We start from the raw sequence: 57,671 nt of genomic DNA, 5'->3' as shown, positions 1-57,671 counted from the left end.
CGCGCTTGCCCGATGACGATACGAGGCTGAGTCCCTGGAGGAGTGCCGGGTCGAGACGCTCGTCGCCTGAACTCCGGGCCACGACATCGACCGAGCGGATGTCTTCGCGTACCCGCGTGACCGTCGCACCCGTAAGGAAAAACTGCAGCTGGCTCGCCGCATCCTGCGAGGTCAACCCGAGGGCATTGAGACGGTCCTGGTCGAGCACGAAATGCATTGTCGGCACACGCTCGCCCCAGTCGGTGTTCACCGTGCGCATCGCCGGGTTCTTGAGCATGACGTTTTTCACATCCGCCGCGATGCCGCGTACTTTTTCCTCGTCCGGGCCGGAAACCCGGAAAGCCACCGGGAACGGCGAATACGGGCCGAAGACAATCTGTGTCGCACGAACACGCGCTTCGGATGCGAGTCCGTTCTGCGTAGCCTCCCACACCCGCCGCTTGAGAGTTTCACGGGTTTGTTCGTTGTCCGTGAGTACGACGATCTTGGCGAACGACGGATCCGGAAGCTCGGGCGCAATGGCAAGGTAAAAGCGCGGCGCGCCTTGCCCGATGTAGCTGGTGACGATCTTGGCTTCGGGCTGCTTGCGAAGCCAGGCCTCGACCTCGGTCACCGCCTTCGTCGTCGCGTTTATCGAGCTTCCTTCGGGCAACTGGATTTCAATGAGCACTTCGGGGCGGTCCGACGCCGGGAAGAACTGGTTTTTGACGAAGCCCATGCCGAAGACGGCGATGGCGAACAATCCCACCGTCGAGCCTGCGATAAGCCACTTGCCGCGGACCGCCCACGCGATGAGGCCCCGGAGCTTCTTGTACTTCGGCGTGCCATAAATCGCCGCGTGCCCACCGTGCACCGGCTTGATGTCCGGCAACAGCTTGACGCCGAGATAGGGCGTAAACACCACGGCAACGAGCCAGGAAGTGAGCAGCGAGAACATCACCACCCAAAAAATGTTGCCTGCGTATTCACCGGCGCTCGACTTCGCGAAACCCACCGGCATGAGCCCGATGGCAGTCACCAGCGTACCCGCCAGCATCGGCGCCGCGGTGTGTCCCCAAGCATAGGTTGCCGCCGTCACCCGGTCACGCCCTTCTTCCATCTTCACCACGATGGTTTCGATGATGATGATCGCGTCGTCGACCAGAAGACCCAACGACAGGATGAGCGCGCCGAGGGTGATTCGATCGAAATCACGCCCAGTCGCGAGCATGATGACGAAGACGCCCGCGAGCGTCAGGGGAACCGCAGCCGCGACCACGATGCCGACACGAAAGCCGAGACTCACGAGGCTGACGGCGATAACCACGGCGAGTGCGACGAAGAACTTGAGCATGAACTCGTCGTACGCTTCGGCGATGTTGACCGCCTGGTCGGTGATTTTCGTAAACGACAGGCCAACCGGCAATTCGCGGGCGATATCGGCCGCCTCGTGTTCGAGTGCGTTGCCGAGCTCCAGGCCGTTGTACCGGTCTTTCATCACCACACCGAGGACGATCGCCGGCTCGCCCTGGTTGCGGATGAGGAACGTGGCGGGGTCTTCGTAACCGCGCCGAACGGTCGCGATGTCCGACAGGCGAAGCGTGCGCCCATGGCTCACCACCGGTGTCTGGCTGATGCGGTCAAGCGAATCGAATGCCCCATCGAGGCGCACGACGACCTGGGGGCCCGCGGTGTCGATCGAACCGGCTGGGGTCAACAGGTTCTGGGCGTTGAGCGCGGAGAACACGGCGGACGGGGCGATACCGAGGGTTGCCAGGCGCTCGTGCGAAAACTCGACGTAGATGCGCTCGGGCCGTTCGCCGATGATGTTGACCTTCTTCACGCCGGCCACGTGCAAGAGCCTCTGGCGGAGCGTCTCGGCCTCACGAACGAGCGCGCGGTGTGGTTCACCCTTCGCCTTCAATGCATAGAGCGCGAAAGTCACGTCGGCGTATTCGTCGTTGACCAAGGGGCCGATGACGCCTGGGGGCAGTTTCGCCGCCTCGTCACCAAGCTTTTTTCTCGCCTGGTAGAACTCCTCGGGCACGTCGGCGGGCGGCGTGTCATCGCGCAGCGTCAACGTGGTGAAGGCAAGCCCGGGTCGGGTGAAGGTCTCGCTGCGGTCGTACCACTTGAGTTCCTGGAGGCGCTTTTCCAGCGGCTCCGCGACCTGGTCTTGCATCTCGCGGGCCGTGGCGCCCGGCCAGGCTGTCACGACCGTGAGGACCTTGACGGTAAAGCTCGGGTCCTCGGCGCGGCCCAGGTGCAGGAATGCAAACAGCCCGGCAAAGGAGATGGCGACAATCAAGAACAGGGTCACCGACCGCTCGCGTACCGCGAGCGCCGAGAGGTTGAACCCGCTCATCGTGCGGCCCCCGCGACAGTCGCACCGCCTTTGCCGTCTGGCGTCACCGCGGGCTTGGCCGCATCCGCATCCGTGCCGGACACGTCGAGCACGCGCACCCGCTCGCCCTCGTGGAGCTGGTGGGCACCGAGTGCGACGAAGCGATCCCCGGGTGCGAGGCCCGATGCCACCGACGCGGTCTCCTCGCCCACACCCGAGAGGCGGATGGGCTTCCAGCTGAGCGCGTGGCTTTTCCCGTCAATGACCCAAACGCCCGGGCCCTTGCCGGGGTCGTAAACGGCCGCGAGCGGAATTTCAATGGTCCCTTCGCCGGGCTGGTTGAGACGAATCACCACCGTGGCGCCAAGCGGCGCATTGGCGGCGTCACCCTCGAGCACAAAACGCGCTTCGAACGTACGCGTAGCCGCATCGGCCGACTCGGAAAGCTGGCGCAGGCGTGCCTGACCACCCTGCGCGGTCGATCCGAAAATCGAGGCACTCGCCGTCGAACCGATTTTCGGGCGCACCGTCTCGGGCAGGTCGACGAGTGCCTCCCGCGGGCCGGCATGGGCGAGACGAACAACCACCTGTCCGGCCGTCACCACCTGACCGGGCTCGGCCAGGGTATCGACCACCGTCCCGTCGGCGTCTGCCGTGAGAACCGAGTAGCCGGCCTCGTTGGTCGACACGCGCGCCTGGGCTTCTGCCGCTTTCAGCCTTGCCGCGGCCGCTTCCGATGCCGCCTTGGCCTGGTCATAGGCCGAGGCCGACACCGCACCGGCACTGACAAGACCCCGAAAGCGCTTCTCGTCCGCCGCCGTTTGCAACGCTTGCGCGCGCGCAGCTTCGACCGCCTGCGTCGCGGCCGCGTTGGCCAGCGCAAGATCGGTCCTGTCGATGCGCATCAGGGGCTGGCCCGCATGGACCACCTGCCCGGTGTCGACCAGACGCTCGACAATTTTGCCGGGCACACGAAAGCCAAGATTGCTCTGTACGCGGGCCGAGACCACGCCCGTATAGGCGCGGCTCACGAGCTGCGCGGCACTCGCCGTCTGCGAACGCACAAGAGGGGCTTCGAGCCTCGGATCAGTCTGGCTTTGCGAGCAGGCGGACAGGACAACGGCGACGACAGGGGTCAGGACGAGGGGAACCCGGCGCCGAAAGGCAGCGTGCAACATGATGGCTTCCGAAAGAAACAGGGAGCATCAGTGTTGGTGTCTAGTGACCTATTTGTCAATTGGTCACATCAAATTTAGGGGGCAAGGCTCCTGAGGACCAGTCCCAGGACAACCTCCAGACCCGCGGGGGCCCCATCGAGATCGAGCTGGAGCATAACGGGATTCGTAAACGGCGACGTGGCGAACCAGATGCCGCAGCAAACGTCGTCGATAGGTGTTTTCTTCTCGAAAGCACCCGCGTCCCGCCCCTCCTGGACCAGCGTGGTCAGGCGTGCCAGCAGCATCCTGGTGTAGTGTCGCGAGCTCCCCCACTGTTCCGCGCAGGAGTGGGAGACGATGTCGTAAAGCTGTCGATCGTTGAAAAACTGCTCAAGGCTTTGCTTGAGAATCTCACGGAAAAAGGCACGGAGACGCTCATTCGGGCCGTCTGCCGCCTCAACCGCTGCTCCCACGGCCGAGAGCTGGCCCGTGAGGCAACGGGTACAGATCGCCTCACCGATGGCCTGCTTCGAGTCGAAGAACTTGTAGATGTATGCCTTCGAAAAACCGATGGCCTTGGCCAGGTCCGACACTGTCGTCTTGGCATAACCAAACCGGCTGAAATACTCGTCGGCGGCTTCGATGATTTGATCCCGCACCGATACCGAGGCGAGTGGATCCGGAACGAGGGCGGGCGCTGTACTGGTCATGCGGTGACAGTACAACCCCGACGACCTCCTTGACAACGAGTGACCATTTCGTAATATGGTCACATTTCATCGCCGAGCCCACCCATGTCATCCCTTCCCCGGCTTGTACTCGCCGCGTCCCTTGCGGCGGCCCTGCAAGCGTGCGCCGTCGGCCCTGATTACAAGACGCCCCCCACCATCGACCAGGCGGCCGACTTTCATTCGGCCGCGACGGCTTCCATCCGATCGGGGCAGACAGTCGACGCCTCACAGTGGTGGAACGCGTTCGGCGACCCGACCCTTGCCGCACTCGTGGAACGTGCCATGCGGGCCAACCTCGATCTCGCCCGTGCCGAGGCCCGCGTGATCCAGGCCCGCGCGGGAGTTACCAGCGCGACCGCGTCGCTCGCACCAAGTGGCGCCATCGATGCCTCCGGCGGCCGGGCGAAGCAATCTCTAGAAACGCCGCTCGGACGTGTGCTCGACAGCACACCAGGCTTCGACCGATATGGCAATCTCTACGAAGGTGACGTCTCGGTGGGTTGGGACATCGACATCTTCGGGGGACGTCGGCGCGAACGCGAGAGTGCCCTGGCCAGCTATCAGGCAGCCCGGGCCGAGGGCATCGCAGTGCGTCTTGCAGTCCAGGCGGAGGTCGCGCGCACCTATGCCACCCTTCGCGAACTTCAAGGCCGCCTCGCTGTTGCCAGGGACCAGGTCAAGACGCAGGAGCGCCTGACATCGACCATACGCATGCAGTTCGATGCGGGTGTCGCCCCCGAGCTCCAGCTACGCCAGACCGAGGGTGTCCTCGCGCAAGTCAGCGCGGCCATCCCCGATCTCGAATCAAGCCTCGAAGCCACGGGCAACGCGCTCGACGTGTTGCTCGGGCAACAGCCCGGCACGGCACTTCGTGAGCTCCCTGCCGATGCTCCCGTGCCCACGCCTCCCCGCGTAGACGCCATGGATGGCCCGGCAGGATTGCTGCGCCGTCGACCGGACATCATCGCCGCCGAACGGCAACTCGCCGCGACCAACGCGAACATCGGAGCGGCAATCGCGGAGTACTACCCCTCGTTTTCGCTCTCGGCGCTTGCCGGCACGGCAACGACCACCGCGGGCCACCAGTTCACGGGACCCGCGAACCAGGCGTCGGCCCTGCTCGGTCTGCACTGGCGACTGTTCGATTTCGGGCATATCGACGCGGATATCAAACGGGCAAAGGGAGCCCATGCCGAAGCGCTCGCCAACTACCGGCTGACGGTCCTCCACGCCAGCGAGGAAGTCGAAGATAGCCTGACGGAGCTGGTCAAGCGGGAGGCGCAGGCACAGATCCTCGCCCGCGGCGAAGACGCGCTCACCAAGGCACAAACGGCGTCCCGAACGGCCTTCGAAGGTGGCGCGGTGAGCATCATCGAGGTGCTCGATGCCGATACGCGACTCCTTGCTACACGAGACGCACGCGTTCGGGCGAACGCGGCCGCGACCCGCGCCGCGATCTCATCGTTCCGCGCCCTGGGCGGCGGCTGGGATGTGCCGCCCGCGAAGGCCCCCTGACGTGAGTCATAGCCTGCGCCTCTGGGGTGACCGGACGGGCAATTGCATCCGGGTTGCCATTGCCTTGCACGAGGCGGGGCTTCCGTTCGAGGCGCGACGTATCTCATTGACCAACGCCGAACACCGGTCAGTCGATTTCCGGGCCCTCAACCCCATGGGAAAGGTTCCTGTCCTCGAGGAGCGTGGTGCATGTGGCTTGCCTCGCGTCACGGATCAAACGAACGCGATCTTGCTCCGGATCTCGGCCATCGCACCAGGCACGCTGGTTCCAACCAGCGCCACCGCAGCATCCATCGCCATGGCACGCTATTTTTTTTTCGTCACCGATGTCATTGCCCCTAGCCACGCAGGCTTCTGGCTCGCAAGACAGGGCGACTCGGCGGCGGCCGAGAGGTTGCAAACGCTTTCGCGCGCCACGGCCGAACTGGCCGAGACATTCGCAGCAAACGGCACTTTCATGGCCGGTGACACATTCTCCCTGGCCGACATCGCTGCCTTCACAATTCTGACTTCGTGGGGCAATGACTTTCCCTGGCAACGACTCCCTGCCCTGTCGGAGTGGCGTGACCGCGTGGCGTCCCGATCTTCCGTCATAGCCGGAAGCCGCGTTTTTTTATCGGGATGACATCGCAAGAACCGGATAGTTTGCGCGCTGACGAGCGCCGGTCATTCAACTCGTCGGCGGAAGCGGAATATCGCCACGCGCCGACACCAGCCGCAGGAAGGCCTCGCGCTGGTAACGACTCATGCGCAGCTTCTGGCCCGTGTCCATCGTCACCACGTGGTGCCCGTTGAACCAGGGGTGGATGGCCTGCACGCGGCGCACATTGATGATGGCCGATCGATGCACGCGGGCGAAATGCTTCGGATCGAGCCGTTCGGCCAGCGTCGCCATCGTCTCGCGCATCTCGTGCACGCCATTCATCAGGTGGATCTCGACCGCGTTGCCATTGGCCTTGATCCAGACGATGTCGTCGACATCGATGAAGGTCACCTGGTCACGCGTGCGGATGGGAATCCGGTCGAGATAGCCTTCGCGCCGGCGCAGCGCCTCCAGCACCTGCTGGATGGCTTCGCTGCCCGCGGCACTCGCGCCGGACGGTGTTGGCGCCGCCAGCCTCGTCTTCACCCGCTGAAGCGTCTGCACGAAGCGATCGCGGCTGAAGGGCTTGACCAGGTAATCCACGGCATTGGCTTCGAAGGCACGCACGGCGTAGTTCTCGAAGGCGGTGACGAAGACGGTGGCCGGCATTCTCGCCGGGCCGATCGCGGCCACCACGTCCATCCCGTCCATGCCGGGCATCTGGATGTCGAGGAAGACCACGTCCGGCGAATGTTCGCGGATCGCCTGCACGGCGGACACGCCGTCGCCGTACTCGCCGGCCACCTGCACCTGCGGGTCCTCGCCGAGAAGGCGAACGATGGCGCGCCGCGCGATCGGCTCGTCATCCACCACGAGGGCGGCGATGGTCATACCGTGTCGATCTCCGGTGAGTCGTCCATGTCTTCGATGCGGCGGAACGGCAAATGGATGCGGCAGGCGACGCCTTCGGGCCAGAGCATGTCGAGACGCACCTTCCCCGCCTCGCCGTACAGTTCCTGCAAGCGCAACTGCGTGTTCGATAGACCGACCCCGTGGCCCTTGTGCGTCCGCCGCCCCTCCCCATTCTCCAGCGTACTGTTGCGATTGCGCACCTCGATACAGAGAAGATCGCCCTCGCGGCGGCTCTCGATCTCGATGATGTCGCTGCCTACTCGCTCGCTGATGCCGTGGTGGATGGCGTTCTCGACGATGGGTTGCAGGATCAGGCTCGGCACCGCGCAATCCAGCGTGTCCGGCGCCACGTAGATGCGTATGGCGAGCCGGTCCTTGAAGCGCATGGCCTGGATACCGAGGTAGAGGTCGAGCAGCACGAGTTCGCGCCGCAGGCTCACTTCCTGGCCGTCGTAATCCTCCAGGAACGCACGCAGCAGGTCACTCAGGCGCAGCAGCATGTCCTCGGCGGACAGCGTGTCCTCCTTCAAAAGCGTGGCGATAGCATGCAATGTGTTGAAAAGGAAATGCGGCTGAAGCTGCGATTTCAGGGATTGCAGCCGCGACTGCGCGAGTTCGGCCGCCATGCGGCTGGCTTCCATCTCGCGACGGTTCTTTTCCTCGCGGAACTGCAACGCCTGCTGGATCGCGAACAACGACCAGTACGTCAGTAGTCCGGTGGCGAAATGCTGGCCGAGGAACTGCCGGAACTGCTCGGCGAAGGAACTGGGTTCGAAAGGCGCGGATACCAGGGCGCCGATGAAGAGCGACAGCAGCGTCACCGCGATACTCGCCGCGATGGGCCGGAACAGCTCACGCAGCCGGGTGACACCGATGACCGGGTACCTCGCCGCCAGCTCGAACACGGCCGGCGCCAGGGCCGCCCACGTGTACCACTGGATCATCGACCAACGCAGGTAATCCGTGGCGTCCCAGGTATGTCCGGAGAGGGCGTCCTGTTGATACCGCTGCACGGCGAAGACGACGACCACGACCGTCCACAGGGCGATATAACGCCTCCATCCGATGTCGGTCGTGCCGAGGCGAAGCTTCATCACAGGGAATCCAGGAAAGAGTGCGGGGCCATCTTAGACGCAGTTTCCAGCCGGCGAGAAGCATTCCTTTCACCCGCTACGATTCGCCCCGGCCCTCCTACGATTCGTCCCGGATGCGTTGTCCGGCAGGCTCGCGCGAGTGCCAGATAGGGGCGTCATCGACCGACTCAGGAGAGTCCCATGTCACCGATCCGCAGCGCCCTTGCCGTTCTCGCCCTCGCCTCTGTCGCGTCCTCCGCGAGCCTCGCCGCCGACCTCACGAGGCTGCCCGTCGAAAAGCGCGAGGTAGGTCTTTTCACCGTGGTCAACGCCACCTTCGACAGCGTGACGGACATCGCCACCGCACCGGCGAGTTCCCAGGATTTCGAGAAGGTCGCCCTGGGCGACGCCCTGCCCGGCGGCCTCAACTCCGCGACGGTACGCCTTCCGCCCGGCGACTGCGTTCGCGATGTACGCGTGACCTTCCGCGATGGACGCAGCCAGGTCTTCCCGGCCGTGGACGTCTGCCGGACGCACGGCCTGCGCCTGGCGACACACCCCGTCTAGGTGCGCCGCGGGCGTGCGGCGGCTACGCTAGCGGACCTTCATGCAACCGCCGGCACCCGATGACACGTCCTGATCCGCAGAGCGAAGCCGGCCAATGGCTCGACCGCCTGCTCGAAGCGCGTGCCGCCGAAGCGCAGGCGGCACGCGACACCGCACTCGCCGCCGACGAACTGCGCCGGTACCAGAAGTTCGCGCGGCCGGGGCAGCCATCGGCGCACATCGTGCAGCTTCGGCAGAAGCAGGCAGCGGCACGTCAGGCCAGTGCGCGGTCCCGGCAGGCCTTCCTCAAGGCCGCCGTGGAATTCGTGCGCAGCGCCGGGCTGACGATGCCACCCAAGGCCTCGCTGGAGGTATTCGTCACCGCGTGGATCGACACGCACGTGACGAAGGACGCGGGCTAAGCCAGGCGCCCTGCCCGCGCTTCAACGCGCGGGGCAATCGTCCCGGCTGTTGTCCGCGATGCCGGAAACCAGCCAGCGGCCATCCACGCGTACCAGGTTCACCGCATCGGTGCCGCAGTGCTTCACCTTCCCGTTCACGAGAAAGTCGTAGGACGCCCAGACGATGGCGATGTCACCATCGATGCGCACCAGCGGATCGTAGATGCGCTCTTCGATGCGGTCCTTGCCCGGCTTGATGTGATTGGCAAAATCGGCAAGGGTCATGCGGACGACCTTGCCCTTGCGCAGCAGGGCCACGCTCCCCTCGGGCTGCACCGCGGCCAGCATGGCCGCACTGTCGTACTTCGCCATGCCATCGAACAAAGCCTGCACAGGCGCCAGTACCGCGGCCTCTTCCTTGGTGGCGGCGTGTGCCGGCACTACGGCGAAACCCACGAACGCCATCATGGCGGCGACCAGCGACCCAAGCTTCATGCGATTCCCCTGTCTTCAGGACGGACCCCATCCTAAGCCGAATCGCGGGCCGGGGCGTATGTGTCAGTGGTCACGCTTCCATCGGCTTGACACCCATGGGCGTACAGTCGGGTCCATACCCTTCCTGGCAACCCTGCATGACTCTAGACGATTCCGCCCGCCGGACGATCTTCCTGGCTTCGTGCCTCATGGCGGCGCCGCCGGCCGCCGCGGTGGAGCGGTACGTCGGCACGGCCTACCGGGCCGGCGCCGGGACACCCCTCTACCGCGAGGTGCACCTCGTGGACAGCGAGCGCCATGCGGTCCTGTTCGAATGCCTCGACGGCAAGGCCTTCGCCCGCAAGGAGCTCGACATGCGCAACGGTTCCCCGCAGCCCGACTATTCCTTCCTCGATGCCCGCACGGGCTACGAGGAAGGTGTTTTGCGGGAAGGTGGCACCCGCGTGGCCTATGTGCGCCGTCCGGGGGGCCAGCGGGTGGAACGGCCGCTACCGGACAAGGGCGACGCGGTGATCGATGCCGGCTTCGACACCTACCTGCGCACCCATTGGGACACGGTGGTGCGGCGAGGCGCCACGGTGGCCTTCCTGCTCACCTCGCGCGGCCGCTTCATGCCGATCCATATATCCGCCGATCAACCACGCGACGGCGACCGCCAGCTCACCCTGAAACTGGATGCGTGGTACGCGTTCGTCGCGCCATCCATCGTGGTGACCTACAGCGAAGCCGACCGGCGGCTGCGCCGTTACGAGGGCCCGGGCAACATCCGCGACGCGCGCGGCAAGCCGATCACCGTCCGCATCGAGTTCCCTCCCTCGGAACGGCGAAGCGGGGTCACGGGCAATCCCATCGACGATGCCTTGAGCGCCCCACTGGACGGCCGCTGCGCGAGCTGACCCGCAGGCAGGGTACAAATTCACAATCCGGGTGCAGGACAGGGTGTTAAACCACCGTATTGGCCTCGCCACCTTTCCCACTCCGGAGTATCCCCATGTCCCATGCCATGCTGGACGACGCCTTCATCGCACGCCAGAAGCAGCGCCTGCTCGACCTTAAAAAACAACTGATCGAGGTGGGCGACGCCGCCGGTGACGACGAACAACGCTGGCAGGCGGCCGCCGGTGGCGAACCGCAGGACGAAGGCGACGACGGCGATCGTTTCGCCCAGCAGGCCAACGACGAGGCCGTGTTGTCGCACAACGAAACCCGCCTGGTCGCTATCGACCGCGCGTTGGAGAAGATCGACGAAGGCACCTACGGGCTTTCCGACAGCAGCGGTGACCCGATTCCGCGCGAGCGCCTGGAAGCGGTTCCGGAGAGCTGCTACACCGTCGAGGAAGCGAACGACCGGGAGCGCGCTGCGCGACGCGGCTAAAAAAAAGCACGACCGTCCTATCGTGCCCTTCGGCACCCCCTGAGAATGGCCAAGGGCCCCTCAGGAGACAGACCCGTGACCGAATCCAATGAACTCGCGCTAGATCCGAAGCGCCGCAACTTCGTCCTCAACGCGGGCACGCTCGCCGCGGGCACCCTCGTCGGCGCAGGCGCTATCAGCGCCTCCGCTCCCGCGAGCGCCGCGACCACGTCATCATCCACTGGCAAGAAGGAAAGCTCGATGTCTTTCATCACCACCAAAGACGGCACCCAGATCTTCTACAAGGATTGGGGCAAGGGTCAGCCCATCGTCTTCCATCACGGCTGGCCGCTGAGCGCGGACGACTGGGACGCGCAGATGCTGTTCTTCCTCAACGAAGGATTCCGCGTCATCGCGCACGACCGCCGTGGTCATGGCCGCTCCACGCAGACGGCCACTGGCAACGAGATGGACACGTACGCCGCCGACGTCGCCGCGCTCACCGAACACCTCGACCTCAAGAACGCCATCCACATCGGCCATTCCACCGGCGGTGGCGAAGTGGCGCGTTATGTCGCCCGTCATGGCAAGGGCCGCGTGGCCAAGGCCGTGCTGGTCAGCGCCGTGCCGCCGATCATGGTCAAGACCCCCGCCAACCCGGGCGGCCTCGACATCTCGGTGTTCGACGGTCTCCGTCAGCAGCTGGCCGCCAACCGCGCCCAGTTCTACCGTGAAGTGCCGATGCCCTTCTACGGCTTCAACCGCCCGGGCGTGAAGACGATCGAAGGCGTGGTCGACAACTGGTGGCGCCAGGGCATGATCGGTGGTGCCAAGGCCCACTACGACTGCATCAAGGCCTTCTCGGAAACCGACTTCACCGAAGACCTGAAGGCGATCGACGTGCCGACCCTCGTCCTGCACGGCGACGACGACCAGATCGTCCCTTACGCCGATGCCGGCGTGCTGTCCGCCAAGCTGCTCAAGAACAGCGAGCTGAAGATCTACAAGGGCTACCCGCACGGCATGCTGACCGTCCATGCGGAAGAGCTGAACAAGGACATCCTCGCCTTCATCAAGAAGGCTTGATGGTTCGGTTGCCGCAACGGGTTATCCGTTGCGGCGACTTCTGGTTTGTCGGCTAGCGCGACATCCCCTGGCTCAGTTGCATGTTCTGCTCCCGGAACGCCTCGAGCATCTGCGACTGTTGCTGATCGAATTGCTGGATCTGCGCGATCGCCTGTTCCGGCTGCGGCGGTGGCACACTGAGATCCACCTGCGCCGGACTCGTCAAAGGTCCTCGGCCGAGCATCGTCAAGGTCAGGGTCTCCTCGTTCAAATGAACAGCGGCCAGATTGTCGGCCGTGATCTGATTCTTGTGACATGCCGCCGTGAACTGCAGCAAGCGGTCTTCCGATGCCTCGGGAATGTTCCTTTGCAGTTCGTTATAGAGGTCGTGATTCGGGCTGTCCGGATGCCGCGGGTCGGTGCGGGCGTGGGTCCGGCTCTGGGATATGGCCTCAAGTTCCTTCTCAGGTTCCTCGGGCTCAGTTTCCTGTGTTGCACCGAATACCGGGGCACCGCGCGACACAGCGGGCGTCACCGCCTGCTGCAGGTCGGCGATGAAGGCCTGCGCCTGCACCGTCTTGACGGTCGTCTCGTCCGGCAGGCCCGTCACCGGCATGTCATGCATCGACTGGAACCGCGCCACGGCGGTTTGCGTGGGCGCGTCGTAGGTTCCATGGACGGTCAGTGGATGTCCCGCCATGTCCGGCACGCCCAGCGTGTTCAGGTTCTCTTGCAGGGTGCGGACGCTATCGGCGTTCGGGAGTACGGCGGCTGCGGCCTGCAAAGGGTCCGTCCGTCGCTCTGGCGGCGCTTGATCGATGGTCGGAAAAAAGGGCGACACCGTTCGTGCCTCGGGCACCACGGACCGATAAGCCGCGATCGCATCATCGGGCTGCTCGTTTCGCAAGTACGGCGCGTCCGGTTGCCCGATCGAACGTAGTTCGGTCTCCACGGCGCGATGCACGGCGGCTAGCGTGGCGGCACCGGCTATGCCGTCCGCGATCAATTCATGATCGCGCTGGAATGCCTGAATCGCGGTTTGAGTCGTCGGCCCGAAGTCCCCGTCGGGATGTATCGCCCGCCCGCGCGCATCCGTAAACCCCAACCGCGCCAGGTCCGTCTGTAATGCAAGCACATCGTCGCCGTGCATGCCTTGTCGAAGCGCCCTGCCCTCAATCGCGTGGGCCCGGCCGACGGTCGTCGGCCCCACATGCAAAAGCGGCTCCGAATTGCCGTTGCGCTGAACAGTAAGGTCGACGGACCTGTCATCGTGCACGGTCCGGCTGATGTCGTCACGTGAAAGCTGCGACCATTCCCCGCCAATGTACGCGACGGCTCGCCCATCGGCATTCCACTGAACGAAGTCCGAGCCCGAGGCGAAGAACCCAGAAGTCGCGCGGTGATTACCGATGGCGGTAGGCGAGCCTTTACTATGTTCGCCGCCTCGCTCCAACGCATCGATGAAATGGATGGCCTTGCGGGGTTCCAGGAACAGGTTCTTGATGGTCATGTAGTGAGCCGCGAGGTCGGGACGTGTCGGGTCTTCGCCCGTGGCTGTTGGTTTGATCAGGGGGTCTTTCAGGACTTCCTGCCATGCGGCGTGCAGCGGGTTGTCTGGGCTGATCTGCTGTAGGCGTGTGTAGACAGCAGCGGCGTCGAGAGCGGCCTCGCGTCCATGTTGCATGGCTGCCGAGAATGCTTTATCCGAACGGGACTTAAGGTCATCGAGGGACTGGATCGTCGCCAAGGACTTATCATGATCCGCCATGTCAAAGAGCACTTTTTTGGTAATGCGTTCGCTCTGATTAAATCCCTTAGCTATGATCGTCGACATTTCGATACGTTCGCTAGCTGACGCTTTCTGATAAGCCTGCGTCACTACGAGTTTCGAGAGAGCAGAATCGTGAATACGTTGGACCTGCGCCATATCTCTTTGATGGACAAACTCCTTTCCTCCATTCGATTTTAAGAAAGCGTCGATACCTCTCTTTAATTGTGGATCGATAGGTCGATTCCCCTGCTTCCTGATCGTGTTTCCATTACGCGAAAGGTCGCCAACCATCGCTCTTCGCTGAATATCAGTAAGCTCCGTTTCGGCATGCTCCGCTACCCAACATTGATATGCAGTAGCCATGGATTCGGCCGTTTCACGATCCTGACCGAGATCCTTTTGAAGCGTACCAATGGTTAATCCACTATTCTCTACCGGGTACATTTTCCCGCTCTGGTACTTTCCAGCGAATGACAATCGACTCGAAACATCCCTTCCTCCGAGATTTCCCTCCGATCCGACACCCACCACGAAATATGCGATGGCCTTCAAGTGCCCCTCGCCAAGACTTTTCTGTTCCGTCATAGCAATCTTCCGTAAATATGTATTAAGTGCCTTGCATCACAGAAGACGAAATTACTCAGTTAAGAACGCGCTCGCGCCCCTAATCTACTCGCCTAGGTATTCTCGCGGAATCGTCGACCCACATGGGCTTGCCATGGCGATGGCCCGAATGTGCATTAGCCATCAAGCGCTAATTAAGGTGAAGCTCATCAGTCAAGAAACCGTGTGCGTCATCGATATCACTTTTCTCAGATTTGTCGATGATTCGTTTGACCTGATCCTCCTCAACGACGTGCAAGTGGGACGCATGCCCCACTGGTGTCAGATCATCTTCACGGACACGGAAGACATACCTACCTCCGGTAACCAACATCGTGCCGTCATGCAGATCCATCCCCCTGCTAATGAAGGACGCCCACTCGCTGTATGGGCTATCGGAAGGCGAGTCATTGAACAAAGGAACCTTCCTCCAGACAACCGCCTTCCCGTCAGGAGAAATTCTTTGACTAACTTCCAATATAGGCGCGTACGCGAATTCACGATTGAATCGCAGCGTACTCACATTGAATACTACGCTCCCAATGGTTCCTCCCGGACCAATCTCCTTGCAACGGAAATCCAGGAGACTGTCGCTTACGTGCGACTCTCCCTCTGAATCAACGAACGAATCAATGTATCCACCAAATTTCTTGATCTTGACGTCTCGGATCTCCCCGGAAAAGAAGTCCATAGCTTTTGATTTATCGCTGTTGGACGACAGGAGAACCCAGACAATCCACCGTCCGTTCGAATGCTCCACAAACATGTTCTCGGGCCAACTCTCCTTCCCATCGCCAAGCTCACGTTCGGCGACTCCATTGCTTGGCCACACGGGCGCCTCAACGGACGCCTTAGCTACATGGGACGGCGGCTGATCCTGCGTAAACGCCCCTACCGCCGGCGCTACGGTGAGCACCGCGGCCATGGCCACATGCTTTGCTCTCATCGTTTCGATTCCTTCGGATTGACCGACCGCCTGGCTTGAAGAAGGCGTTCTGTCGTGGTCGAATTTCAGGCTTGATCGCGTTAGCGGTGAGGCTCGCGGCCGAGGTCCAAGTTCTCTCGCAGTTTGTTCGTTGGCGATGGCGAGATCGCGTAGTAGTTGCTGGTCGTAAAGTGGGTCGGGGGTAGCCAGTTTGTGGACTGGTAGGAGTGACGACGCTGGCGTGTCGTTTTCGCCGATCATAGGAAGTGCGTCACTGCGATTATCCCGGCTATGCATTAGCGCTCCAACTTCATTGAAGGTGGAGTTCTTCGGTCAGAAACACGTGTGCATTCCTAATGCCACTTCTGTTGGCCTTATCGATTACCCGCTTGACATCTGCCTCGTCACGAACGTGCAAGTTGGGTGCGTGACCTACCGGTGTCAGGTCATCCGCACGGACACGAAAGACGTACCTTCCACCGACGATCAACATGTTTCCATCAGGGAACATTTTGCCATCCTGATATCTTCCAGCGAATGACAACCGGTTGGAAACGTCTCTGCCTCTGAGGTTACCCTCCGAGCCCGACGTCCCCCCAGATTTGAGTAGCGCCCCGGTTTCGAGTTCAATCCCCCACCAGAAGGAGATTGGACGTGAAGAAGCGTTTTTCCGAAGAGCAGATCATTGGTTTCCTGCGTGAAGCCGAGGCCGGCATGCCGATCAAGGATCTGTGCCGCAAACACGGCTTCAGCGAGGCCTCGTACTACCTGTGGCGAAGCAAGTTCGGCGGCATGAGCGTGCCCGAGGCCAAGCGGCTGAAGGACCTGGAGTCGGAGAACGGACGCCTTAAAAAGCTGCTGGCCGAGCAGCTTCTGGAAAATGAGGTCATCAGGGAAGCTCTGCGAAAAAAATGGTGAGCGCACCGGACCGGCGCGAGCTGGTGCGCTATCTGATCGGCAAGGAACTGAGTGAACGCCGGTCGCTGGCGATCGCCGGCATGAGCGCAAGCGCTTACCGATACGAACCGCGGCCCGACCCCAATGTCGAGCTGCGCGAGATGATCTGCGCGCTGGCGAATCGCCATAAACGCTACGGCGTCGGCATGATCTACCTCAAGCTCCGCCAGACCGGACAGATGGTCAATTACAAGCGAGTTGAGCGCCTGTACCAGGAGGCGAACCTGCAGGTGCGTCGGCGCAAAAGGAAAAAGGTACCTCCGGCCGAAAGGCAGCCACTGCTCCGGCCCGCGGCCGCGAACGAAGTTTGGTCCATCGATTTTGTCTTCGATCGCACCGCCGAAGGGCGCGTCTTGAAATGCCTGACGATCGTCGATGACGCCACGCATGAGGCTGTCGCCATCGAGATTGAGCGGGCGATCTCAGGTATCGGCGTAACGCGTGTCATGGATCGCCTGGCCGTCACTCGGGGGCTGCCGAAAATCATTCGCAGCGACAACGGAAAAGAGTTCTGCGGCAAGGCCATGGTCGCATGGGCGCACGAACGCGGCGTGCAGCTGCGACTGATCGAGCCTGGCAAGCCGAACCAGAATGCCTACATCGAGTCGTTCAACGGAAGGCTTCGCGATGAATGCCTCAACGAACATTGGTTTCCCAGCCTTCTGCATGCCCGAACCGAGATCGAAAACTGGCGACGGGAATACAACGAGGAGCGACCGAAGAAAGCACTCGGCGGACTGACTCCCGCTGCTTACGCGAAACAGTTACATTAATCCCGGACTCAAAATCGGACCGCTACTGAAGGCGGGGGGACGTCGAGCCGACACCGACCACGAAATAGGTAAGAGCCTTCAAGTGCCTCTCGCCAAGATTTTTCTGTTCCGTCATAAGTTTCCTTCCAGCCAAGTATCGATCATCCTTCTTCAGCGAAGATGAAGCTGTTCAATCAAGAATTCATGTGCGTCTTTGATGCCACTCCCTTCGGCCTTGTCAATGACTCGCTGGACATCGGCCTCATCAACAACGTGAAAATGAGGTGCACGACCCACGGGCGCTAGATCATCTTGACGAACGCGGAAAACATACTTTCCCCCGGCGATCAACATCGTGCCGTCACGCAGGTCCATCGCTGTCCCGATGAGCGATGCCCACCCTATACATGAACCACCCGAAGAAAATGAGTCGCAATACAAGGGAACCTTTCTCCAGATAACCATATCGTCATCAGGAGAGACCCTTTGGCTGACGTCTAGTATGGGCGCGTACAGAATCAGCTCATCGAATTGCAGCGAATCTTCATTAATTTGCACGTCGCCGATGGCTCCTCCTGGGCGTGGATCTTTGTAATGGAAATCGAAGACGCTGTTACTCACATGCGTCGCACCTTTCTCATCGACAAACGAATCGTTGTACCCTCCAGGCTTCTTTACCTTGACGTCTTGAACTTCGCCAGAAAAGAAATCCAGCGCCTTTGCCTGACCACGCTCTGGCGACACGAGAACCCACGCAATCCACCGGCCTCTCGAATGCTCAACGAACATGTTCTCCGGCCAGGTTTTCTTTCCATCGCCAAATTCGCGTTCCGCGATTCCATTGGTTGGCCAAACGGGTGCTTGCACATGCGCCTTAGTTTCAGGGTTAGGCAGGTGATCTTGCATGGATGCGACTACCTCAGGTGCTACCGCGAGCACCGCGGCCATGGCCACATGCTGCACTCTCATCGTCTCGATTCCTCCGGTTTGATCGACCGACTGCTTCGAAGAAGGCGTTCTGGCATGGTCGAGCTTCAAGTTTGACCGCGTTGGCGATGGGGCTCGTGGTCGAGTACCAAATTCTCTTAAAGTTCGTTCGTTGACGATGGCAAGATCGCGTAGTAGTTGCTGGTCGTAAAGTGGGTCGGGGGTAGCCAGTTTGTGGACTGGTAGGAGTGACGACGCTGGCATGTCGCTTTCGCCGACCATGGGAAGTGCGTCACTACGATCATCCCAGCTATGCATTAGGGCTCCAGCTTCATTGAAGGTGGAGTTCTTCGGTCAGAAACACGTGGGCATTCCTAATGCCACTCCCGTCAGCCTTGTCGATAACTCGCTTGACATCAGCCTCATCGAAAACGTGGAGGTTGGATGCTTGACCGACTGGCATTGTCGCCTCCCCGTAAACTTACTCCAGACATAACTCGAGGTCTCCGGGCAAAATAGCCCCAAGGAGACCCATCATGCGCAAAAGCAAGTTCACCGAGAGCCAGATCGTCGCGACGCTAAAGCAAGTCGAGGGCGGCAGGCAGGTCAAGGACCTGTGCCGTGAGCTCGGCATTTCGGAAGCGACGTATTACGTCTGGAAGTCCAAGTACGGCGGCATGGAGGCATCCGACGTGCATCGGCTGCGCGACCTGGAAGCCGAGCACAACAAGCTCAAGCGCATGTATGCGGATCTGGCGATGGAGAATCACGGACTGAAAGATCTCATCGCAAAAAAGCTGTAGACCCGGCGCACAAGCGCCCGCTCATTACCTGGTTGGTCGAGCACCATGGATGGAGCGAGCGTCGGGCCTGTCAGGCACTGGGCTTTTCGCGATCCACGCGGCGCTATAAAGCGCGTGTCGATCGCGACGAGCCAGTCATCGCGCTATTGGCGGAGCTGGCGGAGCGCTTCCCGGAGCGCGGCTTCGACAAGCTGTTTCAGATCATTCGCCGCCGCGGCTTGCCGTGGAACCACAAACGGGTTTGGCGCGTGTATTGCCTGATGCAACTGAATCGCCGGCGGCGCGGGAAGAAGCGCGTCCCAACGCGTCATCCGCTGCCCTTGGTTGCTGGTGAGTCGATCAACGGGAGCTGGTCGATCGACTTCATGTCCGACGCGCTCTGGGATGGTCGCCGGTTCCGAACCTTCAACGTGATTGACGACTTCACTCGCGAGGCACTGGCCGTGGAAATCGATCTCAACCTGCCTGCTTCACGTGTCATTCGGACACTTGAGCGGGTCGCGGCATGGCGCGGATATCCCTCGAAGCTTCGCCTGGACAACGGCCCGGAGTTCGTGGCCCTCGCGCTAGCCGAATGGGCAGAGCGCAAAGGGATCGCCCTGGACTTCATCGAGCCCGGGAGGCCGATGCAGAACGGCTTCATCGAGCGATTCAACGGCAGCTTCCGGCGAGGCGTACTCGATATGCACGTCTTTCGGAACCTGACGGAAGTGCGTGAGCAGGCCGAACTCTGGCTGGCTGATTACAACCGCGAGATCCCACACGACAGCCTCGACGGGATGACACCTGCCGAGTTCAGGCAACAAAACGATCCGGCTGCCTTGGGTTATGGTTGGCACTAACTAACGGGGGGTCGACAGCATCAGATCCTCTTTCCGGACGCGGATCACATATTTTCCGGCCGCAATCAACATTGTTCCGTCTTGAAGGTTCATGGCCGTATCGATATACGATGACCATATGCGACATGATCCATCCGAGGAATATGAGTCGCAGTACAGAGGTACCTTTCTCCAGATCACCGTCTCGTCAGGTGATAATTTTTGAACGACCTCCAACATTGGCTTGTACGGAATTCGCTGATCAAATTTCAGAGGCCCGTCGTCAAATCGTATGGTGTCAATGCCTCCCGAATGCGAGTCCATCGAGTCAAGGTCGATAGACGTATTTCTCCTATGCGTCGCATCTTTTGCGTCGACGAACGAGTCGTTATAACCGCCTGGATTTTTTACCTTTACGTCTTGAACTTCACCCGAGAAGAAATCGATAGCCTTTGCCTGACCGTGGCTTGGCGACGCTATCACCCAGGCGATCAACCGGCCTTTCGAATACTCTACGAACATGTTCCCGGGCCATGTCTCTTGCCCATCCCCGAGTTCGCGTTCGGCGATTCCATTGCTCGGCCAACGAGGCGGATCTACTAGCATCTTCGTCGTGGTCACGCCATCCTGTGCCGACACGTCTATTGTCAACACCGCTGCGAGGATCGCAGCCATGGTCAGATACCTAGCTTTCATAGATCGTTTTCCTTGAGATTGATCGATTGCCCACCCGGAGAAACCTCCTGTTGATGGGCTTCATGCCGCGACGGCCATCTGGCCAAGCGCAGCGCGCGCCTTACGACTGGCTGTCGCGACGACTTTGGCCTGCTTCTCTGGCGGAGCGGCTCGCTTGAGGTTGAGTTCGCGTACGTCGACCCTTGGCAGCAATCTGGCCATGAATCGCTTGTCCTCGTAGTACCTGATCTTTTCGCACTTCACCGGGTGCGCGATACCTTCGTAGAGGATCACCTCCTTGTCCGAACCCATCGCCTTGAGCTCCTGTGGGAGCATCAACGCCCGTCGCTCGTCGGACCGGTTGCGGGATACGTCCCTGCCCCTCGACACCGTTTCCTTCGACACCGTCGTATAGCCGAGCATGTCCGAATAGTCGTTCGCGTCCTGTTGTTCCCTGGGTGCGAAGATGATCTGCATCGCGTGATTGGTGATGATCGTGCGGGAGATATCCTTGCCGTACGTCGCATCCAGCTGCGCCATGCTCTGAATGATGGGCAGCAGGCGAAGGTTGTATCCGGCCATGTATGAGACAGAACTCGCCAGAATCTCGACTTTGCCGATGGCGGTGAACTCGTCCATCAGCAGCAGGCACTGGTGCTTGAGTTCGGGGTTGGTCTGCGGCAATTCCCGCGTATTGACGTTGATCAGCTGGCTGAAGAAGAGATTGACGATCAGGCGGCTCTCGGCCAGCTTGTTCGGCTGGATGCCGATGTAGATGGTCATCTTCTTCTTGCGCACATCCGTCAGCAGAAAATCGTTGCAGCTCGTGGCGGCGTCGAGCACCGGGTTGATCCACGCGTTCAGCGGCTCCTTGAAGCTACCCATGATCGACGCGAAGGTCTCGTCGGCCTGTGACAGCAGGTTGGCGAAGGCGGTTTTCGCGTCCTGGCTGAGGTGCGGCCATGCCGTCAGGCGTTGCAGGTGCTCCCGCAAATCGCCGCCGTCACTGGTCGAGAGCCGGTACACCCCGCCCAGCGTGGGGAACGGTTTGACACTCGACGGGACACCGATAGCCGCCTCCTGATCGAAGTTCTCGAAGAGATAAAGCGTGAAAGCTGTAAAGGCATTTCGAGCCTGACTGCTCCAGAACCGTTGGTCCCCGCTGCCATCGGGGTACAGCATGGCCGCTATCGATTGGATATCGGAGATGCGAAACGCGGGGTCCGGCGACACGTAGCTCAGGGGATTCCAGCGGTGGGTCCGCCGGTCTTCGGCGAAGGGGTTGAACAGAAAGATTTGCTGTTCCTGTGATGCCCGCCACCCACTGGTCAGGTCGAAGTTCTCCTGCTTGATGTCCAGCACCACGATGGAACCCTGGTACTCAAGCAGATTGGGAATGACCACGCCGACGCCCTTGCCCGAACGCGTCGGGGCGGCCAGGATCACGAACTGCTGGCCGCTGAGCCGGATCAGCTTCTTGCCGAACTTCCCGACGACGATGCCGTCGGGCGACTCCGTCAGAAGGCCTTGCTTCTCCAGATCGCGTCGGGTAGCGAAGCGTGCGTCGCCATGAAGGGCCGTCGAACGCGATGAGCGCAGCAACGGCACGAGGCAGCCGACCCACGCCAGCGCCGGCAGACCAAAGCCCGCCACACCCGCCGCCCTGATCTTCCACGCGTACGGTGCGTACTGCGGGTAATCCAAGGCATTGTGGTAGTCCCACCACGTCCGCCAGGTCAGCAGCATGTCCACGCCGAGCAGCGCGAGGGTCAGCAGACCCGAGAGGTACAAGCCGCCACCGAAGGCGACCAGAAATATCGCCGCGGCAAGTGCGGCCTTCGTCGATCCATTCACGTCAGGCTCTCCGTGCCCACTTTTCGAGGGGCGCAGTCTAGCCACTTTTCGGTGGCGTAACGCACGGGTGGGGAAAGTTCTCACTCGGCCGTTTGAATCTCAACGGCGAACCCACCTGTAGCGCGGTCCGTCTCAGCTGAGTCATGCGACTTTTCCCAACATATCCGCGCATGCGCCTGCGCCGTGCACTGCACGCCCATGTGGGTCAGTGCGCCGATCGCTTCCAGCGAAAGCGCCAACTGCGCGCAGTCCACCGTGTCCGATTCGTGCACGAGATCAGCGAGCAGCCCGGTAAGGCCGCGCGCGTACTGCAACCACTCGGTAGCGTCGTTGAGCAGGTCGTGCGCCGAGGCTTCGGGGTCGATGTAGTGGCGCGCGCAGCCCTCCGTGCGCGCGGTGTCGTAAACAGGCATGAACATTCCTTGGAAATGAGCGGAACCGCCGTCCAGGTGCGGCACGCCACGCACAGCGCGACGTGCCGCGGATCAAACGGACTCGCGGGTTCACCGGCGGCCCGAGACCGGGCGCCGGGTGGCTTGATTGACGAAGTGGATGCGGCGTCAGCCGGTTTCAGTCGCCTGCACAGGCGCTTGCCCGATAGGTGCGGACAAGAAACATCTCAGACGAAGGGCTGAATCCGCGGTTCGTCAACCGTCTCTGCACGGTGGGCAGAGGGCCCGGTAACCGGTGGGGGTGTCGCCGGGGGGATTCGGCGGGCGAGCTGGTGCCGTATGATCGTGGGTAGCCACGGATCAACTCCTCGATAGTTGGTCATGGTCAGCGGGTCGGGAGTGTTGGCGCACTTCCGGCCCGCGCTTCTCACCGCATGAAGCGATGGTTGTCTGCGACGCACGCAAATCGATTGCGCAGACAACGTGCCGACCGTAACAAAACAACGTCATGTTGTCTGTAGTCGTCATCGGAAAATTGCAGCCACTATCTACTTGAGCAAGGCCCACCACTGCGACAGGCTGACGACGGCCGTCGCAATCATCACCAGCCCCAGAATGGTCCAGGCATCGCTCAGTTGATTACCAGGGGAGCAGTACGATCCCGGCGCAAACATCGCCGCCGCCATGCCCGTGTAATGCATGCCGGTCACCGCGACCGCCATGACCAGCGCGGCACCCAGGCGTAGCGCCACGTGCGTCCAGTGGCGGCTGGTGCGCAACCAGGTCATGATCAATAACGCCGCACCGCTCGCACCCAGCGCGATCGCTGCCGAAGCCCAGAACAGAAGCGGCCGGTATTCGATACCCGGCAACATGCGCATGGCATACATGCCGCCGTAGTGCATCAGGCAGACGCCGGTGGCCATCAGCACCGAAGCGATCAGCCAGGTCACCAGGCGCACGCCGTCGCGGATCACGTAGAAACCGATCGCGCTTACCACGACCGCGACCAGCCACGACGCCACGGTGATCGGCAGGTCGAACGTGACCGGCACGCCGAGCGTCAGCGCGGCCATACCCATGAAATGCATGGCCCACACACCGGTACCGAACGCGAAGGCGCCGGCGACGACCCAGCGCAACTTCTCCGCTGGGGCGGCCGCACGCACGCGGGCCGTCATTTCTATCCCGCAGTACCCGGTGAGGGTCGCGATGACGAAGGAGTACGCCACCATCACCATGTCGTAGTGCTGTTCCATGCGAATTCCTATGTGATGGTCAGGCGCGTGCGAAAGTGAAGAAGGCGACGTTATCGGCCAGGCCGTCGGCCTGCTCCAGCATGTGCCGGCTCGCGGAGCTTGCCTGTCGCAGCAGCGACTCGTGGGCCTGCATGGCCTGGTCGATCTGGTTGAGGGCCACGCTGGCCTTGCCGACGCCGTCGGATTGCTGGGCACTGGCACGGGCGATGTGGCCGACCACATCGGTCAGTTCGCGCACGCTGTGGACGATCCTGGCGAGCGTGTCGCCAGAACTTCCCGCCAGCTGCGCACCATCGCTCACCTTGTCGCGACTGTCGGCGATCAACTGCTTGATCTCACCCGCCGCCGCGGTACAGCGTTGGGCAAGGTTGCGTACCTCGCCAGCGACCACGGCGAAACCTCGCCCGTGCTCGCCCGCGCGGGCGGCCTCCACGGCTGCGTTCAGGGCGAGCAGCCGGGTCTGGAAAGCGATGGCATCGATGAGGCCCACGATGTCGGCGATGCGGTCGCTGGAATCGCCGATCGCACTCATCGCCTGCTGCATCTGAGCGACGACGTCACCGCCGTCCTCCGCGCATTTACGCGCTTCCGCAGCCAGCCGGTCGGCGTGGCGGGCGTGCTCCGCGGTCTGCACCACCAGCGTGGACACCGTCTCCATGCCCGCGGCCGTTTCGCGCAGGCCAGCGGCGTCCTCTATCAACTGGCGCGCCAACACCTCGTTGTCCGACACCATCTGCACCGCCGCGACATTCACCGCGCCGGCGCCATCGCGCACCTTGCGGATCACACCTGCGAGGCGATCGTCCATGTCTCGGAAGGCCGCGCGGAGTTCACCGATTTCGTCGGAATAAAGGGCGGGAATGCGATTGTCCAGGCGCCCGTCGGCGACCGTGCGCGCCAGTGCCAGTGCGTCCCGGATGCGCACGGTGACCGAGCGGACGAAGATGCCGTCGAAGATCACGGAAAGCAGGAGTCCCGCCAGCACGGTGCCGAGTTCCGCGTTGCGGATATCGCGTCCTTCCGTGGCCTGCTCCCGGGCCAGCGCGTCGAGCGATTGCCTCGCCGCCGCAAGCGATGCACCGGCATGTTCCGCTTCGAGCTTGGACAGCAGCTCGCTGGCGTGCTGATAGACCTCTCCGGTATTGGCGTTGGCCCGGTCGATGCCGTAGAGGCCGACCAGGCCAGTCACCACCAGGAACGTCAGTACCAGTCCAAGCCGCAATCCCATGCGGACCTTGATCGTGTAGCGAGCCATCGGAGCTCCCCCGCTCGTTGAGACTTCGGTCGTTATCGGCCGGCGGGGGACGGACTTTAGGCTCGATTTCGCATTTATTTATACAAGCATCCACACGTGCCGATTTCGCATATGGAACTCACGGCCGCGCTTCCAGCACGATATTGAACGGTGTTTCCGCAGCGCGACGGAATCGACGAAAGCCGCCCGCTTCCACGATCACTTTGCGCAAACGCGCCTCGCCTGCCTGGGCACCCAGCGCCGGGCCCTGCTTTGCGAGCGAGACAGGCACGCAGATCATCGACGATGCGGCGTAGTACACGCGCCCGACGGGATTGAGGTTGTCTGCCGTGCTGTCGCCTGCGAAAGGCTCCACGACCATGCACGTGCCGTCATCCTTCAATGCCCCTTTCGCGTGCCGGGCGGCTCCGTCGGGATCGGCCATGTCGTGCAGGCAATCGAAGAAAGTGATGAGGTCGAAGTCGCGACCTTGATAGCCCGAGGCGTCGGCTTGCTCGAACGATGCGTTGACGATACCGGCTTCCTTCGCGCGTTCGCGAGCGACATCGATCGATGGAGAGTGATAGTCGTAGCCCACGAACTGCGATGCGGGAAAGGCCTTCGCCATCAGCACCGTGCTCGCGCCGTGGCCACAACCGATGTCGGCGACCTTGCCACCCCGTCCCAGTTTGTCGACGACGCCTTCCAATGCCGGCAACCACGCGCCCAACAAGTGCGCGTGATACCCGCCACGGAAGAACCGTTCGACGCCATGGAACAGGCACGGATGGTGTTCGCCCCATTCCATGCCTTCGCCACTGCGGAAGTTGTCGCGCACGCGCGGGTAGGTGTGAAACAACGCCAGGGCGATTTCATAGGCGCCGGAAAGATCGACGGGGCCGGCGGGATCGGCCAGGCAGGCCGCCTGTTCTTCACTGAGATGGTACTTGCCCGATGCGGCGTCGTAATCGACATAGCCGCCAGCCGCCTGGTTGCCCAGCCATTCGCGCACGTAGCGCTCGTGGGTTCCGGTACGTGAGGCCAGTTCGCCAGGGGTCAACGAGTCGCTGGCGAGTGCCTTGTACAGGCCCAGCTCGTCACCAAGCAGGACGAGCACCGCGCTGAACGCGGCGCCAAGGTCACCGATCGCCTTGCCAAGGAAGGCATTGAGTTTTTCTTCGTTGATGGACATGGGTACGCGCTCCGAAGCCAGGGGAATCGGTGCGGCGATCTTCGACGGTTCCGGCCGGCCGCCAGGCCCGGAACCGGCGACGTCGTCCTGCCGGCGGCATGTCTCCGCCAGGGTCGGGGCGTGGTCGGCTTCGAGGGGTCACGTTCTGCCCGCCGCCGGTGAATGTGTCATCGGCGCATCGTTGGAGACGATGGCGGGCGTGGGGCATGGTGCTGAGAGTATGCGCCGATTCAGCACCCAATCAATGGGACATCTACGCGCTCTGTGCGTGCTCTTGCTGGAGGTTCTCGACCGTCTGGGTACTCTGTGCGATCCAACGTCGAGTCAGACAGATAGCGCTGCCGAGTTGGAATCCGCCCTATCCCGTTGCAACACCGCCTGCATCTGCTTCGCATCCCGCTTCGGCGGAATCCCGAACATCCTCGCGTATTCACGACTGAACTGCGAAGGGCTTTCGTACCCCACCTGGAAGCAGGCCGTCTCGACGTTGAAGGCGCTCGAGATCATCAGCCGCCGCGCCTCTAGCAGGCGGAGCTGCTTCTGGTACTGGAGCGGTGTCATCGAAGTCAGCGTCTTGAACTGGCGGTGGAAAGCGGAAGGGCTCATCTGCGCGATCGCGGCCAGTTCCTCTACCCGGATGCTCTCCGCGAAACGGCTTCGCAGCGCCTGCATGGCGTTGATCACGCGCTGCGACGGGCCATTCGCCAACGTGATCCTGGCGACCTCGCCACCGTGCGGACCCGTCAGCAGCCAATAGCAGATCTCGCGCATGATGACGGGGTGTAGCGTGGGAATCGCGTGTGGCGTATCGAGCAGACGAACCAGGCGCAGCGCGCAATCGGCCAACGGCCCCTGGAAGTCCGTGACGAAGACACCGCGGCCGGCTTCTCCGGCTGCCTTCGGCGGCGGGTCGAGTTCCTCCGCGACGCTACGAAGGATCGCGAGATCGAGTTCGAAGGCGAGGACGAGGCACGGTTCGCCCGGACTCGCTTCGACAACGCGGCCGATCGACGGTGTTTCCACGCCGATGACCAGCGCCTGCCCTGCCCGGTATTCGAGCCGGTTGCCGCCGAACATTCCCCACTTGGCGCCCTGCGCCACGACGCACATGGCGGGCCGGGAGATCATGTGGGAAGGCGGCTTCGGATGGTCGGAACGCAGGATCGCCATCCCCTCGATCGCCGTCATGTACGGGCTTTCGCCGGGGTGGCCTTGCGTGTAGCGCAGCAGCGCTTCCGTCAACGGGTCTGGCATGTCGAGCCGATCCCTGTCCGATGAAACCAGGAACAAGGCTAGCCCTCCGAGCAGGATCAGGCAAGAAACAGGAGGGTTTCGGCATTCAAGGCGCGGGGTTACAGGGCCAGAATGGCCCCGACCTTCCCGCGCTGAAGCGCCGTCCCCCGATGAGAAATCCTAGCCATGTCAAACAGTAAGATCGCTATCGTTACAGGCGGCAGCCGAGGCATCGGCCGCGACATCGTGCTCAACCTCGCCAAGCGAGGGGTCCGCCCGATATTCACGTACAACGCCAATCGTACAGAGGCCGACAAGGTCGTCGCGCTGGCCGCGGAGGCCGGCGTGAAGGCAGTCGCCCTGCCGCTGGACGTGGGCGATGCAAGAGCGTTCGACGGCTTCGCAGACCGTGTGCGGGTCGCCTTGGCCGAACTGGGAGCCGACCGCTTCGACTACCTCGTCAACAATGCGGGGACGTCGTCGGGCGCCAACCTGGAAACGATCACGGAGGCAGAGATGGACGCGCTTTATGACGTCCATTTCAAGGGCGTGCTCTTCCTCACGCAGAAGCTGCTGCCACTGATGAACGACGGTGGCCGCATCGTGAACATTTCCTCGGCACTGGCCCGCATCGCCATGCCCAACCGCATCGGCTATGGCCCGATCAAGGCGGCCGTCGAAGCGCTGAGCCGTTATATGGCGCTCGAGTTGGGACCGCGACGTATCACCGTGAATGTCGTCGCGCCAGGCGCCATCGCGACCGACTTCAGCGGCGGCATCGTTCGCGACAACCCTGATGTCAACAAGGCGGTGGCAGAACACACCGCACTGGGACGCGTCGGGTTGCCGGGCGACGTGGGACCGGTGATCGCCTCGCTGCTGGCCGATGACTTCGGCTGGGTGAATGCGCAGCGGATCGAGGTGTCGGGAGGCGTGCATATCTAGTTAGTTGCATTTTGAAAGTCACGCCTCTAGGCTCTGCACGGATTCGTCTTGCCATCGTGCGATGCCATGAAGCCGCCCTCGCCTGTATCACGATCACTTCTTGCCCTTCTCGCCTGCGCCAGTGGGGTGAGCGTGGCCAATGTCTACTACGCGCAGCCCCTGCTCGATGCCGTGGCCGCATCCTTTGCGATCGCGCCGGCCGTCGTCGGCGGCGTGGTCACGGCGACGCAGGTGGGCTGCGCCCTGGCCCTGCTCTTCGTCGTACCACTCGGTGACATCGTCCACCGTCGCCGCCTCATGCTCGTTCAAGCGCTGGCGCTCGTCGGCGCGCTGATGATCATCACGCTTTCCGGTAACGCCACCGTACTTCTCGTCGGCATGCTCGGCGCCGGCCTGTTCGGCACGGCGATGACCCAGGGCCTGATCGCGTATGCGGCGAATGCCGCGGGCGACGACGAACGCGGACACGTGGTCGGCACGACGCAGGCGGGGGTCTTCATCGGCCTGCTGCTAGCCCGCGTGGTAGCCGGCGGTATCAGTGACATCGCCGGCTGGCGGAGTGTCTACGCCTTCGCCGCCATCCTCATGCTTGGCCTGGCGGCGATGCTCTGGCGAGCCCTGCCCGAACTTCCGGTCCATGCGAACCGTCTCTCGTATGGACGTCTCGTCGCGTCCATGGCCACGCTTATCCGCGGCGAACGGGTGCTTCGCGTTCGCGGTGTGATCGCCCTTCTGATGTTCGCCGCGTTCAACATCTTCTGGAGCGCCCTCGTGCTGCCACTTAGCGCTGCGCCCTACTACTTCTCCCATACCGCCATCGGTGCCTTCGGCCTGGTGGGCGTGATCGGCGCATTGGCGGCTGGGCGCGCCGGACACTGGGCCGACGAGGGACATGGCGAACGGACCACGGTCGTCGCAATCGTCCTGCTTATCGCGGCGTGGCTGCCTCTGGCCTATATGGGCGCGTCCATGTGGTGGCTCGCCCTCGGCATCGTCCTGCTCGACATGGGTGGGCAGGCGATCCACGTGACCAACCAGAGCTTGATCTTCCGCACGCGGCCGGATGCGCATAGCCGGCTCGTGGGTGCGTACATGCTGTTTTATTCAGCGGGAAGTGGATTGGGCGCAATGGCGACGACGATGACCTATGCGCGATATGGCTGGAATGGTGTTTGTGCGTTGGGTGCGGGTGTCAGCCTTTTGGCGTTGTTGTTCTGGGCTGCGTCCGTGCGACGGGAACCGTGTGTCGATGCGTGTGCCGCTACGACACCCGCTCGGTAAGACGCGCGATGCCCGGGATATTCAGGGTCAAAGGAAGCAGCAATCCTTCCCGCTCCACCGACCATAGGAAGCGGACTTCCTGCTGACGTTCGTAGCGCTGGGGCTTGATGAAGCCGATGTCATCCGGCGGCGTGCGTGCCTCTGGTTCCACGCGGTCCTGATAGCGGACTGGCCCCCATCGAGCATCCATCACTGGCATATGCGTTGCGAGCGTCTCCGTGACGCAGTCGAAGAAGGCTTTCGCGTCGCTTATCGCCACGCAATGCGATCCGAACGCCTCCGCCATGACCGAGGGGTCGAACACAGCCGTGGTCGATACCAGGTACGCATCGCGAATCTCGGCGATGGATACGCAGTCCGCGTCGCTGACGTGGTGGCCGACTGTCATCGGCGCGAGCGCCCTGGCCATGGCGACCAACTCGGTTTCCGAGGGCGGATAAGGGGCGTCGATGGCAAAACCATGGACCGCCTCGCCGGGGTCTCCCCGCTCCGGATCCGTGTAATCGCGGCAAGTACTCAGCGTGCTGAGCAGGACCTCGCCGCGCGTGAAGGCATCTGCGAATTCCGCGCGATTGAAGAAGCGGAATACACGATAGGTCATGGGTGCGGGCGTGTCCTGTCGTCGGTGTCGGGGCTTTGCCGAGTGTGCGGTTGATCGTGGTGCAGCGGATCAATGATATCGGGAGGCGGTTTGACATCACTGAACGGATAGCGACGTGACGTGGGTCCGTGACTCTGACCGATTCACTGTTGCCACGCGAGTTTGCGCGGCATCATAGACGGGCTCTCCCTCGTCCGAAAAGAGTCCTCCACATGAGTTCCACTCTCCCATCACCCCTCATCCTCATCACCGGCGGCAGCCGCGGCGTTGGCGCCGCCACCGCACGGCTGGCGGCCGCACAAGGCTATGACGTGGCAATCAGTTACGTTTCCAACGCATCGGCCGCACAGGCCGTCGTGGCCGATATAGAAACCACGGGACGCCGCGCCCTTGCCGTGCGCGCGGACAGCGCGGACCCGGCTCAGGTGGAACAGTTGTTCGCCGCGATCGACCAGACCTTCGGCCGGATCGACGTGCTGGTGAACAACGCGGCGGTCCTGGAGCTGCAATCGCGTCTCGAAGATCTCAGCTTCGAACGGATGCAGCGTGTCTTCGCCGTCAACGCCATCGGCCCGATCCTCTGCGCCCAGCAAGCGTCGAGGCGTATGTCACACCGTCATGGTGGACGCGGTGGCTCCATCGTCAACATCTCTTCGGCGGCCGCGCGCCTCGGCAGCCCGAACGAGTACATCGACTACGCCGCCTCCAAGGGCGCCCTGGAGACCTTCACCACCGGCTTCGCCAAGGAAGTCGCACGCGAAGGCATCCGTGTGAACTGTGTCCGGCCGGGGCACATCTACACCGAGATGCATGCCAGCGGCGGCGAACCGGGGCGTGTCGACCGGGTGAAGGATTCGATCCCGATGGGCCGTGGCGGCCAGCCCGAGGAAGTCGCCCGGGCGATCCTGTGGTTGGCGGGCGACGAGGCGTCTTTCGTGACCGGGACCTTCCTCGACGTGACCGGCGGCAAGTAAGTCCCGCTCCGATCACGAGCCACTTTCACCAGAACGTTGAAAGTGTTGTGCCAACGGGCGCCTTTTTCCTCGAACGGGCCTCGCGCAGACTTTCTCTGCGTCTTGTCCCCTATCCGAGGTCACTCCCATGAAACAGCTTCTTCTCGCCGGACTGATGGCCGCCTCTTTCTCGGCGACGGCGGATCCTTCGCAGTCCCCTGCCGTCGAGCGAGTGGCCACGTTCGAGGGCGCGATGCCGACCGGCGTCACGGTCGCGCCGAACGGCCGGATCTTCGTCAACTATCCGCAGTGGGGCGACAATCCGGCTTTCACGGTCGGGGAACTCAAGGACGGCAAGGTCACCGCCTATCCGTCGCAGGCGTTCAATAACGGCGATCCGTCCCATGCGGCTTCCACCCTCATCAGCGTCCAGAGCGTGGTCGCCGATGCCGCCAATCGCCTGTGGATCCTCGATACCGGTGCACCAAAGTTCGCCGCACCGATTGCCGGTGGTGCGAAGCTCGTCGCGGTGGACCTTGCCACCAACAAGGTCGTCAAGACCATCGTGCTCGGTGACGGCGTCGTCCTCCCGACCACCTATGTGAACGACGTTCGCTTCGATTTGCGCGTGGGCAAGGCGGGTGTCGCCTATATCACCGACAGCTCGGTGAAGGGCCCCGGTGGCATCATCGTCGTCGATCTCGATTCGGGCCATGCGATCCGTCGCCTGAGTGGGCACGCGAGCACCATGCCGGACAAGGACTTCGTGCCGGTCATCGAAGGGAAGCCCCTGATGAATCGTCCGGCGGGTGGCCCGCCGAGCCCGTGGCTCGTGGCCAGCGATGGCATCGCCATCTCCGCCGATGGGAAGACGCTGTATTACTGCGCACTGTCGAGCCGCCACCTTTTCGGCGTCCCGACCGCGCTCCTGCGCGATGAGAAGGTGTCCGAAGCCGACATCGAGAAAGCCGTGCGCGACCTCGGAATGAAAGGCGCATCCGATGGCCTGGCCGAGGACGACAAGGGCCGCGTCTATGGTGGTGACTACGAGCACAACAGCATCCGCCGCTACGACGCCGGCAAATGGGAGACGCTGGTGACCGACCCGCGCATCCTGTGGCCGGATACCTTGTCCGTCGGTACGGACGGGTATCTGTATTTCACCGCCAATCAGTTGCACCGGCAGGCGGGCTTTCATGAAGGCAAGGACGAGCGCAAGCAGCCCTACGAGCTGCTCAGGGTGAAGATCGGCGCGGGCCCCGTGCTGCTCAAGTAAAGAGCGCCCAAGAAAAAGGCCGCCTGCGTGAGCAGGCGGCACTGGGGAAACACGCGATGGCCCTCACGGGACATTCTAGTTATGGTCGAAGCGTCGCTTAGAAGTCGTACGTCGCCGTCAGGCGGGCATAGCGCGGGTTCTGGAAGTACTGACCCAGGCCGTAGTTGTTGAGCACGGTCTGCGGCGATGCTTCATACGTCGCGTAGCTGATGAGCGGCTTGCGCTCGTTGGTGACATTGAAGACCGACAGGCCAAAAGCGAGCTTGCCTTCGAAGTACGACGGACGGTAGGTCACCGCGAGGTCGAGCTGGCGGTACCACGGATTGCGCTTGTCACCCGGATGCGACGGCTGACCATTGCAGTTGTGGTACGACGAGCCATAACCGATCGGATCAGGATCTGCTTCTCCGTCCAGGAAGCCCAGGCACGATTTCGGCGCACCGGAGGCGAGACGCAGGTTGCCCGAGACCAGCCATTCGTCCGTGAGCTGATAGGCACCGTAAGCCTTGATCTGGTGAGTACGGTCGTTGGCCAGAAGGCCATTGGCGTACTGCATCAGTTGGGCGGAATCCCAGTCCTGCGTCTTCGAGATATCCGTCTGGCCGATGTCCGACTTCGTCTGGCCTTCCGTATTTCCGTAGGAACGCGAGAACGTGTAATCGACGCGGCCCTGCCACTTGCCGTCGAACGGATGCTCCAGGTAAAGATCGAGCGCGTAGTAAGAACGCTTGGCCTTCTGCGAGAAGCCCCAGTCTTCCTGGTTCATCTTCACTTCGGTACGGCCGGAACCATCGACGTTGGCCAGGCTGAACGTATTGGTGTCGCCTGGGTTGAAGATGACGCAGCCCGGGATGGTCACCGAATCCGGGTCCAGTCCTTCGCGGGTCATCTTATCGGCAATCTTGCCCGTATCGCACACGTCATCGATGGCCGTGCGCAGCTTGCGCACCGTGACCTTGGCACCCGGTGACCCAATCGGAACCGAGCGTCTTATCGAAGCCCAGGATGGCTTCATCCTGGTACTGCGACTTGAGATCGCGCGCCGCGACCGACTGCGCGTCGATCGGCTGGCCGAACTCGCCATCGGGGGACACGATGCCATTGCCCAGCGGAGTAAGACCGGTCGGACGACCGTTCTGGTCGATACCGCTGTAATTGAAGTACTCGTAGGTATAGGTCGACGATGAGGCGCCGCGTACCGCGACGTTATTCGGCAGCGCGAGGTAGTAGCGGCCAAGGTTGCCGTAGATCTTCAGCGACGAGTCGCCGAACACGTCCCACGATGCGCCCAGGCGCGGAGCCCACTGCGCCTGGTTGTTGACGTAGGGCTTGTTCTTGTCGTTGAAATTCTTGAAGCCGTCGTTACGCAAGCCGATGCTCAACAGCAGCTTGTCGTTGACCTGCCAGCGATCCTCGAGGTACTGCGCGCGCTGGTCGAGCGACATGTTCGTCACGCTCGAGAAGATCACGCGACGCACGTAATAACCCGCGCCACCCGGCGCACCGACTCCCTGCCCCGGGCTGATGGCAACATCAGGATGGGCAGAGTGGAAGTAACGCCAATAATATCCCGGGCCGCTCGTCGAGGTGCCCTCGTCGATGCCCTTGTAATGCATGTTGTCGATACCACCGGCGAGGTGGTGATCGCCCAATTGCCATTCGAGATCGAGGCGGAGACCGTGGGTGCGGCTTCCTGCGCTCGGATCCTGGCTGGTCTGCGAGGAATTGAGGTTCGTGATGGGGTTGCCACCATTGAGCGTCGGATCCTGCAGCGCCGGATTGAAGATGTAAGGCTGCTGATCGATGTTCGGCGTCGGATTCTGCAGATAATCGTCCGTCCAGCCCTTGGCATAGGTTGCCGAGAGCGTGATGTCATCGGTGATGTAGGACGTGTACTTGGCGATCGCGTATTTCGAAGTGATCTTCGACGTATCCGCGTCCGCACCGGTACGGCCCGACTTTGTACGCGTGTCGTAATCGTATCCGGTGTAATAACCACGCTGTTCGTCGGTCGAATGGATACCCGTCAACTCAAGGATATTGCTGTCGTTGATGTTCCAGTCGATCTTCGCGTAGATCTTCGGCAGGTTGTACGTGTAATGGTTGTTCGCGACCGGATTGGCCTCGGCATTCGACGTGCTGGTGCCTTCCGACTTCTCGGCCTCGGCGGCGACGAAGAAGAACAGCTTGTCCTTGATGAGCGGACCGCCGACGTAGGCGCTATAGGTCTGCGTCCACTTGGTGTTGTCTTCACCGTTGCGGTACAGCGCGCCTACCTTGCTCGTGTCCTGGTAACCGTAGCCGGCCGGCAGTTGGCGGCTTCCGTAGTACACGCTACCCGGATTCGAGGCGGCGAACTTGGGTTCCCAAAGAATCTGGGCGCCAAAATGCCACTCGTTGGTACCGCGCTTACCGACCTGCGAAATCACGCCACCGTCGGAGCGGCCGTACTTGGCGGAATAGCCGCCCGTATAGACTTCCTGCTGGTCGATCGCACCATACGGCAGGCCGACGCCACCAAGAGCCTTGTACGGGTCGGTGGTGTTGTAACCGTTGACGTAGTACGCGTTTTCCGAAGCACCGGAGCCGCCGAACGACACCGTGCGGAAACGGCCATTGCCGAGCGTGCTCTGGCCGGCGACGGCGCCCGGGGCGAGCAGCGCGATGGCCTCGGCGTTACGGCCCAACGGCAGACGAGCCAGGGTCTGGGCGTTCACGACGGTGCGCGAATCGACCGTCGAGGTGTCGATGGGAGGCAAGGAATTGGCGGAAACGGTAACGGACTCGAGCGACTGCGCATTCGCCGCGGTCGCGGCGCTCGCAAACGAGACGTCCGTGCTGCCGCCCACCTTGATCTGGATGTTCTTGCGCGAATCGACGACGGCCCCATCGCGCTTCAGGCTGACGGTGTAATTACCCAGCGGCAGGTTACCGACGCGGTAGCGACCGTCGGCATCGACCGGTACATCGCGCGTGAAACCGCTATCGCTCGTCACGGTGACGGATTCACCCGCCGCCGCCGGCACCTGGCCGAAGATGGAACCACTGGTCGCCTGCGCGAAGACCGTGCAGGTAGCACCCATGCCGAGTGCCAGCGCGACAGCCAGCACCGACGGCCGCACAAAGGTGCGCCGCTCGCTTCTCAAGAATTCCATGGTCTCCCCCAAAGGAAAAATGATTCGAAATGAAAAAAGTTGGTCTTACACCCTCATTTCCATCCCACGCGATACCGGCAATGCAACGCTGCTGCTTCCCCAAGCAAAGAACGTGTCGTATCGCGTCGGACGGAGGTATCGCTTGACTGCGCTGATGATTTGGATGTCCAAATCCTTTACGGGTCGAGGGCAAGACTATGCGTCGGTGTGATGACAAGTCAACAGATGTTGGGGGTAATTTTTGAATGTTCGCAATAACTTGCGGAAAGGTGTTAGCTAGACGGAATCCGAAATTGCTGCAACATCTCAAATCACGAAACAACCGCGCCTTCAGAAACAGCGAACCCGTCACATTCTGGGGAGCAAAAGTTATGCAGATTCCGCGGAACATCGGGGCGCAGAGGAACGCTATGGGCAACCGCACGGATGGGAATAGCGAAAAGAGCGCATCGAAAGTTTGTTCCGAACGCCCGATGCAAAGAGCCTTCACCGTCCTGATTCTTTCCCTCACCGGTGTCGCGATCCCGGTTTCACACGGGCAAAGCGGCATGGCTGTCACCTTGTCCGCCTGCTCGTCGGGCCCTCAAATCTACAGAAATGTCGCCCGCGAGAGAGATGCCGGTTATCCGATTAGTACTCAACTCCACACGCCCATTTCTGCAGCAACACCCTCCGGTCACCAGCGGTCTGTCATCAGCGCACAAACACACAACAAGCTTGTGCACGAGATCTACGCGCACGCAGGCTGGTCACCCGACGAGGTTGCACAGCGGTGGCTTGAGCGCTGCAGGATCTTTGAGTCCCACGCGAGGAAAGGCGATCATTCGGTGGTCGTTGTTGACTCACTTCAATAGGTTGACTCACTTCAATAGTAAGACAACACAGATGATTAGGGTGACCATTGGATTCATCGCGTTCGCTATCGCAGTCCGTGGATCTATATCTGGGTTTGTACTCACTGAGCACCTGTCCTCCCGGCACTGGCTGCCTCTGAAACCATGAGCTGAAGGTGACGGAGCCCCCGACACTGACGACTCCTCCAACTATCCCTCAATTCGCTCTTGGAACTGTCGTGCGCTTTCGATCGTACGCCTCTCGGGCTCGCTCGTTCGTCGTGAGTTTGCCGACGAAACTGCATGCGGCGGGCGGCGGCCCAGGTGGCCCCTCAGTCCTCTGATTGATGCACGCGCCCAGTCCCGGCAGATCTTGGGCCACCGTCAAGCCGACGCTTCGTGCAAACCGTTCGAAGCTCGTGCGGAAAATCGGAAGATCAGGGGCCGCTTGGTACCTCGCGGCGAAGAACGGCTCACCCGTGCTGCCAAAGCATCCACTCCGTAACTGCGCTTGATCAACCGCCACAGCATTTGACGGAATCGCGACCATGCAAGCCGTCGCGATGGTAATCACCATCTTAATGATCATTTTTTCCGCCCGGCTTAAACTAAACTCAACTTCGCTTTACCCCATCACTCGTACTGGCCGAGCACCTTCTGCGCAACGATGTTCAACGACGATCCGAGCACTGGGGATGAGAGCACCTGACCTTTTGCTCGATGAAACGGTCACTTCGAAACGCGGAGCAGCCTCTTCATTCCAAATGCGTACTCCGATGACAGCACCCTGACGCGCTAGCCTGTCAAAGGCTTCGAGGACATCCGAATAATCCTCTTGTGACCCAAACGCTTCCTCGCTCGGGTCGCTGTTCAGCGAGCGCAGCAGTTCCCCAATATCCTCCCCATCTTTTCTGAATGTCGCTTCATCGTCCTTACGGTTCCAGACTACGAGAGTGTAAATTCTGCCGTTGTCCCTCCGTCCATCGACCTTTAAAAGAATCTCGACATCTTCGCGGCACGTTAATGCGTATGCGACGCCGATCAACGCGGATGCTCGTTTCCATTTGGCCGATTCGTCACTTTCTAGGCCGTGCGACATACTCATGCGTGATCCATTAGTTTTCTAACGCGTGCGTTATCTCTTCTACGGACCTTAAGCTGGATGGATGAGTAGCGCTGTACTCCGCCTCCGGATCACGCAACCGGTGGACATCTGACGCCTCCATTCCATCGTACTTCGATTTCCGGGCGTAGAAGGTTGCCTCCGAAATCCCCATATCACGGCACACGTCTTTGACCTGCCTGCCGCCTTCGACCTGCTTCAGGGTGGCGACGATCTGGCTCTCGGTGAACTTGCTCTTGCGCATCGATGGTTGACGCTTAGTTTGCCGGAGACCTCTCCTTATGTCTGGACCGAGTTTACGGCGAGGCGACAAATGTCAGCGTTCGCCGCGTTGTCGTGTAGGCGAAATCCTACAAAGACGGCGTGTGCTGCCCGCGAGACGTTGCCGCGCATATCACGCAGCTCGCCTACCAGTAATTCGCAATTTCTTGACGCCCGGACAAAATCTTGCCGGCCCATTAGAAGCCCCCCTACATTCCGTGCTCGGATCAACGGCCACGGGCTGGGGAAGCACCATGACAGGGGACAAACAGGGGGCGACGCAATCGATGCGTCGGTTGAGTGGCGCCGTTCGTATGGCGGCCATCTTGCTCTGGGTGAGTTTGCCAATCGTCGTTCATGCGCAAAGCACAGCGACGCCCGAGCAAGAGTATAAAAAGCTCATCAAGGTCAACGAAGACATCCAGCCGCTGGGGGATACGCCGTTCGGCGAGCGCATTAGCTTGTACGACGGCTCCCTATCCTTTAGCCAAACCGATGTGACCCTGACTGGCACCGGCCCAACCATCACCGTCGGTCGCGACTTCGCGTTCCATGGGGTGGAAGACCGCCCCGACCTCCAGTATCGCGCTTTCGGTGACTGGGATTTGCAGCTGCCTCAGATCTTCACCGTGACAGCCAACCAGAACAATGTCCGCGGCTGGCAAGTGGATGCAGGCAATCGCAATGCCATCTGCTCGAGCTTCGGTCCACCGCCCAGCGTGGCGGCACCGGTCGGTGATTCGGAACGTGCGGATTGGGAGCCCCAGACTTGGTGGCAGGGCTATCAGCTGCGTATCCCGGGCCAAGCCAGCCAGGACCTCCTCTCGCGGTCGACGGCCAATACCGCAACACCGTCCGTCAACGGGTTGGCCTATCCCATCGTCACGAAGGCCAACTGGGCCGTTGGCTGCCTGCCACAGGCGGCGAACGATTCGACTCTGGAAGGATTCCTGGCGGTAGGCCCCGATGGCACCAAGTATTGGCTCAACCATATCGCCTATCGCTACATGCCGACGCTTACCCGGCCCCTGAACTCAGGCCCGAATACGTTGGTCTCCGGCGTCCACGTTTTCGCTGCCGCTGAAGATCTGCTTCAGCGCCGCGAAGGTCGCATGCTGGTCACCCGCGTCGAGGACCGCTTCGGCAACTGGGTGACCTACAGCTACAGTGGTGACGATGTCACCGACATCGCGGCGTCCGACGGGCGGCACGTGACCATCGCGTATCAGACAGACCCAGACACGGGCACCAGCTCGCATCGTATCAGCACGGTAACCGTGCAGGGTGGCGCAGCTGGCACACGTACGTGGACGTATACGTATGTGAAATCCACCGCCAACCTGGTTTATACCCTAACGTCGGCGACGCAGCCCGATGGCAGCAGCTGGGGCTATAGCCTTGATCCGTTTAACGGCGCGTGGCCGGACACGCGCGACAGTGGCGGAACGTGCGGCGCGATTGGCGATGCGGGCAACGCGGGTACGCCATACACCGCCACCATGACACATCCGTCGGGATTGTCTGCAAGTTACACCGTGGCTGCGTTCAAGCGAGGCCGAGCCAATGTGCCGCAAGAATGCATGTCGGGCCCGAACATCCCGGCGACGCCGAATTACCCGGGCACCTGGGCCGCCATCCCGAACGCCTCATACACCATGGCGATTACCCAGCGCGTGCTGAGCGGCGCGGGTCTGCCGGCGGACGGGCTGAAATGGGACTATGCCTACTCGCCGTCCAACGAAAGCTGGGCCCCCAGTGGTGTCGCAGTGCCATGCACCTCGCGGGTCTACACGGAAGTCACGTATCCTGTCGACAACAACCATCCTTCCCGGCATGTCGAGCGGAGCAGCTTCTCCAACTGTTTCGACTGGACCGAGAGCCAACTGACGCGGGAGGACGTCTACGAAGCGGGCACCGATTCGTCGTTGCGCCGCTCCACTACTTACGGCTACGTCAATCCGACGGCCCAGACCGATCCTAACGCCGACGCACGTTCGACGGCTTATGCGCACCCGTGGGGTTATGCGCCCCAAGCGCGCATCAACCGCCCCCAGCTCGATGAACAAGCCCCCATGGGCTTGCGCCAGATCACCATTGACCCGGCCGCCAGCGCAACGCCGGATGTCTATACCTGGCAGGCCACGGCGTTCGATGCCTTTGCGCGCGCGCAGGATGTCACGCGCGGCAACAACTTCGGGTTCAGCACGAGCGAGCGCACGCTCTTCGCCGATAACGCCGCGCTGTGGGTGCTTGGCCTGCCGGCCCAATCGATCAACCTGGGGCAAAACGAGACCGTCAGTCAGATGGACTACGACGCGACCACGCTCACTCCCACAGCGCGGTACCGCTTTGGCACCAAGGTGATGGATTACACCTTCAATGCTCAGGGACAGCTGGCCAGTTTCACCGACGCCAATCAGCACACCACGTCACTTTCCAGCTATGTCTTGGGCATTCCAGGTGCCATCGCGTATCCCGACGGCACCTCGCAAACGGTCGCCATCGATGGGTTTGGGCAGATTTCGTCCATCACAGATCAAGCGGGCGCGACGACCAGCTACGGCTATGACGCCATCGGGCGCATCGCGCGCATCGATTACCCCTCGGGTGATACCACCGCCTGGGCCCCGAAGGTATATACCTATGTCTTCTCTGCAGACGCGCGTGGAGTCGGTGGCAACCATTGGGTTCGGACCACCGTCCAAGGCAACCTGAGTCAGCGCACGGATTTCGACGTCCTGCTGCGGCCCGTCCTCGTCACGAAAGCAGATGCCAGTTCCGGCGCGTTGGCGGTCTCCACCAGCACCCAGTATGACTGGGGTGGCCGAAAGACCTTCGAGTCCTACCCAGCCGATGGCACGCCCGATTGGGGGGCAATCACGGCGGGTACGACCACGCACTACGACGCCCTGGGACGCGTTGTGGCGACGATTGCGTCCTCGGAGTTGGGAGATCTGACCACCACCACGGCCTACCCAGCGGGTGGTGCCACGCAGGTCACCGATGCCCGTGTGCCGGCGAACCCCGGCGATAACGTCACCACCACCCATTACCAAGCCTTCGACCAGCCGACGCTCGAGGCGGCGGTGCGTGTCGACGCACCCGAAGGCGTCAGCCAGGTGATCGATCGCGATGTCTACGGCAATGTGCGGTCCATCACTCAGGGTGGCGTCCTCCGCACGATGACGTATGACGCCCAGAAGCGACTCTGCCGATCATCGGAGCCGGAGACCGGCAGCACGATCACGGCCTATGATGGCGCAGACAACATCATCTGGAGCGCGACGGGCCAATCCTTCAATGGCGATGGCTGCGGTTACGACCAGGTGGCGGATGCGGCCAAGACCGTGAGCGCGTATGACGCGATGAACCGCGTCACCTCCGTCACCTATCCGAACGGCACCCTGGCCACGAGCTTCACCTACGACCCGCTGGGCAAACCTGCCACGGCGGTCTCTGCCACCTCCACGGCCAGCAATAACAACACCGGTACGGTCGGTTGGACGTATGGGCGCAATAAGCTCGGACTGCTCACCGCCGAGGTGCTATCGGTGGATGGCTGGTCGTGGGCCTTGGGCTATGGCTACGACGGGAACGGCAATCTGGCGAGCATCCAGTATCCCGATAACACGACGGTGGCTCTGGCTCCCAATGCATTGGGCCAGCCGACCACGGCGGGGGCGTATGCCCAAGGGGCGACTTACCACGCAACTGGGGATATGGAGGCCGCGACGCTGGGTAATGGCACGCTGTATTCGGCGATTCAGAACGATCGCAAGCTGGTGGGGAACTTCAGCTTCGAGACCGCCGGCGCGCGTGTGGTCAGTGAAGACCTAGCCTACGACGCCGTAGGCAACATCCTTTCCATCACGGACGAATCGGGCTCTGAGCAACGCACGCGGACGATGACCTACGACTGGCTCAATCGTCTGACATCGGCAAACGCGGGCAACCTGTGGGGCGGCGAGAGCTACACCTATGACACGCTCAATAACCTGCGCAGTATGACCGATGCCAGCGGGACCAAGAGCTACACCTACGACGGCAACAACTTGCTCGCATCGATAAGCAAGGGCGGCTCATCCGTTCAGTTCACGCACGATGTACGCGGCAACATGGTCGCCAAAGGCACGCAGGCGATGACGTTTGACTTGGCCAACCGCCTGCTCGCCGTGAACGGCAAGGGCGAATACATGTATGACGCCTCCGGTCACCGGGTGAAATCGGTGACGCCGGCAGGCACCACGTATTCGGCGTATGCCGGCAACGGTCAGCTGATGTGGGAGTACGACCAGGCCTCGGCCACAGGTACGGATTACGTGTATCTTGGCAAGAAACTGATCGCAAGCCGCAAAGCGTCCACATCGGTGGTCATGGGAACCATTGAGGCCGTCTCCACTGGGGCGAACGCAGCGATCACGGGTTGGGCCTGCGCCAGTGGCCTGGCAGCTTCGATCGACGTGCACCTCTATGTGGGCGGCCCCGCCGGTACCGGTACGGCCATCGGCGCGTACACCGCCAACCAGACGAGCGAGCAAGCCATCCAGGATGCCTGCCATTCGACCGGCACGTTGCACCGGTTCAGCATCCCTTTGAGTGAAGCCATGCGGGGAGATCACGCGGGCGAACCCATCTACATCCACGGTATCTCGCCGACGGGCGGCGACAACACCCTACTGTCCGGCTCAGGCACCTTCGTGGTGCCCTCGTCAACCCTCGCTCCGGCCGCCCCGGCCTCGGTGACCGCGAGCGTCGCCGGCGATCTGTCGAGCATCGCTGTGAACTGGTCGACTAGCTCTCACGCCACCAGCTACATGGTCGAACAATCGGTCAACAGCGGGGCGTGGACTACCGTCTACACCGGCAGTGCCACGAACAAGACCGTCAGTGGGCCGGCTGATGGCAGTTACCGATTCAGGGCATCGGCGTGCAACGCGAATGGGTGCAGCACGCCCACCGCCTCATCCGTCGTGACCATTGCGCACATCCCGCCCACGCCAGCCAGCATGAGCGCACCAGGCAGCTCGACCGGCGCGGTCCCCCTCAGCTGGCCAGCCGTTCCCTATGCGACGTCCTATCAGGTCGAGCACAGCCGGGACGGCAATTGGGTCCAGGTGTACGCCGGTGGTGCCACCAGCACGACTATCAATGAGCCAGCGACGGGCAACTGGTATTACCGAGTGCGCGCGTGCAATGGAAACGGATGCAGCGGTTATGCCACCAGTGGCGTCGTGATCGTCACGGTTCCACCATCGGCAGCGCCCTCGATCGCCGGGGGCGGAAGCAGCAACAGCGGTGCCTACACTATCTCTTGGACCGGCGTGGGCGGTGCGACGTCCTACAACCTCATCGAGTCCGTGAATGGGGGCGCGTGGACCGGTGTGCAGAACAACGGTGCGACCAGCTGGTCGACGAGTGGGCGTGGCGACGGCACCTATGTCTACCAAGTGCAAGCGTGCAACGGCGGCGGGTGCGGGCCGTACAGCGGACAGGCGGTAGTCACGGTGTCGAACATTCCTCCCGCACCACTAGGTCCCACGTTTACGACCACCTACCACGGTCCAACCAAGCCGACCGTGCTGGTGAAATGGGTTGCCCAGCCCTATGCCACGCGATACGAACTGCTGGAGAACAATCAGCTGGTATATAGCGGCCCCAACCTGTCCTCCAGCTCGCTGCAAGCACCGGGTGTGACCCTTACCTACATGGTCCGTGCTTGCAACGCGGTGGGTTGCTCGGCCTATAGCCCGGCGCGGAGCGTGACGCCATGAACCCGAGGAACATCAACATGTTCAAGGAACGTTCGACCTCGACGGAATGGTCTCGCAGGATGCGATGCGCGCCGCGCTGGCTGCTATGCCTGCTGCTGGCCTGGATCATGTTGGTGGTGGGTGCGGCTCAGGCCGCCGAGACCGTCACTTACTACTACACGAGCCCCCAGGGCACTGTGCTCGCCAAAGCTGACAGCGCAGGCAACGTCATCAGTGCGGCCGACTACCGCCCCTACGGCAGTCAGGCGCTGGGCACGCCGGAGCAGGGGCCCGGATACACCGGGCATATCAATGATGTCGATTCCGGCTTGGTGTACATGCAGGCCCGGTATTATGACCCGGATGTCGGGCGCTTCCTGAGCACGGATCCCGCATCGACGACACCCGGAAGCGTCGCGGCATTCAACCGCTACGTATACGCCAGCAACAACCCTGTGTTGAACATCGACCCGGACGGTCGGCAAAGCGTCCCTGGATCGATCGACTGGCAGGCTCCAGGCATGATGGAAGCCTGGCAGAAGACCGGGCGGGAGGTCACCATTCCCGTCCTGATTGACCTAGTGCCCGGTGGCGGCTTCGTCAATTGCGCGATGCAAGGATGCGGTAGTGGCGGGTGGGCGATGGCGGCGCTTCCTATCGTGGGCGGCGAAATCCGCGGTGCAAGCCGCGTCTTCAGCGTTGGCGAAAAGATGGCCGCCGTTGCCGCGAAGGGGCGTCGAGGGGAGGAAGCGGTCAAGAAAGTAGCAGACATCGGTGAGAAAGTTGCGGTCAATATGAATGGCGGGATGCGCGTTCCCGATGGCATCGTCTTCGGCGAGTCCGTGAATGAGGTCAAAAATGTGGCGCGCCAAGGACTCACCGCTCAGATGCGCGACTATGTTCAATTTGCGTCGAGTAATAATTTGCAACTCAACTTATTCACGAACGAGAGCACCGCAATTTCCAAACCTCTACAAGAGCTGATAGACGCTGGTACGATAAATCACTATCGAATTCCGATGGACTGAGCAGGTGAGCCACATGGTTACCGAGGAAGGAAAGAAGAAGCAGGCTGCGCTCCAAGCCGAAATCGCTAAACGCGTCGCAGGATATAAGCGTGAACAGGAGCAGCTTCTCGGTGAGCTGGCGAGCGTCGGCGTGCACATCGACATGGTGAATCGTTTGCCGATGGTTCCCACTAAGGATTATGTCCAAGCGATCCCGATTCTCGCCAGACATCTGAGAAAAACATATTCCGAGGCAACGCTCGAATCCTTAGCTCGGACACTGGCAACTCAAGAGGCAAAGCAATACTGGGATGAGTTGGTGGAAATGTACCGTAGCAATCGGAACCGAGTTCGCGAAGGCTCGGGCGATTTCACAATGGGCTTGGCGGCCGCGGTTGCGGCTGCCTGTCCGCCCGGACGGCTGGACGAGCTTATTGAGTTGGTGAGAGATACGGAGTTGCCTCATCGGGTTTTGCTGCTGACGCCGCTGCGAAAACGCCGCGGTAAAGACCCTAAGATCGCGCAATTGATTGACGAGCTACGACATGATCCCGCTTTGGCGAAAGAGATCAATTCGTGGAAAATTTTGTCCAAGCAGGCCACGTCGAGGACACATTGAGCGGCGAGCTAGCGGCGCATGAGTGTCACGCGCCCAAATGCTGCTGTAAGGCAAATGTGAGGCCGAACAATTCTTCAGGGTGATATCGATAATCAGCACTCGCAACTTCTGCACCGCTTTCGACCCATGCGGTTCCCAGCCGTTCGTATTCGGATTGGGTCATGTGGCCGTACTTTTCATATGGATACCTCAACCCGACGAAGTTTGCGCTGAGATCTCTCAGCACACCGAAAAGATCGTGTGTCAGCGAGGACGGTCCGATTCGTTCCCCAGCGGTGCGCAGGAGGTTTGCCTGATCGACTGAAGATAGCTGAGCGAAAAGCTTGTCGTATTTATGATGCGCGCAGGATTTGCCAGTGGCTTTCTCTAACGCCACTTTCAACAGCAACTCAAAAGCGAGCAGCCGAAGTAGATAGCCGGAGTCTGAGTTGTCCTCGGCCTGTCGAAGCATGTCGGCTGATTGGAGTCGTGTGGCAGCTTCCCGGACCATCAGGACGTGGCGAATTGGCGTCATAAAGGCGTTTTCCCATATCTGTATCTGTGCGACCGCTGCGTGAGGATGTAATGACCCAGCACTTCCTGCGCAGGTGAGGCCGCTAAGGAAGTTATTCGGTCTATTCCGCCGATATATCAACTCCATGTACGAGAGCAGGCACCTCTCGGTGAATCGTACCCAGCGCAAGCTGCGCGTTAAGAGCATCCGCGCGCGCCGCTGTCGCCGAGTATGACCCAGAAGTGTGGTTCGACTACACCGGCGTCGGACGGGCCGTGTACGAAATTTTCAAACAACACCGCGTACCTCACCCAAAGCCTTTGACGATAACTTTCGCCGGTAATGCGGGGCCTAACGGTCGTGACGGTCACAGTGTTCCTAAAATCGAACTCGTCAGCAAATTGCAAGCGATGATGCAGTGCAAAACTTGCAGATGCCCAGACTCCCGCTAGTGAAAACGTTTCGTCGAGAAGCGCTTGATTTCAACGTCAAGTACACCGCGATTGGCAATGCCACCTTTGGAGCGAGAGAAGGTGCTCATGACGACCTCGTGCTCGCTGTAGCCATTGCAGTGTATGGTCTCGACAGAGGAGATGAATGCAGCGTCTCGCCCCTGCGGATCTAGCGTCACTTGCCACCTGCCCTGCGCTCCTTGAACTTCTCGACTCTTGAAGGAAGAGTGTACGCGTAAGTAAGAAACATCTCGGCGAAGTGCGCTACGTCGCGAGCATCCGCTTCGCTAATCTCCTCCATCTCGTGCATTTCGTTACCAACGACGCGAATACTGTCAGCCCATTGCATCATGGCCGACGGTATTCCAAGGAGCGATTCCAATTTCTTGAGGCGAGAATCGAGCTTGAAAGGCACGTCGTCGCTGGGAAATCGATCCGCCCACAATATCTTGGTCGCCCGGTCCAATGATGTTCTGAACGCGCCTGCGGCTGGGGTCCACTTGCCGGTGTTCAGTATGTCCAGCCCGTCGACGTACGCTTTGGCTACCGGACCGGGCACTCCTTCGGGGGCGGTACTTGGCTGAATGTGAGGGATAATACAGACGAGGTTGAGCTGGCCTTTGTAGATATTTATGTCGCCAAAGAAGTTAGAAGCAGACCCCGTTACGATCAGATTACCTTGTCCACGTATCACCGCGATCGAGTGCTTTCGGCAATGCACGCACTGCACCATGGAGTCGCGGTCCAAGAACAGATCTGAGTACATCGACTCGCAATACACCACCTGGAGAACTGACTTTGGCTGCTTGCATCTGGGGCAAGGCGCTGAGATTGTTAGCATATAGGTGTCCCCTGTAGTAGATGCATGATACCCACAACAACTCGGTTGCCGAAATGAACCTCCGCTACGTCACCATCGGGAAATTCGCCGCCGAATCGAGGTATACCGAGGACGCCATTCGCACGAAGATCAAAAACGGTGTCTGGCTCCATGGAAGTGTGTGGATCAAGGCGCCTGACGGGCGCAACTGATCGACGTGCAAGGGTATGAGCGATGGGTTGAGGGGCAAATGATCTTTGACTTACAGCGTCGATAACCGACCGCACCTCACCGACCGATAACGCAGGGACGGTATGAACGCAGCAAACGACGATCCACTATGGAATGCCGACGCCGTATGCGCCTACATGGGCGGCATCTCGCGCAGGCACTTCCTTGAGCGCGTGGCAAACCTGATTTTCCAAGCCCGTTCGAACTTAGCCGAAAGTCTCGCTTTTGGTATCCGGACGAGGTTAGAGAATGGGTGCGCAAGCATCGGTCTAAATGAGTGGCCGCGCCGCCAGCTGGGCCTTGTGCCGCCGGCTCGGGGCCCGTAAGTTGGCCAGGCACGCGCCGTGCGGGGAAAGCAATGGAATCGCATCACCAGGGGGGAAGCCATGAAGCGTCTCATTCTTTGCTCAGCCATCGCGCTGAGCGTTTCAGCATGCGCGACCAAGCCACCGCGAGCCGATCAGCTTAAGGCCGCTCCAACTGAACACCTAACCGCATTTCAATCACCCAAGGATGGCGATGCCACGCTGATCGTGACACGCGACATCGGGATGTTGGGTGGGGGCTGCTACATGGCCCTGTTCGTCGACGGGCGAGATGTCGGAAAACTCGCCACCGGCGAAACGGCAACATTCCACTTGCCGGCGGGGGAGCACATAGTAGGAACGTGGATTACTGGTTCGGGCCTCTGTGGCTTCCGCGAAGGTGCGGATCGAACGGAGTCCTCAACCATAATTCGCCGCGGCGAGACGAGAAAATTCAGGATTGCGGCTCTCTCGGGTGGTGGATATTCGATCACCCCGACAACGATCTAGCCATTACGCGCAGCGGTTATCTCAAAGGCGGGGTAATTGTGGGGTACTCCCATTAAATACTCGTAACCTATTGATTTTACTAGCTACTTGGCGGAGAGAGTGGGATTCGAACCCACGGTAGGCTTACACCTACGGCAGTTTTCAAGACTGCTGCCTTAAACCACTCGGCCATCTCTCCATAAACTTTTATCAGGCGATAACTTCCAACCCCGCCATATACGGCCGCAACACCTCGGGCACCTCGATCGACCCGTCCGGCTGCTGGAAATTCTCCATCACCGCGACAAGTGTACGACCAACCGCCAGGCCGGAGCCATTGAGCGTGTGCACCAGTTCCGGTTTGCCGGTGGCCGGGTTGCGCCAGCGGGCTTGCATGCGGCGGGCCTGGAAGTCGGTGCAGTTGGAGCAGCTGCTGATTTCGCGGTAGGTGTTCTGGCTGGGCAGCCACACTTCCAGATCGTAGGTCTTGGCGGCAGCGAAGCCCATGTCGCCCGTGCACAGCTGCACCTTGCGGTACGGCAGCTTCAGCGCCTGGAGCACGGCCTCGGCATGGCCGACCATCTCTTCCAACTGCTGGAAGCTGGTCTCGGCCGTGGCGATCTGCACCATTTCCACCTTCTCGAACTGGTGCTGGCGGATCATGCCGCGCGTGTCGCGGCCGTAGCTGCCGGCTTCGGCGCGGAAGCACATCGAGTGGGCCGTCATGCGCAGGGGCAGTTCGTCGGCTTCGACGATGCTCTCGCGCACGAGGTTGGTCAGGGCCACTTCGGCCGTGGGGATCAGGTAGCGCTTGGTGTCGCCCACCTGGGTGCCGAACAGGTCTTCCTCGAACTTGGGCAACTGGCTGGTGCCTACCATCGCGTCCGCATTCACGATCAGCGGCACGTTGTGTTCGAGGTAACCGTGCTTCGTGGTGTGCAGGTCGAGCATGAACTGCGCGAGCGCGCGATGCAGGTGCGCGAGTTGTCCGCGCAGCACGGTGAAGCGCGCGCCGGAGAGCTTCGAGCCGGCTTCCGCATCGAGCCAGCCGTGACGGGTGCCGAGGTCGACGTGGTCCTTCACCGGGAAGTCGAACGGACGCAGGTGGCCCCAGCGGAGCAGTTCCACGTTTTCGTTCTCGTTCTTGCCGACGGGCACGGATTCGTCGGGCAGGTTCGGGATGTCGAGGGCGATGTCGGCGAGCTTGGCCTGCACCTCTGCCAGGGCGTGCTCGTTGGCCTTGAGCTTGTCGCCGATGCCGGCGACCTCGGCCATCAGCGGGGCCACGTCCTCGCCCTTGGCCTTGGCCTGGCCGATGGCCTTGGAACGGGTGTTGCGCAGGTTCTGCAGCTCCTGGGTCTCCGTGGAGAGCGCCTTGCGCTCGGACTCCAGGCGCTCGATCGTGCTCACGTCGAGGTCGAAGTTCCGGGCGGCGCGGAGGCGCTCCGCCGTCTCGGCGAGGCGGCCGCGCAGGAGTGCGGGATCCAGCATTGTCTGTGTTCCGTGGGGTATCGAATGCTGGATTATCGCAAAATTCGATTCGTAGTACGCGCAACGCGTCGCTGGATCAAGCCATCGGCTTGATCCCCGCACTCCGCCCCCTGCGGCCGAGCCACCACCCCGCCGCCGCACCGGCGATCAGCCAGCCGAAGGCCTGCTCGACCAGCGTCCCCGCGGTGAAGGCACCGGGGAACCGGTACCAGTTCCAGTACGGCACGCTCAGCGACAGCCAGCTGAAAATGCCGAAGCCCAGGCCCACGTACAGCCCGCGGACCACGCCGGTGCCGGCACGGAGCATCACGAGCACCACGATCAGCGCGGCCAGGGTGTCGGAGAGCCACTGGTGGAACAGGTTGCCGCCCATGGCCATGGGGTCCTTCCCATAGGGCGAATAGACGATGAAGGCATACGGCGAAGCCTTGGCCTTTGCCGAGAACGCGGCGACGGCCTTGTCGTCGCCGTGCATGGCCATGTCGTAGTGCGGGAGCATATAGATGCCGTGCTCGGCGGGCAGGCCGTCATGCAGGGCGGTGAGCACCTTGTCTTCGTCCAGCGGCGCGCGCATGGACAACTCGCCCAGTGGTAGCACCATGTGCGCGAAGGCGCCCCAGAAGAACATCACGAGGCCGCCGATCAGAGTTGCGATGGCGATGCGCATGGCCGTTCTCCGCGGTGGGTATGGGCCGAGGGTACGTCGGCCCAGCCACCGGGAGTATCGGCCTTTTGGCAGGGGGGTATGGGGCTGAGATCAGCCCGCTTTGCTCACCGATAGTCGGGATCGCGCGCGAGCTGGCCTGTCCACCGGCCTTTCCAGGCCCTGGCGGGCACGGTGAAGTCGAGCGTCATGGTGTCGTCGCCGGCGGCGTGGGTCAGTTCCAGGGACTCCTTCAGCAATTCGTAGCAGACCTTTCCCTTGGCCCTGGCATCGACCTCGGCCTCGGAGAACGTGTAGACCACCGCGCTGCCATAGACGTTGTCGTAGCGCGCCTTCACCCTGCACGTGAAGGCGCCCTCGAAAATGAGCTCCGCGCCATCCGGTCTGAACTGCGCGTGCACGCTCACCTCGTTCGTGCCCTTATGGATCGACCCCTTCCAGACGCCCTCCTGCCAGCCTTTGGCTAAGGCCAGGGTGGGCAGGAGGCAAAGCAAAGCGCCGATGCCCAGGTTCCTCGTGAAGCGCATGACCATGGTGTTGCTCCGATAGCGGGATGGAGGTGCCACGGTAGTCGCGACACGTCACCTGCCCTATCGGGTAAATCCTGATTTTCTCGCTCAGTCCTTCCGGCCCCGCGCCGCGTCGCGGGCGGCACGCAGCGCGGTGAGCTTCTCGCGCAGCTTCACTTCCAGCCCGCGGTCGACGGGATCGTAGAAGGTCATGCCGACCAGTTCGTCGGGCAGGCATTGCTGGTCGAGGGCGACGCCGCCTTCCACGTCGTGGTCGTACTGGTAACCGGTGCCGTAGCCCAGGCCCTTCATGAGCTTGGTCGGCGCGTTGCGCAGGTGCATGGGCACGTCGAGGCTGCCCATCTGCTTCACCGTGGCGCGGGCCTTGTTATAGGCCATGTACGCGGCGTTGCTCTTGGGCGAGATGGCCAGCCAGATGGCGAGCTGGGCGAGGCCGAGTTCGCCTTCCGGGCTGCCCAGGCGCTCGAAAGTGTCCCAGGCGTCGAGGGCCATGCGCCAGGCGCGCGGCTCGGCCAGGCCCACGTCTTCCACCGCCATGCGCGTCATGCGCCGGGCGAGGTAGAGCGGGTCGCAGCCGCCATCGAGCATGCGCGTGAGCCAGTACACGGCGGCGTCCGGATCGGACGAGCGCACGGACTTGTGCAGCGCCGAGATCTGGTCGTAGAACTGCTCGCCGCTCTTGTCGAAGCGCCGCGTGCGGTCGGCCAGCACCTGTTCCAGCGTGGTGTCGTCGATGCGGCCGTCCTCGGCTAGTTCGGCGGCGATTTCCAACAGCGTGAGCGCGCGGCGAACGTCGCCATCGGCGGCGCTGGCGATGAGCTTCAACGAGGCTTCGTCCACGCTCAGCCCCAGGTCGCCGAGGCCACGTTCCTTGTCCGCGAGCGCGCGATGCAAGGCGGCGACGATGTCATCGGGACTCACCGCATCCAGCACGTGCACGCGGCAGCGCGAGAGCAAGGCGGAGTTGAGTTCGAACGAGGGATTCTCGGTGGTGGCGCCGACGAAGATGATCACGCCGCGTTCGATATGCGGCAGGAAGGCGTCCTGTTGCGCCTTGTTGAAGCGGTGCACCTCGTCCACGAAGAGCACGGTGCGACGGCCCTGCGCGAAGTTGCCCTCGGCTTCGGCCAGCGCCTTGCGCACGTCCGGCAGCCCGCTCATCACGGCGGAAATCGCGCGGAAGTCGGCGTCGGCGTAACGCGCCACCAGCAGGGCCAGGGTGGTCTTGCCGCAGCCCGGTGGACCCCACAGGATCATGGAATGCACCTTGCCCGCTTCCAGGGCGCGGCGCAGCGGCTTGCCCTCGCCCGCCACGCGCTGCTGGCCGACGATCTCGTCCAGCGCGCGCGGACGCATGCGCTCGGCCAGCGGTTTCAGGGCTTCGGGTTCGGCGAACAGGCCGGGAGACGGGAAGGACATGAGGTTCGATGCGGACAGTGAGCGCCCATTATCGCGCGTTCACCGTGCACGGCGCCTCAATGGCTTATTCGTCGCCGGGCCGGGGCTTGCGCAGCAGGCTCGCGGCCATGCCCGCCACCAGCGCGGCGCCGAGCAGGAGCACCACCCAGAGCAAGGGACGCGTCCAGTCGAACGGCGCGCCGCTGTCATCCAGCGCCTTGCGGCCAGCGAGTTCCTGTCCCGGCCCCGCCGTGGCCACGGCGGGTCGCCAGGTGGCGCCGCCGTCCTTGCGAAGGGCCGCCATGGCATCGTCGATCGGCCAGGCGGGACGGCGTCCGGCGCGGCTGCCGACCAGCAAGCGGTAAGGCGCGTCGCCCTCGGGCAGGAAGACGAAACGGTCCGGGCGCCAGCCCACCGAGAGGCGCGGCGATTCGCGAAGCGGCGTGGCCGAATGCAGGCGCAGGAGTTCGCGGCGCGCGCGAGACACCGCCAAAGGATGCTTTCCGCCGCCATCCTGCCCCGGCGTGACGACGAGCGTGCCCAACTGTTCGGCGCTCATCGTGCCTTCCACGGCGATGGCGTCGAATCGCGCCACGTTGTCGCTCTTGCCGAGCGTCACGCGCAAGGCGCTCACCGGCAGGGCCGCAGGCAGGCGATAGTCGTAATCGACGCCCTGCCCGCTCGTGCTCGTGTCGGTGGCGGCGAGGTCCAGCCAGCGGCGCGAGGCTTCGTCTTTCGCGGAGGCATCTTCCATCGTGCCGGACAGTGTCACGGTAGCGACGGTGCCGTCCGTCCACGGCGCGTCGCCCGCGGTCACGCGTACGCGGTAGTAGCGTGCCGGAGCACCTGTGAGCTTCACCACGCGCGCGTCCACCGCGCCGTCGCCCTTGCCCAGCGTCACCACGGAAGCGCCGCGGACCAGGGGCGTCCAGTCCTGCAAGTTGCTGCTGGCATCGACGTCCAGCGTGAGGCTGGCGTCGCGGTCGAAGGGCGAGAACTCCAGGCGTTCGGGCGCGACCGGCTGGCGCGCGTCGAACAGCCATTCGCGTGGCGCGCCGCTGGCGGGTGCGGCGCCGGGTTCGATGACGATGTCGCCGTTGGTGTTGCGCTGGATGCGCGGGCCGGCGATGCCACCGGCGCTTTGCGGCACGGCGAGCAAGGGCGCATCGAGTGTCACGGGATGCGACGTGGGCGCGGCGGGCGCGTATAAGCCGGCAGCCACCTGGCGTCCGTGCGCGTCGACGATCACGACATCGGCCAGACCGGCATCGCGGCTCGCCCAGGCATACGCATCCTGAGGCAACTCGACGACGTAGGCCTTCGCGCCCGGCTCGTGCTGGATCGGATAGGCCATCGCGAACGGCAAGGGCGCATCGGCGTGCGTCGCCGTGACGACGAAAGACAACACGAACAAACAGCCACGCCAATCACGACGCATGCGAAGACTCCGCGGACGGGACCGCGCCTTGCCGGGGCGGCGCGGGCGCGAGATAACCGATGACCGTGCACAACAGGCCATAGGCGATGAAGGAAGCGATGCCGAACAGGTTGCCGAGGTGGCCCCGGTCGACCAGCAACAGTTTCAGCAACACCAGCGCCATGGTCGCGGCGCCGGCCATCCAGAGCAGGCGCTGCCCGCGCTTCGAGCCGAGCACCCAGGCCACGACGCCGATCACACTCCAGACCACGGTGAGGGACAGTTCCGCGAGACTGGAACCGGGCACGTCGCCATTCCACGGCACGCTGCCGAGGTGATGCACGGCGCGCAGCGTCATGCTCGTGGCCATGATGAAGAAGATCACGGCGAGCACGGCGGGCCGCGTGGCTCGCACCTCGCGCGGGATCGCCTCGTCGGAAATCGCCCGCGCCACGAAAAGCAGGACCGCCACCAGCAGCAAATCCACCGGGTTGAGCACGGGCACGAAGGGCAAGGGCTTCGGATTGCCGGCGGTGCCGAGCGCCGCGATACCTACCGCGATCATCGCCAGCGCGGCGCAGGCGCCGACGGCGTATCGGATATCGCGCGCATGCTCTTGCAACGGCGACGCCAGCCAGCGCACGGCCCACAACACCAGCGCCGCGAGTGCCAGCGTCGGCAGCGCGGCGGCGAGCAGGTGCCAGCCTTCGCCGAGCGCCGGCGCCGCATCGAGCGCGAGCACGATCGCCAGGGTAAAGACCACCGCCCAACGCACCCACCACACCGTGGCCGATGCCACGGCGGCGACGCGATGCGATGCCACGCCGCGCAAGGCGAACCATCCGGTCACGGCCATGACCGCCACGGCGGCCAACGGCCAACCCGCGAGCGGCTGGATATCCGCGTTCGCCGCGGAAAGCACCACCACCATGCCTGCCAGCAGGAACAGGGGCACGCCGAAGGCCAGCACCACGCCGAGGTCGAGCTTGCGCGTGCGTGGGCATGCCAATCCCAGCAAGCACGCGGTCACCGATGACAAGGCCAGCCAGCAGGCGGATTCGACGGCGGGGTCGATCACGAAGGTGTCGATCTCGTTGGCGAAGCCCACCAGCCACCAGAGCACCGCCCAAATGAGCAGACCGATGCGCGCGAGACTCGACACCCCGCGCGACATGCCATGCCGATCGAACTGCCACACACCCACGCTCGCACCGATCACCAGAAGCAGGCTGCCGATGAAGGTCGCGTTGAGCAGCGGCGTGTCGTTGTAGTGATGGTGGAACAGCGAGGCCAGCACCCATGCGACACCGGCCGCCACTTGCAGGAAGACGCCGGCCCAGCGCGGCAGGCGTCGTGCCTGGCGGAAGCCCAGCCAGATCAGCCCCGCGCCTTCCAGAGCGAACACGCTTGCCGTCACGCTCGCGCTCAAGGCCAGCGGCACGGCGATGGTAGCGAAGGCCACCGCGAGCACGGCCCAGGTCTCGCGCAGCAAGGCCATGTCGTCGCGCTTGCGGATGGCGAAGGCGATGGCCACGTAGATCGCCGCCGCGACGAGCGCCGAGAGCGCCAAGGGCATCGGCTTCCAGTCGAGCAGCGCGCCTTGCAGCAGCAGGCTGACGATCGGGTTGCCGAACATCAGGCAGCCGTCGAGGATGGCTCGCTCGCGTTTCGGGGACCGCAGCACGTGCAGCCACGGCACGGCGAGGTAGAGCAGGAAATGCAGGATGAGGAAGGGCTCGGTGCTGGCGAACAGCGTCGGCTGATAACTGAGGACGCCCCACGTGGTGGCCACGCCGAACGTGGCGATGAAGCCCAATACGTTGAGCACCCGCCATGCGCGCTTCCACGCGATACCGAGGATCCCCAGGTTGAGCACCGCGTAGTAGGAGAACAGGGCGACATGGTTGCCCTGCCCGGTCGACGCGATGATCGGTGCCGCGAAGCCGGCGATCAGGCCGAGCACGGCGAGCGCGAGCGCGTCTTGCAGTACCGCCAGCACGCCGAGGGCGCCGACGAAGACGATCAGCAAGGCGAAGGTCCAGCCGGCCGGCAGCAGACCGTAGAGTCGGTAGGCGGCGAAGACGGTCATGATCAGCACGCCGATCGCTCCGCCTTGCAGCGACAACGCGAAGGCGCGGCGCTTGTCGCGCTGCCACCAGCCGAACGCGGCGCCGGCGATGGCCACGAGCGCGACGATGATCAGACGTACGGACACGGGGATGCGCAGCAAGCCGGTATCGGAGGCGTACTTGAGGAAGGCGGCGATGCCGGCGAAGAGCACCAGCATGCCGACTTTCACCGGGACATTGCCTTCGGTGAACCAGCCTTTGATGGCGGTGGCGAGGCGGTCGGTGAGGGTGGGGCCGGTGGGGGCTGGTGGTTGGAGAGGTGGCGATTGGAGAGGTGGCGATTGGGGAGGTGGCGATTGGGGAGGTGGCGATTGGGGAGGTGGCGGTGGGCGGGTATCGCCGACAGAGTCGGCTCCCACAGGGGGTGCTGTAGATGGCGAGGTTGCTGTAGATGGCGAGGCTGCTGTCGCTGATGTGGCTGCTGTAGCAGGCGAGGTTGATGTGCCCCATGGAGCTGCTGTAGCTGATGAGGGCGTTGTAGCTGACGAAGTTGCTGGGGGTGTCGAGGCTGGTGGGGTCGCGGGCGGCCAGGCGGTGGGCGACCACGCTGAGGCGGAAGCGGAAGCGGATGCGGCTTCGCGTGCGGCGGCGGTGCCGGGAGCCAGCCGGTCGAGTTGTGCGCGGGCGAGGTCGAGGTCGCGTCGTAGTTGCGAGGTGCGGCCCCAGAGGAAACCGATGGCGAAGCCGGCTACACCACCGGCGACACCTTCTCCCACGAAGGCACCGATGACCGCTCCGACGATAGCCCAGACCAGATACATGCCCTTGCTCCCCTGACCACTTCCGATGTTCCGGGGTGAGTCTGGCATGAAATCGCAAGAATGTAGGAGGCGGCTTCGCCGCATCGCCGACAGGTCGGCTCCCACAGAAATCAGGAGCATCGCCGACAGGGTCGGCTCCCACCAGACCGCGGCTAGCTGGTGGGAGCCGACCCTGTCGGCGATGCTTTTCCTCCAGCCGGCAATGTTTTGCCCCACGGAGCCGACCCCAGCTTTCGTGGAAGCCGACTTGTCGGCGATACGGGTTACTCTGGCCCTAACCTACGACGCCGCCATGCCATACCGCCCTCGCCCCACATGACCTTGCGCACTCCTGACGTCCGCCACCTCATGCTCCTCCTGGCGGCGTTGCTTGCGTGGCTTCCGGTCGCGCATGCCACCGACCCCACGCGCACGCTGGCCCAGCTCCACCACACCGCGTTGCGCGCCGAAGAAGGTGCGCCGGCCAGCATCGTGTCGATGGCGCAGACCGAGGACGGGTGGCTCTGGCTGAGCACGCGCATGGGGCTGTTCCGCTACGACGGATTCACCTTCGAGAAGATTCCCCTCCAGCCACCCGCGAGCAACGAGAGCGAGGCCACCTGGACGATCTATGCCGCCCCCGGCGGCGATCTCTGGGTCGCCGGTGCGAACGGTGGCGTGGCGCGCGTGCGCGATGGGAAGGTCACGCTTTACAGCGCCGCGGACGGCTTGCCCGACCACGTCGCGGTCAACGACTTCGGCACCGGCGGCGACGGCAACCTGTGGGCCATCAGCGAGGTCGGCGTCTATCGTCTCGATGGTTCGCGCTGGAACGAAGTCTCGTCCCAATCGGGCATCCCCCACGAGATCGACATGTTCCTCGAGGACGCACGGGGCAACCTCTGGGCCGGCACCGCTGGCAACCTGTACGTGCTGCGCAAGGGCGCGCGGCGCTTCGAGGACACGGGCATTCGCAACGGCTCGCGCAGCCACCTGATGATGCATCCCGATGGCAGCCTCTGGCAGCGTAGCCATGAAGGCCTACATCCCCTGCCGGGTGAATGGGGCAAACCCTTTCCCCATCCTCGTCCGAAACGCGCGAACAGCACCACGACGATCTTCGATCGCGACGGCAATCTCTGGTCGATCGCGTGC

46 protein-coding genes, 1 tRNA gene and 3 pseudogenes (2 of these 50 running past the window's edge) are annotated in these 57,671 nt (G+C 62.4%); 21 read left to right on the top strand and 29 right to left on the bottom strand.

Annotation, left to right across the window (positions count from 1 at the left end; translation table 11 throughout):
- From QFZ41_RS18660 to QFZ41_RS18650, 3 genes are all read right to left on the bottom strand, one after another.
- A protein-coding gene (locus QFZ41_RS18660) for an efflux RND transporter permease subunit (protein WP_429200101.1) crosses the window boundary here: on the bottom strand, window positions 1-2,344 show its 5' portion. It extends 764 nt beyond the left edge of the window; the window shows 2,344 of its 3,108 coding nt (coding positions 1-2,344); the start codon lies at window positions 2,342-2,344; its stop codon lies off the left edge, out of view.
- Window positions 2,341-3,501 carry an efflux RND transporter periplasmic adaptor subunit gene (locus QFZ41_RS18655; RefSeq protein WP_429200100.1) on the bottom strand — a complete coding sequence of 387 codons (1,161 nt, stop codon included), beginning with the start codon at window positions 3,499-3,501 and terminating at the stop codon, window positions 2,341-2,343. The genes QFZ41_RS18660 and QFZ41_RS18655 overlap by 4 nt, the downstream gene beginning before the upstream one ends.
- 74 nt (window positions 3,502-3,575) lie before the next feature.
- On the bottom strand, window positions 3,576-4,190 hold the full coding sequence (locus tag QFZ41_RS18650; RefSeq protein WP_429200099.1) for a TetR/AcrR family transcriptional regulator: 615 nt from the start codon (window positions 4,188-4,190) through the stop codon (window positions 3,576-3,578).
- An 84-nt stretch (window positions 4,191-4,274) separates the two neighbouring features.
- Here QFZ41_RS18650 and QFZ41_RS18645 point away from each other — a divergent pair, with 84 nt between their 5' ends.
- Together QFZ41_RS18645 and QFZ41_RS18640 are read left to right on the top strand one after the other, a co-directional pair.
- Window positions 4,275-5,726: an efflux transporter outer membrane subunit gene (locus QFZ41_RS18645; protein WP_429200098.1), complete on the top strand. Its 1,452-nt coding sequence runs from the start codon at window positions 4,275-4,277 to the stop codon at window positions 5,724-5,726.
- A 1-nt stretch (window position 5,727) separates the two neighbouring features.
- Window positions 5,728-6,351, top strand: coding sequence for a glutathione S-transferase family protein (locus QFZ41_RS18640; protein WP_429200097.1), 624 nt, complete (start codon window positions 5,728-5,730; stop codon window positions 6,349-6,351).
- A gap of 45 nt (window positions 6,352-6,396) precedes the next feature.
- Here the strand turns inward: QFZ41_RS18640 and QFZ41_RS18635 are convergent, their stop codons facing one another.
- Both QFZ41_RS18635 and QFZ41_RS18630 read right to left on the bottom strand, forming a co-directional pair.
- A complete protein-coding gene (locus tag QFZ41_RS18635) occupies window positions 6,397-7,200 on the bottom strand; it encodes a LytR/AlgR family response regulator transcription factor (RefSeq protein ID WP_429200096.1) in 804 nt (267 codons plus the stop codon).
- Complete coding sequence (locus QFZ41_RS18630) at window positions 7,197-8,315, bottom strand: sensor histidine kinase (protein ID WP_429200095.1); 1,119 nt, start codon at window positions 8,313-8,315, stop codon at window positions 7,197-7,199. Before QFZ41_RS18630 ends, QFZ41_RS18635 begins: the two co-directional genes overlap by 4 nt.
- A 180-nt stretch (window positions 8,316-8,495) precedes the next feature.
- Between QFZ41_RS18630 and QFZ41_RS18625 the strand changes: the two genes are divergently transcribed.
- The gene (locus QFZ41_RS18625) at window positions 8,496-8,861 is read left to right on the top strand and encodes a hypothetical protein (RefSeq protein WP_429200094.1); all 366 of its coding nucleotides are present in this window, start codon (window positions 8,496-8,498) and stop codon (window positions 8,859-8,861) included.
- A 59-nt stretch (window positions 8,862-8,920) separates the two neighbouring features.
- On the top strand, window positions 8,921-9,262 hold the full coding sequence (locus tag QFZ41_RS18620) for a hypothetical protein (RefSeq protein ID WP_429200093.1): 342 nt from the start codon (window positions 8,921-8,923) through the stop codon (window positions 9,260-9,262).
- Window positions 9,263-9,283: 21 nt separating this feature from the next.
- On the opposite strand, the gene QFZ41_RS18615 is transcribed toward QFZ41_RS18620, so the two are convergent.
- Complete coding sequence (locus QFZ41_RS18615) at window positions 9,284-9,736, bottom strand: nuclear transport factor 2 family protein (protein ID WP_429200092.1); 453 nt, start codon at window positions 9,734-9,736, stop codon at window positions 9,284-9,286.
- Window positions 9,737-9,873: 137 nt separating this feature from the next.
- Here QFZ41_RS18615 and QFZ41_RS18610 point away from each other — a divergent pair, with 137 nt between their 5' ends.
- The 3 genes from QFZ41_RS18610 (at window position 9,874) to QFZ41_RS18600 (ending at window position 12,176) form a co-directional block, all read left to right on the top strand.
- Window positions 9,874-10,632, top strand: coding sequence for a hypothetical protein (locus QFZ41_RS18610; RefSeq protein ID WP_429200091.1), 759 nt, complete (start codon window positions 9,874-9,876; stop codon window positions 10,630-10,632).
- A 95-nt stretch (window positions 10,633-10,727) separates the two neighbouring features.
- The gene (locus QFZ41_RS18605; protein ID WP_429200090.1) at window positions 10,728-11,111 is read left to right on the top strand and encodes a TraR/DksA family transcriptional regulator; all 384 of its coding nucleotides are present in this window, start codon (window positions 10,728-10,730) and stop codon (window positions 11,109-11,111) included.
- A 240-nt stretch (window positions 11,112-11,351) separates the two neighbouring features.
- Window positions 11,352-12,176: an alpha/beta fold hydrolase gene (locus QFZ41_RS18600; protein WP_429200295.1), complete on the top strand. Its 825-nt coding sequence runs from the start codon at window positions 11,352-11,354 to the stop codon at window positions 12,174-12,176.
- 52 nt (window positions 12,177-12,228) lie between these two features.
- On the opposite strand, the gene QFZ41_RS18595 is transcribed toward QFZ41_RS18600, so the two are convergent.
- Window positions 12,229-14,511 carry a peptidoglycan-binding domain-containing protein gene (locus QFZ41_RS18595; protein WP_429200089.1) on the bottom strand — a complete coding sequence of 761 codons (2,283 nt, stop codon included), beginning with the start codon at window positions 14,509-14,511 and terminating at the stop codon, window positions 12,229-12,231.
- A gap of 169 nt (window positions 14,512-14,680) precedes the next feature.
- Window positions 14,681-15,475 carry a hypothetical protein gene (locus QFZ41_RS18590; protein ID WP_429200088.1) on the bottom strand — a complete coding sequence of 265 codons (795 nt, stop codon included), beginning with the start codon at window positions 15,473-15,475 and terminating at the stop codon, window positions 14,681-14,683.
- Between the two features lie 633 nt (window positions 15,476-16,108).
- On the opposite strand from QFZ41_RS18590, the gene QFZ41_RS18585 reads away from it, so the two are divergent.
- A protein-coding gene (locus tag QFZ41_RS18585) for an IS3 family transposase (RefSeq protein ID WP_429198855.1) occupies window positions 16,109-17,184 on the top strand; the annotation gives its coding sequence in 2 pieces (ribosomal slippage) (window positions 16,109-16,367 and window positions 16,367-17,184; 1,077 coding nt in all).
- 150 nt (window positions 17,185-17,334) lie between these two features.
- Here QFZ41_RS18585 and QFZ41_RS18580 read toward each other — a convergent pair.
- Entirely contained in the window at window positions 17,335-18,201 is an 867-nt protein-coding gene (locus tag QFZ41_RS18580; RefSeq protein WP_429200087.1) for a hypothetical protein, read from the bottom strand.
- Window positions 18,202-18,626: 425 nt separating this feature from the next.
- Here QFZ41_RS18580 and QFZ41_RS18575 point away from each other — a divergent pair.
- Window positions 18,627-19,735, top strand: a protein-coding gene (locus QFZ41_RS18575) for an IS3 family transposase (RefSeq protein ID WP_429198854.1) whose coding sequence is annotated in 2 segments (ribosomal slippage) — window positions 18,627-18,888 and window positions 18,888-19,735 — 1,110 coding nt in all. Because the reading frame shifts where the segments join, the coding sequence is not laid out codon by codon here.
- Here QFZ41_RS18575 and QFZ41_RS18570 read toward each other — a convergent pair.
- The 7 genes and pseudogenes from QFZ41_RS18570 to QFZ41_RS18540 form a co-directional block, all read right to left on the bottom strand.
- Window positions 19,736-20,389 carry a hypothetical protein gene (locus QFZ41_RS18570; RefSeq protein ID WP_429200086.1) on the bottom strand — a complete coding sequence of 218 codons (654 nt, stop codon included), beginning with the start codon at window positions 20,387-20,389 and terminating at the stop codon, window positions 19,736-19,738. It abuts the gene before it with no gap.
- A 174-nt stretch (window positions 20,390-20,563) separates the two neighbouring features.
- Window positions 20,564-22,243, bottom strand: a pseudogene (locus tag QFZ41_RS18565) (type IV secretory system conjugative DNA transfer family protein); the annotation flags it as partial.
- 80 nt (window positions 22,244-22,323) lie between these two features.
- Window positions 22,324-22,656 carry a hypothetical protein gene (locus QFZ41_RS18560; RefSeq protein WP_429200085.1) on the bottom strand — a complete coding sequence of 111 codons (333 nt, stop codon included), beginning with the start codon at window positions 22,654-22,656 and terminating at the stop codon, window positions 22,324-22,326.
- A 527-nt stretch (window positions 22,657-23,183) separates the two neighbouring features.
- Complete coding sequence (locus tag QFZ41_RS18555) at window positions 23,184-23,894, bottom strand: MHYT domain-containing protein (protein ID WP_429200084.1); 711 nt, start codon at window positions 23,892-23,894, stop codon at window positions 23,184-23,186.
- A 19-nt stretch (window positions 23,895-23,913) separates the two neighbouring features.
- On the bottom strand, window positions 23,914-25,149 hold the full coding sequence (locus tag QFZ41_RS18550; RefSeq protein ID WP_429200083.1) for a methyl-accepting chemotaxis protein: 1,236 nt from the start codon (window positions 25,147-25,149) through the stop codon (window positions 23,914-23,916).
- A 118-nt stretch (window positions 25,150-25,267) separates the two neighbouring features.
- Window positions 25,268-26,320, bottom strand: a complete 1,053-nt coding sequence (locus tag QFZ41_RS18545; protein ID WP_429200082.1) for a class I SAM-dependent methyltransferase — start codon at window positions 26,318-26,320, stop codon at window positions 25,268-25,270.
- Between the two features lie 324 nt (window positions 26,321-26,644).
- Window positions 26,645-27,574 (bottom strand): AraC family transcriptional regulator N-terminal domain-containing protein, encoded by a 930-nt coding sequence (locus QFZ41_RS18540; protein WP_429200081.1) that lies wholly within the window; start codon window positions 27,572-27,574, stop codon window positions 26,645-26,647.
- A gap of 165 nt (window positions 27,575-27,739) precedes the next feature.
- On the opposite strand from QFZ41_RS18540, the gene QFZ41_RS18535 reads away from it, so the two are divergent.
- Both QFZ41_RS18535 and QFZ41_RS18530 read left to right on the top strand, forming a co-directional pair.
- The gene (locus QFZ41_RS18535; RefSeq protein WP_429200080.1) at window positions 27,740-28,498 is read left to right on the top strand and encodes an SDR family NAD(P)-dependent oxidoreductase; all 759 of its coding nucleotides are present in this window, start codon (window positions 27,740-27,742) and stop codon (window positions 28,496-28,498) included.
- Window positions 28,499-28,564: 66 nt separating this feature from the next.
- A complete protein-coding gene (locus QFZ41_RS18530; RefSeq protein ID WP_429200079.1) occupies window positions 28,565-29,779 on the top strand; it encodes an MFS transporter in 1,215 nt (404 codons plus the stop codon).
- Here the strand turns inward: QFZ41_RS18530 and QFZ41_RS18525 are convergent.
- On the bottom strand, window positions 29,760-30,380 hold the full coding sequence (locus QFZ41_RS18525) for a hypothetical protein (RefSeq protein WP_429200078.1): 621 nt from the start codon (window positions 30,378-30,380) through the stop codon (window positions 29,760-29,762). The two genes, QFZ41_RS18530 and QFZ41_RS18525, sit on opposite strands and share 20 nt — an antisense overlap.
- A 212-nt stretch (window positions 30,381-30,592) precedes the next feature.
- Here QFZ41_RS18525 and QFZ41_RS18520 point away from each other — a divergent pair, with 212 nt between their 5' ends.
- A complete protein-coding gene (locus QFZ41_RS18520; protein ID WP_429200077.1) occupies window positions 30,593-31,354 on the top strand; it encodes an SDR family oxidoreductase in 762 nt (253 codons plus the stop codon).
- Between the two features lie 127 nt (window positions 31,355-31,481).
- Window positions 31,482-32,609 carry an L-dopachrome tautomerase-related protein gene (locus tag QFZ41_RS18515; protein ID WP_429200076.1) on the top strand — a complete coding sequence of 376 codons (1,128 nt, stop codon included), beginning with the start codon at window positions 31,482-31,484 and terminating at the stop codon, window positions 32,607-32,609.
- A gap of 97 nt (window positions 32,610-32,706) precedes the next feature.
- Here the strand turns inward: QFZ41_RS18515 and QFZ41_RS18510 are convergent.
- A pseudogene (locus tag QFZ41_RS18510) lies at window positions 32,707-35,764 on the bottom strand (TonB-dependent receptor).
- Between QFZ41_RS18510 and QFZ41_RS18505 the strand changes: the two are divergent.
- Together QFZ41_RS18505 and QFZ41_RS18500 are read left to right on the top strand one after the other, a co-directional pair.
- A complete protein-coding gene (locus tag QFZ41_RS18505; protein ID WP_429200304.1) occupies window positions 35,691-35,975 on the top strand; it encodes a hypothetical protein in 285 nt (94 codons plus the stop codon). The pseudogene QFZ41_RS18510 and the gene QFZ41_RS18505 overlap by 74 nt on opposite strands.
- 82 nt (window positions 35,976-36,057) lie before the next feature.
- Entirely contained in the window at window positions 36,058-36,618 is a 561-nt protein-coding gene (locus QFZ41_RS18500; protein WP_429200075.1) for a hypothetical protein, read from the top strand.
- Between the two features lie 604 nt (window positions 36,619-37,222).
- On the opposite strand, the gene QFZ41_RS18495 is transcribed toward QFZ41_RS18500, so the two are convergent.
- Together QFZ41_RS18495 and QFZ41_RS18490 are read right to left on the bottom strand one after the other, a co-directional pair.
- Window positions 37,223-37,702 carry a hypothetical protein gene (locus QFZ41_RS18495; protein ID WP_429200074.1) on the bottom strand — a complete coding sequence of 160 codons (480 nt, stop codon included), beginning with the start codon at window positions 37,700-37,702 and terminating at the stop codon, window positions 37,223-37,225.
- A gap of 70 nt (window positions 37,703-37,772) precedes the next feature.
- A pseudogene (locus tag QFZ41_RS18490) lies at window positions 37,773-37,964 on the bottom strand (transposase); the annotation flags it as partial.
- A gap of 271 nt (window positions 37,965-38,235) precedes the next feature.
- Between QFZ41_RS18490 and QFZ41_RS18485 the strand changes: the two are divergent.
- From QFZ41_RS18485 to QFZ41_RS18475, 3 genes are read left to right on the top strand one after another with little or no spacing between them, the layout of a single operon-like run.
- The gene (locus tag QFZ41_RS18485) at window positions 38,236-43,752 is read left to right on the top strand and encodes a hypothetical protein (RefSeq protein ID WP_429200073.1); all 5,517 of its coding nucleotides are present in this window, start codon (window positions 38,236-38,238) and stop codon (window positions 43,750-43,752) included.
- Window positions 43,753-43,769: 17 nt separating this feature from the next.
- Complete coding sequence (locus QFZ41_RS18480; RefSeq protein ID WP_429200072.1) at window positions 43,770-44,759, top strand: RHS repeat-associated core domain-containing protein; 990 nt, start codon at window positions 43,770-43,772, stop codon at window positions 44,757-44,759.
- A gap of 13 nt (window positions 44,760-44,772) precedes the next feature.
- Window positions 44,773-45,357 (top strand): hypothetical protein, encoded by a 585-nt coding sequence (locus QFZ41_RS18475; protein ID WP_429200071.1) that lies wholly within the window; start codon window positions 44,773-44,775, stop codon window positions 45,355-45,357.
- 25 nt (window positions 45,358-45,382) lie between these two features.
- Here the strand turns inward: QFZ41_RS18475 and QFZ41_RS18470 are convergent, their stop codons facing one another.
- Window positions 45,383-45,871: a hypothetical protein gene (locus QFZ41_RS18470; RefSeq protein ID WP_429200070.1), complete on the bottom strand. Its 489-nt coding sequence runs from the start codon at window positions 45,869-45,871 to the stop codon at window positions 45,383-45,385.
- Between the two features lie 606 nt (window positions 45,872-46,477).
- Window positions 46,478-47,068 carry a DUF4145 domain-containing protein gene (locus QFZ41_RS18465; RefSeq protein ID WP_429200069.1) on the bottom strand — a complete coding sequence of 197 codons (591 nt, stop codon included), beginning with the start codon at window positions 47,066-47,068 and terminating at the stop codon, window positions 46,478-46,480.
- A 95-nt stretch (window positions 47,069-47,163) separates the two neighbouring features.
- Between QFZ41_RS18465 and QFZ41_RS18460 the strand changes: the two genes are divergently transcribed.
- Together QFZ41_RS18460 and QFZ41_RS18455 are read left to right on the top strand one after the other, a co-directional pair.
- Window positions 47,164-47,334: a hypothetical protein gene (locus tag QFZ41_RS18460; protein ID WP_429200068.1), complete on the top strand. Its 171-nt coding sequence runs from the start codon at window positions 47,164-47,166 to the stop codon at window positions 47,332-47,334.
- A 405-nt stretch (window positions 47,335-47,739) separates the two neighbouring features.
- Window positions 47,740-48,168, top strand: a complete 429-nt coding sequence (locus QFZ41_RS18455; RefSeq protein ID WP_429200067.1) for a hypothetical protein — start codon at window positions 47,740-47,742, stop codon at window positions 48,166-48,168.
- An 88-nt stretch (window positions 48,169-48,256) separates the two neighbouring features.
- Here QFZ41_RS18455 and QFZ41_RS18450 read toward each other — a convergent pair.
- The 7 genes from QFZ41_RS18450 to QFZ41_RS18420 form a co-directional block, all read right to left on the bottom strand.
- Window positions 48,257-48,346 (bottom strand) — tRNA-Ser (locus QFZ41_RS18450).
- Between the two features lie 11 nt (window positions 48,347-48,357).
- Window positions 48,358-49,638: a serine--tRNA ligase gene (gene serS / locus QFZ41_RS18445; RefSeq protein WP_429200066.1), complete on the bottom strand. Its 1,281-nt coding sequence runs from the start codon at window positions 49,636-49,638 to the stop codon at window positions 48,358-48,360.
- A gap of 76 nt (window positions 49,639-49,714) precedes the next feature.
- Window positions 49,715-50,305, bottom strand: coding sequence for a hypothetical protein (locus QFZ41_RS18440; RefSeq protein ID WP_429200065.1), 591 nt, complete (start codon window positions 50,303-50,305; stop codon window positions 49,715-49,717).
- A gap of 104 nt (window positions 50,306-50,409) precedes the next feature.
- The gene (locus QFZ41_RS18435) at window positions 50,410-50,835 is read right to left on the bottom strand and encodes a hypothetical protein (protein ID WP_429200064.1); all 426 of its coding nucleotides are present in this window, start codon (window positions 50,833-50,835) and stop codon (window positions 50,410-50,412) included.
- 84 nt (window positions 50,836-50,919) lie between these two features.
- On the bottom strand, window positions 50,920-52,251 hold the full coding sequence (locus tag QFZ41_RS18430) for a replication-associated recombination protein A (RefSeq protein ID WP_429200063.1): 1,332 nt from the start codon (window positions 52,249-52,251) through the stop codon (window positions 50,920-50,922).
- Between the two features lie 64 nt (window positions 52,252-52,315).
- Window positions 52,316-53,668 (bottom strand): DUF3999 family protein, encoded by a 1,353-nt coding sequence (locus QFZ41_RS18425; RefSeq protein WP_429200062.1) that lies wholly within the window; start codon window positions 53,666-53,668, stop codon window positions 52,316-52,318.
- Window positions 53,658-55,946, bottom strand: coding sequence for a DUF2339 domain-containing protein (locus QFZ41_RS18420; RefSeq protein ID WP_429200061.1), 2,289 nt, complete (start codon window positions 55,944-55,946; stop codon window positions 53,658-53,660). Before QFZ41_RS18420 ends, QFZ41_RS18425 begins: the two co-directional genes overlap by 11 nt.
- A gap of 906 nt (window positions 55,947-56,852) precedes the next feature.
- On the opposite strand from QFZ41_RS18420, the gene QFZ41_RS18415 reads away from it, so the two are divergent.
- Window positions 56,853-57,671, top strand: partial view of an ATP-binding protein gene (locus tag QFZ41_RS18415; RefSeq protein WP_429200060.1) — the 5' portion only. 2,202 nt of this gene lie beyond the right edge of the window; the window shows 819 of its 3,021 coding nt (coding positions 1-819); its start codon is at window positions 56,853-56,855; the stop codon falls past the right edge of the window.

The organism is Luteibacter sp. W1I16 (assembly GCF_050434905.1).
In the GTDB taxonomy this organism is placed as follows: Bacteria; Pseudomonadota; Gammaproteobacteria; order Xanthomonadales; family Rhodanobacteraceae; genus Luteibacter.
The sequence above is the reverse complement of the archived record's forward strand: the minus strand, read 5'-3'. Positions and strand labels throughout refer to the sequence as shown.

Coding starts and splice junctions, on each gene's coding strand:
- QFZ41_RS18540 (WP_429200081.1), bottom strand. CDS start 27,574: ATGCCAGACCCGTTGACGGAAGCGCTGCTGCGCTACACGCAAGGCCAC.
- QFZ41_RS18495 (WP_429200074.1), bottom strand. CDS start 37,702: ATGAGTATGTCGCACGGCCTAGAAAGTGACGAATCGGCCAAATGGAAA.
- QFZ41_RS18455 (WP_429200067.1), top strand. CDS start 47,740: ATGAAGCGTCTCATTCTTTGCTCAGCCATCGCGCTGAGCGTTTCAGCA.
- QFZ41_RS18615 (WP_429200092.1), bottom strand. CDS start 9,736: ATGAAGCTTGGGTCGCTGGTCGCCGCCATGATGGCGTTCGTGGGTTTC.
- QFZ41_RS18570 (WP_429200086.1), bottom strand. CDS start 20,389: ATGGCTGCGATCCTCGCAGCGGTGTTGACAATAGACGTGTCGGCACAG.
- QFZ41_RS18515 (WP_429200076.1), top strand. CDS start 31,482: ATGAAACAGCTTCTTCTCGCCGGACTGATGGCCGCCTCTTTCTCGGCG.
- QFZ41_RS18605 (WP_429200090.1), top strand. CDS start 10,728: ATGTCCCATGCCATGCTGGACGACGCCTTCATCGCACGCCAGAAGCAG.
- QFZ41_RS18645 (WP_429200098.1), top strand. CDS start 4,275: ATGTCATCCCTTCCCCGGCTTGTACTCGCCGCGTCCCTTGCGGCGGCC.
- QFZ41_RS18535 (WP_429200080.1), top strand. CDS start 27,740: ATGTCAAACAGTAAGATCGCTATCGTTACAGGCGGCAGCCGAGGCATC.
- QFZ41_RS18635 (WP_429200096.1), bottom strand. CDS start 7,200: ATGACCATCGCCGCCCTCGTGGTGGATGACGAGCCGATCGCGCGGCGC.
- QFZ41_RS18550 (WP_429200083.1), bottom strand. CDS start 25,149: ATGGCTCGCTACACGATCAAGGTCCGCATGGGATTGCGGCTTGGACTG.
- QFZ41_RS18610 (WP_429200091.1), top strand. CDS start 9,874: ATGACTCTAGACGATTCCGCCCGCCGGACGATCTTCCTGGCTTCGTGC.
- QFZ41_RS18505 (WP_429200304.1), top strand. CDS start 35,691: ATGCCGAGTGCCAGCGCGACAGCCAGCACCGACGGCCGCACAAAGGTG.
- QFZ41_RS18655 (WP_429200100.1), bottom strand. CDS start 3,501: ATGTTGCACGCTGCCTTTCGGCGCCGGGTTCCCCTCGTCCTGACCCCT.
- QFZ41_RS18625 (WP_429200094.1), top strand. CDS start 8,496: ATGTCACCGATCCGCAGCGCCCTTGCCGTTCTCGCCCTCGCCTCTGTC.
- QFZ41_RS18460 (WP_429200068.1), top strand. CDS start 47,164: ATGCATGATACCCACAACAACTCGGTTGCCGAAATGAACCTCCGCTAC.
- QFZ41_RS18430 (WP_429200063.1), bottom strand. CDS start 52,251: ATGTCCTTCCCGTCTCCCGGCCTGTTCGCCGAACCCGAAGCCCTGAAA.
- QFZ41_RS18555 (WP_429200084.1), bottom strand. CDS start 23,894: ATGGAACAGCACTACGACATGGTGATGGTGGCGTACTCCTTCGTCATC.
- QFZ41_RS18650 (WP_429200099.1), bottom strand. CDS start 4,190: ATGACCAGTACAGCGCCCGCCCTCGTTCCGGATCCACTCGCCTCGGTA.
- QFZ41_RS18425 (WP_429200062.1), bottom strand. CDS start 53,668: ATGCGTCGTGATTGGCGTGGCTGTTTGTTCGTGTTGTCTTTCGTCGTC.
- QFZ41_RS18530 (WP_429200079.1), top strand. CDS start 28,565: ATGAAGCCGCCCTCGCCTGTATCACGATCACTTCTTGCCCTTCTCGCC.
- QFZ41_RS18590 (WP_429200088.1), bottom strand. CDS start 15,475: ATGAGAGCAAAGCATGTGGCCATGGCCGCGGTGCTCACCGTAGCGCCG.
- QFZ41_RS18440 (WP_429200065.1), bottom strand. CDS start 50,305: ATGCGCATCGCCATCGCAACTCTGATCGGCGGCCTCGTGATGTTCTTC.
- QFZ41_RS18630 (WP_429200095.1), bottom strand. CDS start 8,315: ATGAAGCTTCGCCTCGGCACGACCGACATCGGATGGAGGCGTTATATC.
- QFZ41_RS18475 (WP_429200071.1), top strand. CDS start 44,773: ATGGTTACCGAGGAAGGAAAGAAGAAGCAGGCTGCGCTCCAAGCCGAA.
- QFZ41_RS18435 (WP_429200064.1), bottom strand. CDS start 50,835: ATGGTCATGCGCTTCACGAGGAACCTGGGCATCGGCGCTTTGCTTTGC.
- QFZ41_RS18520 (WP_429200077.1), top strand. CDS start 30,593: ATGAGTTCCACTCTCCCATCACCCCTCATCCTCATCACCGGCGGCAGC.
- QFZ41_RS18465 (WP_429200069.1), bottom strand. CDS start 47,068: ATGTACTCAGATCTGTTCTTGGACCGCGACTCCATGGTGCAGTGCGTG.
- QFZ41_RS18560 (WP_429200085.1), bottom strand. CDS start 22,656: ATGCCTGTTTACGACACCGCGCGCACGGAGGGCTGCGCGCGCCACTAC.
- QFZ41_RS18470 (WP_429200070.1), bottom strand. CDS start 45,871: ATGACGCCAATTCGCCACGTCCTGATGGTCCGGGAAGCTGCCACACGA.
- QFZ41_RS18485 (WP_429200073.1), top strand. CDS start 38,236: ATGACAGGGGACAAACAGGGGGCGACGCAATCGATGCGTCGGTTGAGT.
- QFZ41_RS18600 (WP_429200295.1), top strand. CDS start 11,352: ATGTCTTTCATCACCACCAAAGACGGCACCCAGATCTTCTACAAGGAT.
- QFZ41_RS18525 (WP_429200078.1), bottom strand. CDS start 30,380: ATGACCTATCGTGTATTCCGCTTCTTCAATCGCGCGGAATTCGCAGAT.
- serS (WP_429200066.1), bottom strand. CDS start 49,638: ATGCTGGATCCCGCACTCCTGCGCGGCCGCCTCGCCGAGACGGCGGAG.
- QFZ41_RS18595 (WP_429200089.1), bottom strand. CDS start 14,511: ATGACGGAACAGAAAAGTCTTGGCGAGGGGCACTTGAAGGCCATCGCA.
- QFZ41_RS18480 (WP_429200072.1), top strand. CDS start 43,770: ATGTTCAAGGAACGTTCGACCTCGACGGAATGGTCTCGCAGGATGCGA.
- QFZ41_RS18620 (WP_429200093.1), top strand. CDS start 8,921: ATGACACGTCCTGATCCGCAGAGCGAAGCCGGCCAATGGCTCGACCGC.
- QFZ41_RS18545 (WP_429200082.1), bottom strand. CDS start 26,320: ATGTCCATCAACGAAGAAAAACTCAATGCCTTCCTTGGCAAGGCGATC.